The sequence below is a fragment of the Pseudonocardia sp. CA-142604 genome (genome assembly GCF_050948475.1).
Classification (GTDB): Bacteria; Actinomycetota; Actinomycetes; order Mycobacteriales; family Pseudonocardiaceae; genus Pseudonocardia; species Pseudonocardia alaniniphila.
The window spans coordinates 8,063,575-8,120,304 of sequence record NZ_CP192045.1 but is presented as its reverse complement, the minus strand read 5'-3'; the positions used below and the strand labels follow the sequence as shown (position 1 = coordinate 8,120,304).

Genomic DNA, 56,730 nt, shown 5'->3' with positions numbered 1-56,730 from the left:
GGAGACGTGTTCGGCGGGTACCGTCACGAGGACACTCCTACCGGGCCCGCCGGACGGGGTAGCGCTAGATGGGATTTGGGGTCTGCACTCATGGCACGCATCGGCGACGGCGGTGACCTGCTCAAGTGCTCGTTCTGTGGGAAGAGCCAGAAACAGGTCAAGAAACTGATCGCCGGTCCTGGCGTCTACATCTGCGACGAGTGCATCGATCTCTGCAACGAGATCATCGAGGAAGAGCTGGCAGAGGCCGGCGAGGTGAAGCTCGACGAGCTCCCCAAGCCTGCTGAGATCCATGACTTCCTCGACCAGTACGTCGTCGGGCAGAGCCAGACGAAGCGCACGCTCTCAGTAGCGGTATACAACCACTACAAGCGCATCCAGGCGGGCGACAAGGGGCGCGGGGCCGACGGCGATGGCGTCGAGCTCTCGAAGTCCAACATCCTCATGCTCGGCCCCACAGGCTGTGGCAAGACGTATCTCGCACAGACGCTCGCGAAGCTGCTCAACGTGCCGTTCGCGATCGCCGACGCCACGGCGCTCACCGAGGCCGGGTACGTGGGCGAGGACGTCGAGAACATCCTCCTGAAGCTCATCCAGGCGGCTGACTACGACGTCAAGCGAGCCGAGACCGGCATCATCTACATCGATGAGGTCGACAAGATCGCCCGCAAGTCGGAGAACCCGTCGATTACGCGCGACGTCTCCGGCGAGGGCGTTCAGCAGGCGTTGCTGAAGATTCTCGAGGGCACCACCGCGAGCGTCCCGCCGCAGGGCGGCCGCAAGCATCCGCACCAGGAGTTCATCCAGATCGACACGACGAACGTGCTGTTCATCGTGGCGGGTGCCTTCGCGGGTCTCGAGAAGATCATCGGCGACCGGGTGGGCAGGCGCGGCCTGGGCTTCGGCGCGGAGATCCGCTCGAAGAGCGACCTGGAGTCCGCTGAGAGCTTCGGCGACACCATGCCGGAGGACCTCATCAAGTTCGGCCTGATCCCCGAGTTCATCGGCCGCCTGCCGGTGGTCGCCTCGGTCACCTCGCTGGACAAGGAAGCTCTGGTCAAGATCCTCACCGAGCCGCGTAACGCGCTGGTGAAGCAGTACCACAAGCTGTTCGAGATGGACGGCGTGGAGCTGGAGTTCACCGCCGACGCGCTCGAGGCGGTGGCCGACCAGGCCATCCTGCGCGGCACCGGCGCCCGCGGCCTGCGGGCGATCATGGAAGAGGTGCTCCTGCCGGTGATGTACGACATCCCGAGCCGCGACGACGTGGCGAAGGTCGTGGTCACCGAGCAGACGGTGCGGGAGAACGTGAACCCCACGATCGTGCCGCGGGTGCCCCCGCGTCGCGAGCGCCGCGAACGCTCCGCCTAACACTCAGGTCACGAATACGAAGACCGGCCCCGTCCGCGGGGCCGGTTTTCGTCGTCTCTGTCCGATCTTGTGTCTGTTTTGTCCTGTTAAACGCGTCAGCTCCCCGCTCACACGAGTTGCTTTGGCAACAAGATCCTCCTAGGTTCACGCGAACGTGTGCCGAGATCAAAGGCACGTGGGCGAAAGCAAGGGGACGGTCATGCCAGCTGGGTTCCTGCAACGGGAGCGGATCGTGGCTCCACCGACGTGGAGTCGGTGGCTCGTTCCGCCCGCGGCGCTGTCGATCCACCTGGCCATCGGGCAGGCCTACGCCTGGAGCGTGTTCAAGCCGCCGCTGGAGAACGGGCTCGGCATCTCCGGTGTGGAGAGCGCTCTGCCGTTCACGCTCGGCATCATCATGCTCGGAGTGTCGGCGGCCCTCTTCGGCACGAAGGTCGACGCCAACGGACCGCGCTGGGCGATGGTCGTGTCGTCGACATGCTTCGTCGCCGGGTTCCTGATCTCGGCCCTGGGCCTGTACTTCTCGCAGTACTGGCTCGTGGTGATCGGCTACGGATTCGTGGGCGGCATCGGACTCGGTATCGGCTACATCTCGCCGGTGTCCACCTTGATCAAATGGTTTCCCGACCGCCCCGGTCTCGCCACCGGTATCGCCATCATGGGTTTCGGTGGTGGCGCTCTCATCGCCTCGCCACTCAGCAGCCAGCTGCTTAGTGCGTTCGGCGGATCCGGCTCCGACCCCGACGTCCACGGAATCGCGTTGACGTTCCTGACGATGGGCTTGATCTACGCGGTGTTCATGTCGGTCGGATGGCTGCTGATCCGGGTGCCGGCCGATGACTGGAAGCCGCTCGGATGGGACTCGTCCCAGGCACGGCAGGGCACGCTCATCACCCGCGCAAACGTCTCCGCGCGTAATGCGATCAAGACGCCGCAGTTCTGGCTGCTGTGGGTGGTGCTCTGCTTCAACGTCACGGCGGGTATCGGCATCCTCGAACGCGCCAACCCGATCTTCACCGACTTCTTCGGCGACGCCGGGCCCGCCGCCACCGTCGCGGCCGCGGCCGTCGGGTTCGTGTCCATCCTGTCGCTGGCCAACTCGCTGGGCCGCATCCTGTGGTCGTCGCTGTCCGACTACCTGGGCCGCAAGAACATGTACCGGATCTACCTGGGCGTCGGCGCGTTGCTGTATCTCACGGTCACGCTGATGACGAACTCCAACAGGGTCGTGTTCCTGATCTGCGCGATCCTCATCCTGTCGTTCTACGGCGCGGGCTTCGCCACGGTGCCGGCGTATCTGCGCGACCTGTTCGGCACCTACCAGGTGGGTGCGATCCACGGGCGGCTGCTCACCGCGTGGTCCACGGCCGGCGTGCTGGGCCCGCTCATCGTGAACGCGATCGCGGACGCCCAGATCGAGGCGGGCGTGGAGGGCCCCGGCCGATACACCATCGCGTTCATGATCATGATCGGACTGCTGGTGATCGGGTTCATCTGCAACGAGCTGATCAGGCCCGTGAACGAGAAGTTCCACGAGCCGACCCTGGAGTCGGCGTCGAAGGCGGGAGCGCAGGCATGAGCACGGCCGGAGAGATGAGCGCTGCGGGGCAGGCCGCGGGCAAGCCGAGCGACGCGTGGGGCCCGCTGCAGTGGGTGATCGCGGTGGTCGTGTGGCTGTGGGTGCTGGTTCCCCTCGGCTACGGGCTGTACCAGCTCGTGATCAAGATCCCGGCGCTGTTCGGCTGATCGTGGCGGCGGGCGCGTCGGGAGCCCATGCCATAGGGTCCTCGTCGTGAGCCCGAGCAGTGATGCGAAAGCCCTGTCCGAGTGGGTCGACGCCGTGTCCCAGGAACTGGGGCTGGAAGGTGCGGTGGACAGCGCCACCACGGTCGACATGGTCCTCGACCTCACCTCGGACGTCGCCCACGGCGTCAGCCGCCCGGGCGCGCCGGTAACGGCGTTCCTGATCGGGCTGGCGGCCGGGCGGGCCGCCGACCCTGCGGTCGCCGCTCGCGACTACGCACAGAAGATCAGCCGCCTCGCCGACGGGTGGGACAGCGAGCGCGGGGCATCGAAGCAGGCCTGATCCCGGGCCGGCCCCGCCGGCTCGGTCAGCCGATGATGTCGAACTCCGCGATCACCTTCGTCGGCCGCAGGCGCACCACGAGCTCGCCGGGCCCGGCGTTGCGCTTCCCGAAGTCCGCGGCGCGCTCCTCACCTACGTAGCGGGCCGCGATCGCGGTGGCGGTGCGGAGGAGCTCGTCGGGTTCCTCCGAGACCGTCGCCTCGCCTTGGACCTGCACGTACGCGTATGGCGGTTCCGGCAGGTCGACGCAGAGCGTCAGCCGGGGGTCGCGGGCCACGGCGCGCCCCTTCGCGGTGTTCTTCCCGGTGTTGAACACCAGTTCGGGTGCCTCGTCGGGGCCTTCCACCAGGAACCACACGGGCGCCACGAGCGCTCGGCCGTTGGCTGCGACGAAGCCGAGCCTGCCGGTGCGGGTGCCTTCGGAGAGGAAGGCGCGGACCTCAGGGTCAATCCGGGTCATGCGTCGCACTGTATTCACGCCGACGGCTATCCGCTGCCCAGCCGCGCCGTGAGCCGACCGCTGGGACCGTGGCCGCGCAGGAGCCCTACCCGGTGGTCTCGTCCGCGGTGCCCTGCGGAGCAGGGGCGGCCCGGTCGATGTGGTCGAGGAGGCCGGCAGCGAAGTTCTTCGGGGGCATTTCGGCCATCCCGATGAGGGTCTCCGTGCGCTGCATTCCCGGGATCTGCCAGATCCGCTCCATGAGCAGCGTCCGCAGGTGCCCGTGGTCGCGCACCCGCAGCTTGGCGAGCATGTCGAGGCTACCGGTGACGATCATGACGTCCTCGACCTCGGCGATCTCCCACAGGCTGCGCATGATCTCGGCGGTGTCGTACCCCGCCGCGGCGGTGACCGACAGGTACACGCTGACCCCGTAGCCGACGGCGTCCCAGTCGATCTGTGCGCCGTAGCCGCGGATGACGCCGCTGCGTTCCAGCCTGCTCATCCGTTCGCTCACCGTGGGTGCCGAGATACCCAGCCGTGCTGCCAGTCGGCGCTGGGAGATGCGGGCATGTTCCGCGAGGTGACGCAGCAACGCGAGATCGATGTCGTCCAGAGGCACGGCCGCCCTGGGCTGCGCCGCGACCTTCGCCAGCCCGGCCAATGATGCGTCCAACCGACCCATACCTACCTCGCCGACTGCTGTGCCCTCATCTCGTGGTGCGGCAAGTGAGCCACGCCGCCTGCCGATCGACAGAAGTTTCCCCTCAGATTCTGTCGAATGCAAGGCTGCTGCGGGTGACATTTCGATTGAGAGCCTGCTTCAGCGTCGTTAGGCTTACACACGAACTTCGGGTCGCAGTCACCCCCAGCCACCGGGCCCCGCCGGGCCGTCGAGGGAGGAAAACCGTTGATCGATCTCTCCGGACGCGTCGTCCTGATCACCGGGGCGGGCGGCGGCATCGGTTCCGCGGCCGCTCGCACCGTCGCCGCGGCAGGCGCGTCGGTCGTGCTGCACGACGTCAGCGCGGATGCCACCCTCGCCCTGGCGGAGGAGATCGGCGAGCGGGCTCACCGGCTCGCGGCCGATCTGAGCGACTCCGCGGCCGCCGACGCGCTGTGGCAGGAGGCCCTGCAGGTGCACGGGCGGATCGACGTGCTGGTCAACAACGCCGGCATCTACCCGCCGGCGCCGCTGGACGAGAGCCTCGCCGAGTGGATGGGCGTCTGGAACCGGTCGCTGGCGGTCAACCTGCTCGCACCTGCGGTTCTGTGCCGTGCGGCTGTCGCCACCTACCGGACCCAGGAGGACGGCGGCATCATCGTCAACCTGGCGAGCCGTGCCGCCTTCCGCGGCGAGGACCCGGACTACTGGCACTACGCCGCGGCGAAGGCGGGCGTCGTCGCGATGACCCGCACCATCGCGCGCCAGTACGGGCGCGAAGGCGTCACCGCGTTCGCCCTCGCCCCGGGATACGTCGACACCGCGTTGAACAAGGTGTTCGCGGAGGAGGTCGGCGTCGAGGTCGCGGCGCGCGACACCGGACTCGGCAAGGTGGCCCAGCCGCAGGACGTCGCCAACGTGATCGCGTTCCTCTCCTCGGGCCTGGCCACGCACGCCACCGGCACCACCATCGACGTCAACGGGGCGAGCTATGTCCGCTGACTCCACGGCCCAGGCCGCGACGCGCCTGTTCGTCGGGGGCCGGTGGCGCGACGGCGCGGCGGGCCGGATCCCGGTGACGGACCCCGGCAACGGCCGGACTATCGGCACCGTGGAGCAGGCGGACGAGCGCGATGTCGCGGATGCGCTCGACGCTGCGTCGGCCGCGTTCCGTGCGTGGAGCACCACGGTGCCGGCGCAGCGCGGCGCGATCCTGAAGAAGGCCGCCATGCTGCTCGGTGAGCGCGCGGCGGAGGTCGCCACCACCCTGATGCTGGAGGCCGGGAAGACCCGCGCCGAGGCGCGCGGCGAGATCCAGCGGGCGATCGACACCCTCGAGTGGAACGGCGAGCAGGCCGCCCGGGTCGAGGGCCGGGTGATCGGCGGGGCGGTCGCGGGCAGCAGGCGCTACTCCGTCCCGACCCCGCTCGGCGTGGTCGCCGCGTTCACCGCCTGGAACTTTCCCGCCGTTCTCGGCGCCCGCAAGCTCGGCGGCACGCTGGCCGCCGGCTGCACCGTCGTGCTGAAGGCGGCCGAGAGCGCCCCGGGCACGGCTGCGGCGATCGTCCAGGCGCTGGTCGACGCCGGGCTGCCGGACGGTGTGGTGAACCTCGTCTTCGGCGACCCGCCCACGGTGTCCGCCCAGCTCCTGGGCTCGCCCGTGGTCAAGGCGGTGACCTTCACCGGCTCCACCGCAGTCGGGAAACAGCTGGCCACCCTCGCGGCCCCCCGGCTGATCCGGGGTGTGTTCGAGCTCGGCGGCCACGCGCCTGTCCTCGTGTGCGAGGACGCGGACGTGCACAGCGTCGTCGCCGTCACGAGCCCGGCGAAGTTCGGCTCCGCCGGCCAGTCCTGTGTCGCGCCGAGCCGCTACCTGGTGCACCGCAGCCTGTACGACGCGTTCGCCTCCCGGCTGACCGACCACGCGCGATCGCTGCGCCTGGGCCATGGCTCGGACCCGGAGACCACGATGGGTTCGCTGGTTCACCAGGGCCGGGTGGACGCCATGCTCCGGCTGACGCAGGACGCGGTCGGTCGCGGTGCCCGGCTGCTGTGCGGAGGCCGTCAACCCGAGCGGGACGGTTTCTACTTCGAGCCCACGGTGCTGGCGGACGTGCCGCACGACGCGGACATCATGTCCGAGGAGCCGTTCGGGCCGATCGCGGCGGTCGTCCCGTTCGACGACTTCGACGAGGCCGTCGAGCTGGCCAATGCCCCGGAGTACGCCTTCGCCTCCTACGTCTTCACCGACTCGCTCACCCGGCGCGAGATCGCGGTGGAGAGGCTGAAGGCGAGCAACATCGGCATCAACCAGATGGCGCCGTCGCTGCCGGACGCTCCGCTCGGCGGGCTCGACGCGAGCGGCTACGGCTACGAGGGCGGGGCCGAGGGAGTGCTGTCGTTCACGCAGCTGCGGCTCGTGAGCCAGTCCGCAGCACCGCGCTGACCCGCCCACCGAGGCAATCCGGCACGCGTGTTGCCGGAATCGGTGGACCGGGCCAACGGGTTGTCACCAGCACGAGGACCGGCATCCAGGGGGGAACGTGTCCGCTGTCGCTGCGCCGACGCAGCCTGCTCGCATCCCGCGAGTCGTCCCGGTGCTGGCGCTGAGCATCTTCGCGCTCGGCACCAGCGAGTTCATGATCGCCGGGCTGCTGCCACAGCTGGCGTCCGACCTCCGGGTCGGGATCCCCGAGGCGGGCTACCTGATCTCGGCGTTCGCGGTCGGGATGATCGTCGGCGCTCCCGCGATGGCCGTGCTGACGCTGCGACTACCCCGGCGCACCACGCTGCTTGCCGCCCTCGGTGTGTTCGTCGTCGGGCACGTGGTCAGCGCTCTCGCGCCGCAGTACGGAATCCTGCTCGCCGCACGGGTGGTCACGGCAGTGGCGACCGGGGCGTTCTGGGCGGTCGCGGCCGTCGTCACGGTGTCGGTGGTGGTTCCGCAACTGCGAGCCAGGTCGCTGGCGGTGCTTCTCGGCGGGCTCACGGTCGCGAACGTCGCCGGGGTGCCGCTGGGCACTCTCGTGGGCCAGCAGTTCGGCTGGCGCTCGGCGTTCTGGGCGGTCGGCGCGCTGGCCGCCGTGAGTGCGCTCGGCGTGATGCTGAGCGTCCCGCCCGGCACGGGGCGCGGGGCCGCGCCGCGGGTGGCCGCTGAGCTCGCGGCGTTCCGGCACGGGAGGTTGTGGCTCGCGCTGGGCACTACGGCCTTGTACCAGTCGGCCATGATCGGCGCGTTCAGCTATGTCGCACCGTTGCTCACCGAGGTCGCGGGGATCGAGGAGCGGTGGGTGCCCGCCGTGCTGCTCGGGTTCGGGCTCGGGAGCCTCGTCGGCGTGGTGGTCGGTGGCCGGCTCGCCGATCCGTACCCGTGGCCCACGCTGTTCGGCGGTCTCGCGAGCGCCGGGCTGCTGCTCGGGCTGGTCGGGGTGTTCGCGCGGGAGCCGGTGGTCGTCGCCGGGCTGGTCGTGCTGCTGGGTGCCATCGCGTTCATCGCCGGTGCCCCCCTGAACGCGAGGGTGTTCGCGCTGGCGGGCGCCGCTCCCACACTGGCGAGCGCCACCAACACCTCGGCGTTCAACGTCGGCAACTCGCTGGGGCCTGCGCTCGGCGGGCTGGCGATCGGGGCGGGGTGGGGCTTCACCGCGCCGGCCTACCTGGGCGTGTTGCTGGCGGCAGGGGCGATCGTGGTGGCGCTCGTGTCATGGCGGCTCGACCGGCGGGGACCACTGCCCGCGGAGTGAAGCGGCGCCGCCGATAGATCAGAGTTCACCTGCGCGTCCCCTTCACGATCCGGCGTCCGGTTCACCCGATCGGATTACATGCCACCATGCGCTCCCACCACGCCGTCGACCGGCGCACCCTGCTCCGCACCGCCGCGATCGGCGGGCTCGCGGCGGCCGTCCCGCTGGGTACCGCCGCCCCCGCGTTCGCCGCTCCGGCCCTTGCCCGCCCCGACCGCCCCGTGCTCACCCACGGTGTCCAGTCCGGGGACGTGCTCGCGGGGTCCGGACTGGTCTGGGCCCGTGCCGACCGGCCGTCGCGCATGGTCGTCGAGGTGTCGGCCGACGCCGACTTCCGCCGCTCCCGCACGATCCGCGGACCCGTCCTCACACCGGACACGGACTTCACCGGCAAGCTGCGCGTGCCCGGTGAGGGACGGACGGTGCACTATCGCGTCACGGCGGAGGACCTCGACGGCCGGAGCGTGAGCGAGCCCGTGAGCGGCTCGTTCCGCACGCTGCCCGGCAAGCGCGACGGCGTCCGCTTCCTGTGGTCGGGTGACGTGGCCGGACAGGGCTGGGGGATCAACCCGGACATCGGCGGGATGCGGATCTACGCGGCGATGGCCGACCGCCACCCGGACTTCTTCATCCACAGCGGCGACACGATCTACGCCGACAACCCGGTCACGGAATCCGTCAAGCTGCCTGACGGCCGGACGTGGCGCAACATCGTGACCCCCGAGAAGTCCAAGGTCGCCGAGACGCTCGCCGAGTTCCGCGGGCAGCACGCCTACAACCAGCTCGACGAGAACGTGCGCGCGTTCGCCGCGGCGGTGCCCCAGATCAACCAGTGGGACGACCACGAGGTCCTCAACAACTGGTACCCCGGCGAGGTGATCACGGACGCCCAGTACACCGAGAAGCGCGTCGACGTGCTCGCGAAGCGGGCGTTCCAGGCGTTCCACGAGTGGGTGCCGCTGGACCCGCGCCGCGCGGTGGACGGGCGGGTCTATCGGCGGCTGCCCTACGGCCCCCACGTCGAGGTCTTCGTGATCGACATGCGGACCTACCGCGACGCCAACGACGCCAACACGAAGCCGATGGAGCGGATCCTCGGTGAGAAGCAGGCGAAGTGGCTGGTCGACGCGCTCGAGTCGTCGAAGGCGACGTGGAAGATCGTCGCATCGGACATGCCGATCGGCATCCAGGTGCCCGACGGCACCGCGTGGGAGGCCGTCGCCAACGGCGTTGCGGGCCCGCCGAGCGGCCGCGAGGCCGAGATCGCCTGGGTGCTGACCGAGCTGAAGAAGCGCGAGGTGCGCGACGTCGTCTGGCTGACCGCCGACGTGCACTACACCGCGGCCATCAACTACTCGCCCGCCCGCGCGGCCTTCACGGAGTTCGACGAGTTCTGGGAGTTCGTCTCCGGCCCGCTGAACGCCGGCGCGTTCGGACCCAACGCGATGGACTCGACGTTCGGCCCCGAGGTGGCGTACGTGCGGGCGCCCCCGGCCGCGAACGCCTCGCCGATGGAGGGCTTCCAGCACTTCGGTGAGGTCGAGGTCGCACCGGGCGGCGAGGAGCTGCGGGTGACGCTGCGTGCGCAGGACGGTGCGGGGCTGTGGTCCAAGGCGCTGACGCGCACGAAGTGACGTCCCGGTCCTGACGTAGAGGTCGGGACAACGAGGGAGTGCGCGATCCGCCACCCGCAGGGAGGATCGCGGACATGCGGACGGTGTGCGGAGTGGCGCGGCGGATCCAGTCGCTCGTAGGACGCGGCATGCGCAAGCCGGGCCGCGTCGCGCAGGTGCTTCCGTTGGCCGGTGGTCGCAGGCCGCTGCTCTCCGAGCAGGTCGGGGAGCAGCGCCGCGGCGGCGTCCGGCTCGACCAGGTGGACCGCACGGCGTGTGGCAGCGCGGTCCTCGTCGCGCTGGCCGCGTGGGCCGACCCCGGCGAGACGCAGCGCCTCGACGGGGAGCGGGTGCTGGGTGCCGTCACCGGATCCGCGGGCGTGACCACGGGGGTCGCCACCGGCTTCGGCACCCGTTACGACGAGCGTCAGCGCCAGGTGCACCGCGAGACCAACCGCTTCTGGCCCCGCGCGCTCGGGACGACCCCGTGGGGAATGGTGCGGTGGTTGCGGCGCAACGTCCCCGGCGCGGGGCCGTACCGGGTGCGCTTGGTGGACGACACGTCGGCCGCCGACCTCGCGGCCGCCCTCGACGAGGCGGGCGCCGTCCTCGCGGCCGGCCGTCCCGTGCCGATGCTCGTCGGGTCGGTCGTCCCGCGGCACTACGTCATGGCGCTCGGTGTGCAGGGCACCGACTCGTGGCGGGTCTACGAGCCGTCCCTCGGCCGGGTGCGGGCGCTGGACCTGCGGCTCGTGCGGCAGCGCAGGCTCGCCCCCGTGCTGGGTTTCCACCGGCTGCACGCCCTCCTGCTCCCGCCCGCGGGCACGGGTGCGCGGGGAACCGGGTCGACTGCGGCTCGTAGACTTGAGCGGTGACCGACACGCTTCCCTCCCGCACTGCCGACCTGCCCGCCCAGTGGAATCCGGGCGAGGTAGAGGCCGGTATGTACGAGCGGTGGGTCGATGCCGGCTACTTCACCGCCGACGCGTCGAGCGACAAGCCGGCGTTCTCCAACGTCATCCCGCCGCCGAACGTCACCGGCAGCCTGCACATCGGCCACGCGTTCGAGCACACCCTCATCGACATCCTGGTGCGCCGCCGCCGCATGCAGGGCTACGAGACGCTGTGGCTCCCCGGCATGGACCACGCGTCGATCGCGGTCCACGCGCTGGTCGAGCGCGCGCTCGCCGCGGAGGGCACGAGCAGGCGTGAGATGGGCCGCGAGGCCTTCGTCGAGCGCACCTGGCAGTGGAAGGCCGAGTACGGCGGCGCCATCCTCAGCCAGATGCGGCGCCTCGGCGACAGCGTCGACTGGAGCCGCGAGCGCTTCACCATGGACGAGGGCCTGAGCCGTGCCGTCGTAACCATCTTCAAGCGCCTCTACGACGACGGCCTCATCTACCGGGCCGAGCGGATGGTCAACTGGTCGCCGGAGCTGCGCAGCGTGCTCTCCGACGTCGAGGTCGAGCACCGCGAGGTCGAGGGAGAGCTCGTTTCCATCCGTTACGGCGACGGTGCCGACGCGGTCGTCGTCGCCACCACCCGCGTGGAGACGATGCTGGGCGACACCGCCGTGGCGGTCCACCCCGACGACGAGCGCTACAAGCACCTGGTCGGCCGGGAGATCGAGCTCCCGCTGGTGGGGCGCATGATCCCGGTCGTCGCCGACGAGCACGTCGACCCGAGCTTCGGCACGGGCGCGGTCAAGGTCACCCCGGCCCACGACCCCAACGACTTCGAGATCGGGCGGCGCCACAACCTGCCGATGCCCTCGATCATGGACGAGTCCGGGCGGATCGCCGACACCGGCACCGAGTTCGATGGCATGGACCGCTTCGAGGCGCGCGTCGCCGTGCGCGAGGCGCTGGCCGCGCAGGGGCGGATCGTCGCGGAGAAGCGCCCGTACGTCCACAGCGTCGGGCACTCGTCGCGGGGCTCGAAGGAGCCGATCGAGCCGCGCCTGTCGCTGCAGTGGTTCGTCAAGGTCGGGCCGCTGGCGAAGGCCGCGGGCGACGCCGTGCGCGACGGCCGTGTGGCCGTCCACCCGAAGGAGCTCGAGCCCCGCTGGTTCAGCTGGGTCGACAACATGCACGACTGGACCATCAGCCGGCAGCTGTGGTGGGGCCACCGCATCCCGGTCTGGTACGGCCCCGACGGAGAGATGGTCTGCGTCGGCCCGGACGAGGAGCCGCCGGCAGGCTGGACGCAGGACGAGGACGTCCTCGACACGTGGTTCTCCTCGGCGCTGTGGCCGTTCTCCACGCTGGGCTGGCCGGACAAGACCCCCGACCTCGAGAAGTTCTATCCCACGTCGGTGCTGGTCACGGGCTACGACATCCTGTTCTTCTGGGTCGCCAGGATGATGATGTTCGGCCTCTACGCGATGCAGGACCAGGGCCCGGACAGGGCGATCCCGTTCCACACCATCGCGCTGCACGGCATGGTCCGCGATCAGTTCGGCAAGAAGATGTCGAAGTCGTCCGGCAACACCGTCGACCCGCTGGAGTGGATGGACCGCTACGGCACCGACGCCCTGCGCTTCGCGCTGGCGCGTGGGGCGAACCCGGGCACCGACGTCCCGATCGGCGAGGACGCCGTCCAGGCCTCCCGCAACTTCGACACGAAGCTCTGGAACGCCACGAGGTTCGCGCTGGCCAACGGCGCGTCACCGGCGCTGCCGCTGCCCACCGAGCCCACCGACGCCGACCGCTGGATCCTCGGCAGGCTGCGCGAGGTCCGCGAGCAGACCGACGCGCTGTTGGAGGACTTCCAGTTCGCCAAGGCGGTCGAAGGGCTCTACCACTTCACGTGGGACGAGCTCTGCGACTGGTACGTCGAGCTGGCGAAGGTGCAGCTCCGCGACGACGCCACCGCCGACGGCACCAGGGCGGTGCTCGGGCACGTCTTCGACGCGCTGCTACGGCTGCTCCACCCGGTCATCCCGTTCATCACCGAGGCGCTGTGGCAGGGGCTCACGGACGGGGAGTCCGTCGTCGTCGCGCAGTGGCCGGTCGACGCAGGTGCTGCTCCCGACGCCCTGGCCGCCTCCCGGATCGCCGACCTGCAGAAGCTCGTCACCGAGGTCCGCCGCTTCCGCACCGAGCAGCGCGTGCCCGACACCCGTCGCGTCGCCGCCCGCATCGTGGGGCTGGACGAGGCAGGGCTCGCCGGCCACCGCGGTGCCGTCGCGGCGCTGGTCCGGCTGGATGACGCGGGCCCGGACTTCACCCCCACGGCCGCGTTCGAGGTCGGGCTCGGGGACGGCACGGTCCAGGTGGAGATCGACACGTCCGGCGCCATCGACGTGGCCGCCGAGCGTGCTCGGCTCACCCGCGACCTGGCCGCGGCCCGCAAGGAGCTCGACCAGGCGGACAAGAAGCTCGGCAACCCCAAGTTCGTCGAGAAGGCGCCCGCCGACGTCGTCGAGGGCATCCGGTCCCGGCGCGCCACGGCGGCCGCCGACATCGACCGGATCGAGGCAAGGCTGGAGGCTCTGCCCGCGTCATGACGAGGGACCGAGAGGAACTGCCGGAGGGCGAGGGCGAAGTCCGCTCCCCGGAGGAGGCGGCGGAGGACGCCGTCGTCTCGCACGTTCTCGACGCCATCCGCGGTGGGGAGAGCCCCGACGTCGTGCCGGCGCAGTCGTCGGTGATCGGGTTCGCGGAGTTCCTCGCCGCCGACGCCGCGCTCGACCGGCGCGCGCCCGAGACGGTGATCGAGCCCTCTCTGGAGAGGATCGCAGCGCTCGTCGACGTGCTCGGCGACCCGCAGCGCGGCTACCCGGTCGTGCACATCACCGGCACGAACGGCAAGACGTCCACGTCCCGGATGATCGACGCCCTGCTCACCGAGATCGGGCTGCGCACCGGCCGCTACACGAGCCCGCACCTCCAGCGCGCCACCGAGCGGATCAACATCGACAACCGGCCGATCTCCCCGGAGCGCTACGTCACGCTCTACCGGGACGTCCTGCCGTTCGTCGAGATGGTCGACGCGAAGCTCGGCACGCTCTCGAAGTTCGAGGTGCTCACGGGGATGGCCTTCGCCGCCTTCGCCGACGCCCCGGTCGAGGCCGCGATCCTGGAGGTCGGGCTGGGCGGCGTCTGGGACGCCACGAACGTCGCCGACGGCAACGTCGCGGTGGTCACCCCGATCGGGCTCGACCACATGGAGTTCCTCGGCGACGACATTCTCGGCATCGCCCGGGAGAAGGCGGGGATCATCAAGCCGGGCGCGGTGGCGGTGCTGGCCGCGCAGGACAAGAACGTGGCCGAGGTGCTGCTGGAGCGCTGCGTCGAGGTGGACGCCCAGGTGGCCCGGGAGGGTGCCGAGTTCGGCGTGCGGGAGCGGGAGATCGCGGTGGGTGGCCAGCGGCTCACCCTGCAGGGTCTCTCCGGCACCTACGACGACATCTTCCTGCCGCTGCACGGCGAGCACCAGGCGAGCAACGCCGCGCTCGCCCTCGCCGCTGCTGAGGCCCTCGTCGGTGCCGGACCGAGGCAGCCGCTGGATCCCGACGTCGTGCGTGCGGCGTTCGCCGGCGTCGCGTCGCCGGGTCGGCTGGAGCGGGTCGCGGCAGGCGAGGGCGGGCCCACCGTGCTCATCGACGCAGCGCACAACCCGGCGGGCGCTCGCTCGCTCGCCGCCGCGCTCACCACCGACTTCCGGTTCGCGCGGCTCGTCGGCGTGCTCGGCGTGATGCGGGACAAGGACGTGCGCGGCATCCTGGACGAGCTGGAACCGGTGTTGCACGAGGTGGTCGTCACCGCCAACTCCTCGCCGCGGGCCATGGATCCCGACGAGCTGGGCGCGGTCGCCGCCGAGGTGTTCGGTTCCGACCGCGTGAGCGTCGAGCCCGTGCTGGCCGAGGCCATCGAGCAGGCGGGGGAGCTGGCCGAGGAGGGCGGCGAGTCCGGCGTCGGTGTGGTCGTGACCGGCTCGGTGGTCACGGCCGGTGAGGTGAGGGCCATGTTCGGGAAGGAACCCGTATGAGCTCGCCCGGCCCCGGCAACGGGGCCGACCCCGTCGCCGGGCCCGCACCTGTGCAGGGACCCGACCCCATGAAGGGGCTGCGCGGGGTCTTCGCCGCCACCCTCACGCTCGAGGCGATCGTGGTGGCGCTGGCGCTGCTCGTGCTGCCGAAGTTCGGTGAGGGCGCCACCCCGCTCGCTGTCGGGGTGATCGGGGCGCTGGCCGTCGTGATGATCGTCGCAGCGGGGTTGCAGCGGCGGCCCTGGGGACTCGGGCTGGCGCTCGTCCTGCAGGTCGTGATGGTGGCCTGCGGGCTGCTGGTCCCGGCGCTGGGCGTGATGGGCGGGGTGTTCGTCCTCGTCTGGGTCGTGCTCCTGCTGCTGCGCCGCGACCTCGCGGGGAAGATGGCCCGCGGGGAACTGCCCAGCCAGCAGCCCCGGGATCCCTGACGCCGCCGCTCCGCGGCCCGTCGATACGCTGGGCGACGTGACTGAACGCACCCTGGTCCTCGTCAAGCCCGACGGCGTCGAGCGCAAGCTGATCGGCGAGGTGCTCGCGCGCATCGAGCGCAAGGGCCTCGACATCGTCGCGCTCGAGCTGCGCACGGTGGAGCGCGAGCTCGCCGAGCAGCACTACGCCGAGCACGACGGCAAGCCCTTCTTCGGTGACCTGCTCGAGTTCATCACCTCTGGACCCGTGCTCGCGGCCGTCGTCGAGGGCCCGCGGGCGATCGCAGCTTTCCGGCAGCTGGCAGGCGGCACCGACCCGGTTGCCAAGGCCACCCCCGGCACCATCCGCGGCGACTTCGGCCTGGAGACGCAGTACAACCTCGTCCACGGCTCCGACTCGGAGGAGAGCGCGGCGCGGGAGATCAAGCTCTGGTTCCCGAACCTCTGACCTCGGCCCGGCTCAGTTGACGCGGGCCGCCGCCTGTCGGGCGGCCCGCAGCTGAACCGGGTCGTGCGCGTTGAACACGGTGACCTCGTCGCCGTGCGCGCGCACGAGCTCGCGCAGCCTTTCCTGGTTGGCGAGCCGCAGCCCGCGGGCGGTCTCCACCTGGCGCTGCATCACTCGCAGGCCCGGCGTGCACCAGGGCGCGTCGGGCCGCATCTCGGCGTGGAAGAAATAGGCATCGCCCGCGTGCAGCAGCCAGCGGTCGTCCCCGCGCACCGCCACGCCCGTGTGCCCGACGGTGTGGCCGATCAACGGCACCAGCAGGATCTCCGGCGGCAGCCCGGGGATATCGCGCACGGCATGGAAGCCGAACCACTCCTCGCCCTGCGGGTCGTGTGGCGCCCACTTCGGCCCGTGCGCCCACTGGCCGCGCGGGTAGCGCGTGCGCTCGCTGCCGCTGCGCGCGCCCCGCGCGGCCTCCAGCTCCGTGCGCAGCACGTGCACCTGGGCGTCGGGGAAGTCGCGCAGCCCGCCGCCGTGGTCGAGGTCGAGATGGGTGAGCACGACGTGGCGCACGTCGGACGCGTGGAAGCCGAGCGCCTCCACCTGGTGCAGCGCGGTCTCGGCGATGTCGAGCACGGGCCGGGCCAGGCGGCGCCACCCTCGGGTGAGAGTGGCGTCCGGGTCGGCGACGTCGCCCGTGCCGAGCCCGCTGTCGACGAGGACGAGGCCGTTGTCCGTCTCGATCAGCAGGCAGTGGCAGACCAGCTCGGCGGTGGCGAGGACGGGCCCGGTGCCGCTCACCAGCCTCCCGCCGAACGGGCGCATCGTGGCGCAGTTGAGGTGGTGGACCTTCATGTCGAGCTCCGTCCGTCGGTCAGGAGGATCCGCAGGCGGGCGCCGACGGCGTGCAGGGGGGCGAGGTCGCGGCGGGTGCGCGCGAGCAGGAGGGCGCCCTCGATCGCGGCTATCGCCACCGTGGCGATCTCCTCGGGGTCCTCGACGCCCGCCGAGTTGAGGTGGTTCGCCACGAGCGACTGCCACGAGTCGTAGACGTCCGCGCAGGCCGCACGGATCTGCTCGCTGTGCCCGGCCGTGTCCAGGGCGACGATCGCGACCGGGCAGCCCTCGCGGAAGTCGGTGGCGGCGAGGTGCGCGCCGAGCAGATCGACCGCTCGCTCCAGCGCCTGCACCGGATCGGGCGTGCTCGCCAGCGTCGAGGCGAGTGCCGAGCAGAGCTCGTCGCCGGCCAGCCGCACCGACTCGACGGCCAGTTGCTCCTTCCCGCCGGGGAAGTGGAAGTACAGGGAGCCCTTCGGCAGGTTGCCCTCGCTGAGCACCTGGTTCAGCCCCGTGGCGTGGTAGCCCTGCGCCCGGAAGAGACCCGCGGCGGTGCGGATCACCCGTTCCCGCTTCGTCGTCGATCGTTCGGTCACGACGGTGACTATAGAGACCGGTCTACTGAGCGTCCGGACCGCCCGATATCGCGCGATTTATGTCGGGGAGGTCCATTACCGTGCGGGACGTGGCAGACGGGCTGGTCCAGGCGCGCGGGCTGCGCAAGCGTTTCGGTGATTTCGAGGCGGTCCGGGGCGTCGACATCGACGTCGCCCGCGGCGAGGTGTTCGGCTTCCTGGGCCCCAACGGCGCCGGCAAGTCGTCCACGATGCGGATGATCGCGTGCGTCTCCCCACGCACCGACGGATCGCTGCAGGTCCTGGGCATGGATCCCGACGTCGACGGCCCGCGCATCCGGGCCCGCATCGGCGTCGTCCCCCAGCTCGACAACCTCGACACCGAGCTGACGGTCCGGCAGAACCTGCAGATCTACGGCCGCTACTTCGGCCTGTCCCGCGCCCACGTGCGGGCCAAGGCCAGTGAGCTGCTCGAGTTCGCGCAGCTCACCGAACGGGCCGAGCACGAGGTGGAGCCGCTCTCCGGTGGGATGAAGCGCCGGCTCACCATCGCGCGTGCCCTGGTCAACGACCCCGAGCTGCTGCTGCTCGACGAGCCCACCACGGGTCTCGACCCGCAGGCGCGCCACCTGCTGTGGGAGCGGCTCTACCGGCTCAAGCGCGAGGGCGTCACCCAGATCATCACCACCCACTACATGGACGAGGCCGAGCAGCTGTGCGATCGGCTCGTGGTGATGGACGGCGGCGTGATCGTGGCGGAGGGGTCACCTGCCGAGCTGATCGGGCGGTACTCCACCCGGGAGGTGCTGGAGCTGCGGTTCGACGTCGAGCAGCGCCCCGATGCCGCCGCACTCGCGCGGTTCGCCGAGCGGGTGGAGGAGTTGCCCGACCGCCTGCTGCTCTACTCCGCCGACGGCGAGCACACCCACGCCGAGGTCGCGCGCGCCGGCTTCGTGCCGCTGTCGGCGCTGGCACGGCGCTCCACGCTGGAGGACGTCTTCCTCCGCCTCACCGGCCGCACACTGGTGGACTGATGACCGCCGGCACCGGGAGCGCCCCGGTCGTCATGCGGTCCACCGGGCGGGCGCCGGGCCGGTGGGGCGGCGTGCTGCGCGTCGTGGAGCACCTCTGGACCTGGTACCGGCGCAACTGGCGGGCCACCGTCGTGTCGTCGGTGCTGCAGCCGCTGCTGTTCCTGCTGGCCTTCGGGGTGGGCTTCGGCTCGCTCGTCGCCGGCACCGGCAGCGCGCAGGCGGCAACCGGCGGCGTCGACTACCTGGTGTGGCTCGCGCCCGCGCTGCTGGCCGTCTCGGCGGTGCAGAGTGCGGCGTTCGAGTCCACCTACCCGGTGCTGTCGGGGTTCAAGTGGCAGCGGGTCTACCACGCGATGACCGCGAGCCCGATCTCCCCGGCCCAGGTGGCGCTCGGGCACCTCGTCTGGGTCGCGCTCAAGACGGCTGGCTCCGGTGCCGTCTACGTCGTCGTGATCGCCCTGTTCGGTGGCGTCACGAGCGTGGGCATCGTGGGGTCGCTGCTGGCAGCCGTGCTCACCGGGGCCGCGATGGCGTCGCTCGTCACCGCGTTCTCCGCCACCGTCGAGAACGAGGGTGCCGCGTTCAACGCCCTGTTCCGCTTCGTCGTCATCCCGATGACGTTGTTCTCGGGCACGTTCTTCCCGGTCGACCGGCTGCCGGAGTGGGTGCAGCCCGTCGCGTTCGTCTCGCCGCTCTGGCACGGCACCGAGCTCGCCCGCGCGGCGGCCCTCGACCGGTGGCAGCCCCTCGCCGCGCTGGGCCACCTGGCCTACCTCTGTGCGCTCCTCGCGCTCGGGATCGCGCTCGCCACCCGGTTCTTCACCAGGAGGCTCACCAGGTGACCACGCAGGTTCCCGCTCCGCCGGCGGCCGGCGGGTTGTTGCGCCTGCTCCCGGCCGGGAGCTACGCGGGGCGCTCCCACGCGTTGCTGCTGCGCTCGGCCACCGCTTCCCGGCGGGCGTGGCTCGCGTTCGTCTCGGGGTTCTTCGAGCCGGTGTTCTATCTCGTCGCGATGGGGCAGGGGCTCGGATCGCTGGTCGGCACGCTGCCCGGGCCCGACGGCAGCCCCATCAGCTATGCGGCCTTCATCGCTCCGGGGCTACTCGCCGCCTCGGCGATGAACGGCGCCGTGTTCGACGCCACCTTCAACGTCTTCTTCAAGCTCAAGCACGCCAAGCTCTACGACGCGATGCTGGCCACCCCGCTCGGCACGGTCGACATCGCGCTCGGAGAGATCGGCTGGGCGCTCATCCGCGGCGGGCTCTACGCGCTCGGGTTCCTCACGGTGATGGCGGGCTTCGGGCTCCTCGTCTCTCCCTGGGCGCTGCTCGCGCTGCCGGCCGCTCTGGTGGTGGCGTTCGCCTTCGCCGCCATCGGCATGGCGGCCACGTCCTACATGCGGTCGTGGCAGGACTTCGACCTGGTCACGCTCGTGATCCTGCCGATGTTCCTGTTCTCCACCACCTTCTACCCGCTCTCGGTGTATCCGCGGTGGCTGCAGATCGTGGTGGAGTGCCTTCCGCTCTTCCATGCGGTGGAGCTGATGCGGGGGCTCACCACCGGCGCGGTGCACCTCGGGATGCTCGGACACCTGACGTACTTCGTCGTGATGATTGCGGTCGGTGTCACCGTCGCGTCGCGCCGGCTCGATGCCCTGTTGCTGCGCTAGCCTCCGCTCGTCCGAGTCTCCGGTTCCGTCGAGCGAACTCGGCTGGCCCGACGCCTGCGGGCAGGCAGACAATGGCGCCCATGACGGTGACGTCCCGGCGACCAGTGCTCGCCGACCTCGTCCGCAGGATCCTGGTGGCGGTGTTCGCGGTGCTCCAGATCGTCGTTTCCGTGCTCGCGGAAACCGGGGGCACGCACGACTCCATCGGGGTGGTGGCTCGCGAGTACGCCACGCCGTTGCTGGCCGCCGATTGGGCGTTCGCCATTTGGGGCCCCATCTACGTCGGGTTCCTCGGCTATGCCGTGTACCAGGCGTTGCCGGGGCAGTGGGGTCGGCAGCTCCACCGCGAGATCGGCTGGTGGCTCGCGTTCTCCGCGGTGGTCAACATCGGCTGGGTGCTGGCGTTCGGGTCGGGCTGGGTGCCACTGGCCGAGCTGCTGATCGTGATGCTGCTGGTCGCGTTGGCGGTCGTGTTCGGCCGGCTCAGCAGGCAGCCTGCCGAGAGCGTCCTCGAACGTGTTGTCCTGCGCGGCACGGTCGCGCTCTACACGGGATGGGTGTCGTTCGCCATCGCGCTCGCCACCGCGGCCACCGGGGCGTGGATGGGCCTGCCCGGCTCCGGCGCGCTGGCGGCGATCGCGGCGGTCGTCGTGCTGCTGGCGGTGTCGGTGATCGCGTCGTGGGTGGTGCTCGCCGGCACGGCCGTCATCGGCTACTCGGTCGCCGCGGTGTGGGCAGCGGCCGGCATCGCGCTGAACGACCCGCCCGCCGCGGTGGTGGTTGCCGGCGCGATCGCGATCGTCATGATCATCGCTTCCACCACCCGCAGGCTCACCACTGCGGGCAACCCGATGCGCGCCGCCTGGGGCTGACCCCGTCCGCGCGCTGGGTCAGGGGAGGTCCACCCGGAGCACATCTCCGGTGTCGTAGGCCATCAGCCCGCCTTCGGCGGCGAAGAGTCCGAGGCCGGCCAGCCGCCGGTCCTGGGCCACCACGGTGACGGCCCCGTCGGCGCCGACGGCGAGCACCACGTCGTCGGAGACCACGAGCGGCCGCCCGGACCCGTCGAGCCCGACGGTTGCGCGCGGCAACGCGAGCGCCGCAGGCGCGACGCCCCGTGCCAACTGCACCGCCACCGGGGTGGTGTCGCCGCGCCGCTCGCCCGCGTCGATCACCGGTCCGAGAACCCGGTCGCCGTCGAGTGCGAGCAGCCGGCCGTCGGCGAGCACCCAGCCGCGGCCGTCGCTGCGGACCACGCCACCGTCGATCCGGCCCTCGACCGTGCTCACGGGCGCACCGCCGTCGATCCGGAAGGCGCCCGTGGGCGTGGCGAGCAGCGGTGGGCGGCCACCGAGGTCGGTGACGAGGAACGTGTCGGCACCCCCGGTGGGCGCCGGATCTGCGACGGGCGCGAAACGTTGCTCACCTGCCGCAGTGGCGTGCACGAGCGTCCGGGGCGTGCCGCCGGGGGCCGACTCGAGCCACCACACGCCGCCGGAACCGTCGGGCCACACCGGGCCTCTCATGCCGTCCGAGCGCGTGCCGACGGGCGTGCGGGTTCCGTCCGCGGCGACGACGGCCACCTCGCCGCCCGGCGCCCCGGCCGCCCACCGCCCGTCGACACCGAGGGGGACGCCGAGCGAGTCGCGTCCCGCCCTCGCCACCGGCACCAGCGTGACGGGCCGGGCAACCGCGGCGGGGCTCGGAGTGCAGCCCGCCGGAGGTGCCGGGAGGTCGCCGAGCGCGGAGTCCGGTTCCGGGAGCCGCCACAGCGCAGGTCCGCCGGGGTCGAGAGAGGCCAGCACGACGTCTCCGGATGGGGCCACCGCGATCGAGCCGACCGGGCCCGGGAGCGGGGAGGGCACCGCGCGCAGCGCCCCGGAGGGATCCAGCCGGACCAGCCGGGCCGTGGCACCGTCCCCGGCGACGAACCAGACCCCGCCCGCGGCGTCGACGGCGAGCGGGCTCTGATGGGGGAGGAAGGTCGCCGGGCCGGACGCCGTGAGTCCGCACGACGGGTCGAGCCCGCCTGCCAGCACGTCAACCTCCGCGCGGGCGGCCGGTCCGCTGGAGATCCGTTCCAGGCGAACCCCGGCCGCCTGCGGGACGAATCGCAGGGCACCGTCGCGCAGCGGAAGCACCGCGGTGACATCGACGGGCACGCTGTCGGCCGGCCCGAGGATGAACACCACCGGCAGGAAGGTGCCCGCGGCCGACTGGGTGCCGTTTCGTTCCGCGAGGTCGAGTACGCGTGCGGTGCCGGGCGGGTCGCCAGTGGAGCGCAACCACATCGTGCCGTCCGGGCCGACCACGCTCGCGGCGCTCACCCCGTGCACGGTGACGGCGACGGGGTCGGTCGCGTCGAGCCCGGTGACTGTCACCTCTTCCGCACCCGACCAGCGCGCGACGCGGCCCTCGTCCACTCCGAGGATCGACGGGCCGGGCGTCGTGGGTGGGGCGTCGGGGGTCAGGGCGAGCACCTCCGCGCGTCCACGGGGGTCGACACCGGCGAGCCCGGCCCTGTTCGCGATACCGACCCCGCCGTCGAGGGGCACGATGCGGGGTTCGGGGGACGCGGGGAGCCCGGCTGTACCGGTGCGCAGCTGCGGAGCGTCCAGTTCGGCGATGCGCACGAACGGTCCGGCGGTGCGGTCGTCGGAGCCGGATCCCGGTCCACCGGGCAGCACCGGCACGGCAACCGCGATGAGCGCGACCGCCAGTAGCGCGCCGAGGAGGAAGCGTGGCGTCCGGCCGGCGGCGAGGAGCACGGCACCGGTGCCGGCGATCAGCGCGATCACGGCGCCGAGGGCCGCGCCCGAACCCCACCCGGCAAGCACCGACACCCCGGCCGCGACGAACGCCGCTCCCGCCACCGCCACGAGCACCCGCGCCGCGACGGCCCAGCGCCCGCCGCGTCGGGCGTACAGGAGCACGACGGCCGCGGCCGCCACGACGAGCGCGACCAGCACGGCGGCCCCCGCGGTGCCGATGACCTCCCAGCCCGACCAGCGTGCGGCATCTCCCGGCACGGCGGGCCCGGTGCCGCTGAGCACCACGGGCCGGCGGGGCGCGGTCCACCACGGCAGCGGCAACGTCACCGCGGGGACGGCCACCAGCGCGACCGCCGTGAGCAGGGCGGGTGGCGTGCGTCCGATCGCCATCGGCGCCCCCCTCGTTCGTCCGGGCGGTCACCGTACCCACCCGGCGACCGGAATGGGTGCCGCGCGGTCGACGGGCGCTTCGCCGGTGGGGCTACCCTGGATCAGCGTGACCGGCGACCTACTCCCACCAGTGGTGACGTGATGGCCCCCACCGTGTTCGCCGAGCTGGAACCGCTGCTGCCGAGGGTGTCCAAGCCGGTGCAGTACGTCGGCGGCGAGCTGAACGCGCAGCTCAAGGACTGGGAGTCGGCTGCCGTCCGATGGGCGCTCATGTACCCCGACGCCTACGAGGTGGGCCTGCCCAACCAAGGCGTCATGATCCTCTACGAGCTGCTCAACGAACGGGACGACGCGCTCGCCGAGCGCTGCTACTCCGTGTGGCCCGACCTCGAGGCGCTGATGCGCGAGCACGGCGTGCCCGCGTTCACGGTGGACGGTCACCGGCCGCTCGGGGCCTTCGACCTGCTCGGCGTGAGCTTCTCCACCGAGCTCGGCTACACCAACCTGCTCACGTCGCTGGATCTCGCCGGCATCCCGCTGCACGCGGCCGATCGCGGTATCGACGATGTCGTCGTGGTGGCCGGTGGCCACGCGGCGTTCAACCCGGAGCCGATCGCCGACTTCATCGACGTGGCCGCGATCGGCGACGGCGAGGAGGTGGTCGGGGAGATCACCGACGTCGTCAAGCAGTGGAAGGCCGAGGGCAGGCCCGGTGGCCGTCCCGAGTTGCTGCTGCGACTCGCGGCCACGGACGGCTGCTACGTCCCGTCGCTCTACACCGTGACCTACGGCGACGACGGCGCGATCGCCGCGGTCACCCCGACCGGGGAGCGCGTGCCGCGCACCGTCACCAAGCGCACCACCATCGACCTCGACTCGTGGCCGTACCCGAAGAAGCCGCTGGTACCGCTGGCCGAGACGGTGCACGAGCGTGCCAGCGTGGAGATCTTCCGTGGCTGCACGCGCGGCTGCCGGTTCTGCCAGGCGGGCATGATCACCCGGCCGGTGCGCGAGCGGTCCCTGGCCGGCATCGGCGAGATGGTCGACTCCGCCGTGCGTGCCAGCGGGTTCGACGAGGTCGGGCTGCTGTCGCTGTCGAGCGCCGACCACTCCGAGATCGCGGAGATCACGAAGGGCCTGGCCGACCGGTACGAGGGCACGAACACATCGCTGTCGCTCCCCTCCACCCGCGTCGACGCGTTCAACATCGACCTCGCCAACGAGATCTCCCGCAACGGTCGCCGCTCCGGGCTCACCTTCGCGCCGGAGGGCGGTTCCGAGCGGATCCGCCGCGTGATCAACAAGATGGTGTCGGAGGACGACCTGATCCGCACCGTCTCGGAGGCGTTCGCACAGGGCTGGCGGCAGGTGAAGCTCTACTTCATGTGTGGCCTGCCCACCGAGGAGGACGAGGACGTCCTGCAGATCGCCGACATGGCGCACAACGTGATCCGCGCCGGCCGGGAGGCGTCCGGGCGCAACGACGTGCGGTGCACCATCTCGATCGGCGGGTTCGTGCCCAAGCCGCACACCCCGTTCCAGTGGGCCGCGCAGGCGCACCCCGACGTGGTCGACGACCGGCTGCGCAAGCTGCGCGCGGCCGTCAACAGCAACCGCAAGCTCGGCCGCAACGTCGGGATGCGCTATCACGACGGGCAGCCTTCGTTGATCGAAGGCCTGCTCGCACGTGGTGACCGCCGCGTGGGCCGGGTGATCGAACGGGTGTGGCGCGACGGCGGCCGGTTCGACGGCTGGAGCGAGCACTTCTCCTACGAGCGGTGGGTCGGGGCGTCGGCTGCGGAGCTGGAGCCGCTCGGCGTCTCGCTCGACTGGTTCACCACGCGCGAGCGCGGCCGCGACGAGATGCTCCCGTGGGACCACCTCGACTCGGGCCTGGAGCGCGACTGGCTGTGGGACGACTGGCAGGACGCCCTGTCGGGCCGTGAGCAGGACGACTGCCGGTGGACGCCGTGCTTCGACTGCGGTGTCTGCCCCTCCACCGGCACGGACATCCAGGTCGGCCCGAGCGGCACGAAGCTCATCCCGCTGGCTGTCGTGAATCCGGTGGCCGGAGCCTCGGGCGCGAGTGGCTGAGCGTCCCGGGTCCGGTCCGCAGGTCACCATCCGAGTCGCCGACGAGCGCGATGTGCTCGCATTGGCCGGCCTGCGCCGCGCGTGGCTGGAGGAACGCACGGGCGAGCCGATCGACGACCCCGGGTTCGAGGCAGCCTTCGAACAGTGGTGGCGCGTGGAGCTGCCCCGGCGGACGTTCTGGCTGGCCGAGGTCGGATCGCAGCGCAGCGGCTTCACCGCGATCGGCTCGATCAACGTCGTCGAGATCGTGCACATGCCCCGGCCCGGCGCGCGGGGCGGGCGCATCGGGCACGTCGGCAACGCCTTCGTGCTGTCGGCCTTCGCCGACCGCGGTGTGCCGGCGGCCCTGCTGGCTGCCGCGCTGGAGCACGCCCGGGATCGCCGCTACCGGCGGCTGCTGCTCGCCCCCACGGCCGGCAGCGCACCGTTCTACCGGCGGGCGGGTTTCGTGGCGGCGGGTGAGCAGTTGCTCATGCTCGACCCGTCGACCCTTCCGGCACCGCCTGCCTGAGCATCCGATCTCGCCCGCGGCACGGGAAGGGGGACCGGGGTGGCCGAGTTCGACGCGCTGGAGCTGGACGAGAGCGCGCACTCGCGGCGCATGTTCTGCAGTTGGGAGGAGGCGGGCTGGCGGTCCTTGCTCGTGCGCCGCTTCGACGACGACCCGGTGGTCGAGCAGGTGGAGGTGCCACCGAGTGACGACCAGCAGCTCGTCCTGGTGATGTCGGGCCGAATGGCTATCGAGTCCGGGGCGGACGGTCGCTGGCGCAACGCCCGGTACGCACCTGGGTCGATCGGGTTGACCGCGCCGAACCGGCTCACGCGGCTGCGCTGGCGGAGCACGTCGCCGGAGCCGATCAGCAGGCTCCACATCTATCTGCCGGGCAGCGTCCTCCACCGGGTGGCGGACGAGGTGTGCCCGCAGGAGGCGCCCAGGGCCGACTCGCTCGCCCTGACGGATCCCGTGCTGATGCAGATGATGCTCGCGCTCGCGAACGCCGCCGCGGCCGGCGCGCCCGACCTGTATGCGGAGTCGGCGGCCGAGTTTCTCGCGGTGCACATCCTCGTGCACCACACCGGCCGTTTCCTCTCACCGGTTCCACGGCGCGAGGACGTGCGCATCCGGCGGGTGCTGGACTTCATGCGGGACAATCTGCACCAGAACCTCACCCTGGCCGAGATGGCCCGCGAGGCGGGGCTGAGCACATTCCATTTCCTGCGCGTGTTCAAAGCGGCGACCGGACGAACTCCGCACCGCCATCTCACCGAACTGCGCGTGGAGATCGCCCGGCATCACCTGGAGAACGGTTCGCTGCCCGTCGGTGAGATCGCCTACCTGTGCGGTTTCAGCAGCCCGGCCCATCTGTCGACGGTTTTCACCCGCACCGTGGGCACATCACCGACGGCCTATCGGCGGCAACGGCGCGCATAGTCCGCAACGGGCGGAACGCCCTGATGGCAGCGGGCCGGGCGCCCACGACGCGAGCGCTCGGCGGATGCTCGTACGCTCTGCGCATGGCCCGCGTGCGCCCCGGAGAGGCGGCGAACCCTGCTCCGCCCACCGTTCAGCGCGTACGGGTGCGGTTCGCGAAGCGCGGCCGCCTGCGCTTCCTCTCCCACCGCGACGTGGCACGCAGCTTCGAGCGTGCCGTGCGCCGCGCAGGCGTGCCGGTGGCGCACTCCCACGGCTTCAGCCCACACCCACGGCTGTCCTGGATCGGGGCTGCGCCCACCGGCTCGGCCAGTGAGGCGGAGTACCTGGAGATCGGCCTGACCGAACCCGTCGATCCCGCGGCACTCATCGGCGCGCTCGACGCGGCCCTGCCCGACGGCCTCGACGTGCTCGAGGCCGTTGTGGCCGACGGCGCTGCGCTGGCCGAGCGCATCGACGGCAGCCGCTGGTTGATCGAGCTCTCCGGTGTCGCGCCCGACACCCTTCGGGCCGCGTTCTCGGCGCTGCAGGCCGAGTCGTCGGTCGTCGTCGAGCGGGTCACACCGTCCGGACGGCGGCAGATCGACGTGCGCGCTGCGCTGGTGCGTGCCGACGTCGTGGACGCGGCCGACGGCGTCTCGTCAGGTCTCTCAGGTTCGACGTCGCCCGATCAGTCACCATCCTGTGCGATAATGGCAGTGGTCGTACGGCAGACGACACCCGCCGTTCGACCCGATGACGTGTTGGGTGCACTCGACGTTGTCGCAGGCCTCAGGCCGACGGTGCCCGCGAAGGCGACTCGGATGGCTCAGGGACTGCTCGACCATCGAGGCGACTTGGCCGACCCACTCGGTTCCGACCGGGTCACCACCCGCGCCTGAAAGGGCGGGTCGGCTCGCCGGTCACGGCGCGTCGTCGAGTACACAGCCGCCCCCCGGGGCGGGAGCCAGACCAAGGATTGCTCGTCGCGCACCGCGCGGAGAGAAAGAACTGCACGTGTCCCCGCGTGGCCGCCTCCCAGGAGGCGCCCGGGGGCGGAGGAGCTGAATGTCGAATAACGATTCGCCTGCCGGTAGCGCCGGCGGGCCCGTCACCGTACCCGGCCTGGACGAACTGCCCGAACGAATGCGGGTGCACGCGCTGGCGAAGGTGCTCGGGCGCACGAGCCGCGAGGTGCTCGCCACGCTGGCCGATCTGGGCGTCGAGGCGCGTAGCGCGCAGTCGAGCATCGACCGTAAGTCCGCCGAGCAGGTGGTCACCGCCCTGCTGCCAGGCGTTCCAGAGTCCTCGGCCGGTCAGGCCGAGCCCGCGAGCGGCCCCGATGAGCCCGCCGCGGCCACTGTCGAGGAGGAGCACGCCGCCGAGGAGCCCGCGGCGCCGCTCACGCCGGTCTTCGCGCCCCCCACGCCGCTGTTCCAGCCGCCCACCCGGCCCGCCCGCACCCGCCGTCGCGGAGGCGAGCCCGAGGCCGTGGCCGACGAACCTGGCCCGCCGGCTCCCGCCCCCGAGCCGATCAGCGCCCCCGAACCGGCCGCCGAGCCCGTCGCTGCCGAGGCGAGCGACGACTCCGACGAGGACGGCGACGGCACCCGCCGCCGCAGACGCCGTGGGCGCCGTGGCCGTGGCCGCGGCCGTGGTGGCGACGGGTTCGAGGACGAGAACAGCTCCGACGAGTCCGACGACAGCGACGACTCGGCGGAAGCCGCCCGGGCCGACACAGGAGACACCGACACCGCCGAAGCCGAGGGCTCCGGCGCCGAGTCGGATGCCGACCGCGACGACGACGACGGCGACCGCGACGGAGACGACGAGACCGGCGGCTCGCGCCGCCGCCGCCGGCGCCGGCGCCGGCGTGGTACGGGCGATGAGAGCGACCAGCCCGACGAGGCCGACACGCCGAACACCGTCGTTCGAGTGCGCCAGCCGCGCGAGCGCTCCGACGACAGCAGCGACGGCGACGGCGTGCAGAGCGTGCGCGGGTCCACCCGGCTGGAGGCCAAGCGCCAGCGCCGTCGGGACGGCCGCGACGCCGGCCGCCGCCGCGTCCCGATCCTGTCCGAGGCGGAGTTCCTCGCCCGCCGCGAGTCCGTCGACCGGGCGATGGTCGTGCGGGAGCACGGCGACCGCGTCGAGATCGCGGTGCTCGAGGACGACGTCCTCGTCGAGCACTTCGTCACCGACCACGGCGGCACCGGGCCGTCGATGGTCGGCAACATCTACCTCGGCCGCGTCCAGAACGTGCTGCCGAGCATGGAGGCCGCGTTCGTCGACATCGGCCGCGGTCGCAACGCCGTGCTGTACGCCGGCGAGGTCGACTGGGACGCCGCCGGTCTCGGCGGCAAGGCACGCCGCATCGAGCAGGCGCTCTCCAGTGGCGACAGCGTGCTCGTGCAGGTCACGAAGGACCCCATCGGGCACAAGGGCGCCCGGCTCACCACCCAGATCAGCCTGGCGGGCCGCTTCCTCGTCTACGTCCCGTCCGGCGGTGCCGCGGGGATCAGCCGCAAGCTGCCCGACGTCGAGCGCAAGCGGCTCAAGGACATGCTCAAGGAGATCGTCCCCAACGACGCCGGGGTGATCATCCGCACGGCGTCGGAGGGCGTGAGCCACGAGGCGCTGGAGCGTGACGTCCGCAGGCTGCAGGCGCAGTGGGACGTCATCCGTACCAAGGCCGAGCAGACCGGCCCGAGCAAGCCCAAGGCCCCCGTGCTGCTCTACGAGGAGCCCGACCTGCTCCTCAAGGTCGTCCGTGACCAGTTCAACGAGGACTTCTCGCGTCTGATCGTCGAGGGCGACGACGCCTGGGACACCCTGCAGAACTACGTCGGGCACGTCGCTTCGGAGCTGGCCGACCGGCTCCACCGCCACGTCGGCCCGTCCGACGTCTTCGCCGAGTACCGCATCGACGAGCAGCTGCTCAAGGCGCTGGACCGCAAGGTCTGGCTGCCGTCCGGTGGCACGCTGGTGATCGACCGCACCGAGGCGATGACGGTCATCGACGTCAACACCGGCAAGTTCACCGGCTCCGGCGGCAACCTCGAGGAGACCGTCACCCGCAACAACCTGGAGGCGGCCGAGGAGGTCGTCCGCCAGCTGCGGCTGCGTGACATCGGCGGCATCATCGTCATCGACTTCATCGACATGGTGCTCGAGGCCAACCGCGACCTGGTGCTGCGGAGGCTCACCGAGTGCCTGGCCCGCGACCGCACGCGCCACCAGGTCGCCGAGGTCACCTCGCTGGGCCTCGTGCAGATGACGCGCAAGCGCGTCGGTGGAGGGCTCCTCGAGCACTTCTCCACTCCCTGCGAGCACTGCCGCGGCCGCGGGGTGGTCGTCAACACCGATCCGCTGGGTGACCGCGGCGACTCCGGCCGGGATCGCTCGGAGCGTTCCGACCGGGACGTGTCCAGCCGCCGGCAGCGCCGTGGCCGCCGCGGCGAGGGCGAGGAGCGCAACGGCCACGCCGGGCAGTACAACGGCGCCCGCGTCGACACCGAGCCCGCCGCCGCTCCCGTCGCTGTGCCTGCCGACGAGACCGACCAGAAGCCGGACGCCTCCGAGGCCACGATCGACGTCGGCGCTCCGGTGCCGGTGACGGAGGACCTGCCCGCGGCCGATGCTCCGGACCTCGTCGAGGCTCCTGTCGTGGCCGACGACACGGTGGTCGACGCCGCCGAGGTCGCCGACGCGCCCGTCGTCGATGCTCCGGCCGTAGAGCCGCCGGCCGTCGAGGCGCCCGCCACCACCGGTCGCCGCACCGGCCGCCGGATCGTCCGGCGTGGGGTGGTCGAGACGTCGCCGCAGGCACGGCCCGTCGATGTCGCCGCCGATGCCGTCGAGGAGGTCGTCGTCGAGCGCTCGCTCGCCGAGCGGACCGCCCCGGCCCCGGCCGAATCGCCCGCCGCCGGATCGCCTGCCGTCGAATCGCCCGCAGCCGAATCGACGGACGCCGGCGACACCGTTCCTGCTGCTCCCGAGCCCGCGGCAGAGCCGCGGCCGCGCCGACGGGGCCGGGTCACGCGCACGGCCGGAGCGCCCAGCGCGGTCGCAGGCGATGCACCGGTGGCCGCCGTGGTCACGGTGCCGACGGCAACGGCGAGCCAGCCGGTCGCGTCGGTCTCCGCGCCGCCGCAGCCGGAGCCCACCCTCACCAGGCCGCGGCGCACCCGCCGTGCGGCCTCCCGTCCGGCCGGTCCGCCGGCAGGCGGGGAGAGCGGGGGAGACCCGGTTTGAACCATCCCGTAGCCCTTCCGTACCCTGGGGTCCCTGCGTCGCGCTCCGTCCGTCGGCTGCCGCGGCACTTGCAGAGCCACAGAGGTTCCGGTTCTGTCTCTCGTCCCACGAGCTAGGAGCAGTGCGTCGATGTACGCGATCGTCAAGACCGGCGGCAAGCAGTACAAGGTGGCCGTCGACGACGTGGTCACCGTCGAGAAGATCGACGGTGAGCCCGGTGCGGAGGTCAGCCTCCCGGCCGTGCTCCTGGTGGATGGCGACGACGTCACCACTGACGCGGACGCGCTGGCCGCCGCGTCGGTCACCGCCACGGTCGTCGAGCACACCAAGGGCCCGAAGATCCGGATCCACAAGTTCAAGAACAAGACCGGGTACCACAAGCGTCAGGGGCACCGTCAGCCGCTGACGAAGGTCCAGGTCACCGGCATCGCGAAGTAAGGAGACGCAGCCATGGCACACAAGAAGGGTGCGTCCAGCTCACGCAACGGGCGCGATTCCAACGCGCAGCGCCTCGGCGTGAAGCGCTTCGGCGGTCAGGTCGTCGGCGCGGGCGAGATCATCGTCCGCCAGCGCGGCACCAAGTTCCACCCGGGCACCGGCGTCGGACGGGGCGGCGACGACACGCTCTTCGCGCTCGTCGAGGGTGCGGTCGAGTTCGGCTACACCCGCGGCCGCAAGGTCGTCAACATCGTGCCGGTGTCGGCCTGAGGCCGGTACCACCCCAGTTCTTCTAGAGACGGCGGGCCGCCCTCGGTGGGTGGCCCGCCGTCGTCGTGTGTGAGGAGAGGTCGATGTCGAAGTTCGTGGACCGGGTGGTGCTGCACGCCACCGCGGGGGCGGGCGGCAACGGCTGCGCCTCGGTGCACCGCGAGAAGTTCAAGCCGCTCGGCGGCCCTGACGGCGGCAACGGCGGGCAGGGCGGCTCGATCGTTCTCGTCGTGGACCCCGGGGTCCACACCCTGCTCGACTTCCACCACCGCCCGCACGCGATGGCTCGCAACGGCAAGCAGGGCCAGGGCGGGTTCCGCGCCGGCGCCAACGCCGAGGACATGGAGCTACGGGTGCCCGACGGCACCGTCGTGTTCGACGACAACGGCGAGATCATCGCCGACCTCGTCGGCGCCGGCACCCGTTTCGTCGCGGCGGAGGGTGGGCGTGGCGGGCTGGGCAACGCCGCGCTCGCCTCACAGGCCCGCAAGGCCCCCGGATTCGCCCTCCTCGGCGAGCCCGGAGAGAGCCGCGACCTCACGCTCGAACTGCGGTCGATGGCCGACGTCGGCCTCGTCGGGTTCCCGTCCGCGGGCAAGTCGTCGCTGGTCGCGGCCCTGTCCGCGGCGCGGCCGAAGATCGCCGACTACCCGTTCACCACGCTCGTGCCGCAGCTCGGTGTCGTCACCGCAGGCGAGGAGGTCTACACCGTCGCCGACGTTCCGGGTCTCATCCCCGGGGCGTCCGAGGGCCGCGGTCTGGGCCTGGACTTCCTGCGCCACATCGAACGCTGCTCGGTGCTCGTGCACGTCGTCGACTGCGCCACGTTCGAGCCCGGCCGTGACCCGGTGTCCGACGTCCAGGCGCTGGAGGACGAACTCGCCCGCTACACCCCGGCGCTGGGCGGCGAGCTGTCCGAGCGGCCCCGGCTGATCGCGCTGAACAAGATCGACGTCCCCGACGCCCAGGAGATGGCCGAGCTCGTCACGGCCGAGCTCACCGAGCGCTACGGCTGGCCGGTCTTCCCGATCTCCACCGCGAGCCGCGCCGGGCTCCGGGAGCTGACGTTCGCCATGGCCGAGCAGGTGCGGGCCTACCGTGCCGCCCAGCCGGTGGCCGAACCCACCCGAATCGTGCTGCGCCCACAGGCGGTGGACGACGCCGGGTTCACGATCGAGGAGGACCCCGAGCTGCCCGGCGGTTTCATTGTTCGCGGCTCCCGCCCCGAGCGGTGGATCCGGCAGACGTCGTTCGACAACGACGAGGCCGTCGGGTACCTCGGCGACCGCCTCGCGCGGCTCGGCGTGGAGGAGGCCCTCGCCAAGGCAGGCGCGAAGCCGGGCTGCCCGGTGACCATCGGCGACGTCACGTTCGACTGGGAGCCGAGCACGCCCGCCGGTGTCGCCGTGCTGATGTCCGGCCGCGGCACCGACCGGCGGCTGGACCGTGACTCCCGCGTCAGCGCCGCCGAGCGCAAGGCAGCCCGCATCGAGCGGCGCAGACCACGCACCGATGCGGAGCTGTTCATGGAGGAGCCGGACGGGCCGGCCGAACGGTGGACCGACCCGGATGCGGGTGGCACCTGGGACGACGCCGTGTGGGACGAGCCTGCGGACTCCGGGGATCGGCCCCGGACCAGGCCGTGACTGCCAGAAAACAGCTGGCCGAGGCGCGCCGGATCGTCGTCAAGGTCGGGTCGTCGTCGCTGACCAGCCTCGACGGCGGGCTCGATCCGCTGCGGCTCGATGCGCTCGTCGATGCGCTCATCGCCCGCCGCAGCGCGGGCAGCCAGGTGGTGCTCGTGTCGTCGGGGGCGATCGCGGCGGGCCTCGCCCCGCTCGGGCTGGCCCGCCGTCCCCGGGACCTCGCCACCCAGCAGGCCGCGGCGTCCGTCGGGCAGCTGTTGCTCGCACAGGCCTACGCGGCGTCGTTCGGGCGGCACGGGCAGGCGATCGGGCAGGTGCTGCTCACCGCCGACGACATGATCCGCCGCGCCCACTACCGCAACGCCCAGCGCACGTTGGAGCGGCTGCTCGGCCTGGGCGTGCTCCCGGTGGTGAACGAGAACGACACGGTGGCCACCGACGAGATCCGCGTCGGCGACAACGACCGGCTGGCCGCGCTCGTCGCCCACCTGATCGGAGCCGACGGGCTCGTGCTGCTCTCGGACGTCGACGGCCTGTACGACGGCGACCCGCGGCTGCCCGGATCGCGGCTGCTCAGCGAGGTGGATGCGCCGACGGACCTCGAATCGGTTCGGGTCGCCCGCCCGGGCGAGGGGAGCCTCGGGCGTGGCGGGATGGCCACCAAGATCACGGCGGCCGCGATGGCCGCCGCCGCGGGCATCCCCGTGCTGCTCGCAGCGGCCGAGGACGTCACCTCCGCCCTCGACGCCTCGGAGACAGGCCCCAAGGTGGGCACCGCGTTCCGGCCGTCCGGGCGGCGGATGTCGGCCCGCCGCTTCTGGCTGCGCCACGCGGCGGACGTGCGCGGCTCCCTCGACCTCGATGCCGGCGCCGTGGCCGCGGTGATCGGCCGCCGCCGCTCCCTGCTCGCCGCAGGCATCCACGGGATCTCCGGCGACTTCGTCGCGGGTGACGTGGTGGACCTCGTGGGGCCGCACGGACAGGTCGTCGCGCGCGGGGTGGTGGGGTTCGACGCCACGGAACTGCCCGCGCTCATCGGCCGCCGCTCTCGCGACCTGGCCCCCGAACAGCGCCGCGAGGTGGTTCACGCCGACGACCTGGTCCCCCTGACCACCTTCTGACCCACGACGCCGTGTCCCCGCAGCGCGGTTCGTCCTCGTTCCTGCGAGTCGCGGATTCGTCAGGCGCAAGCGCGACTCGCGCGCATTGTCTGCCCGTTCCTCCGGGTCGCCTGTTGCGCGGGCGTGAGTCGCCCCGTTCCGCGCGTGGGTTGCCTATGCCTTGCGCAAGTCGCACGTTCTCGAGGTGAATCGTCCACGACCTATGAGAGGCCCGTTTTCCGGATGGGCGCCGCTCGCTCGTCACGGCGGTCATCGGTTTCCGGGCGTAAGTCGCTGCTGACTTGCATGGGCCACTCGGGGCCGCCGGCCTGTTTGCGCGAGTCGCCGGTTCCCCCGCGAGCGGCTCACTCCGGTCTGCGAATCGTCCGCCGTTCACGCGCGTTGTCCGCCCGCACGCCAGTCTCCTGCTCAGCGTTGCCCACGCTTCGCCTGCGAGACGGCTGACCCGGGTTGTCGCCACCCCGGCGCCCGGACGAGGATCGGGCGGTGGCTGCCGCTGACCGCGCTCGCGCGAGCATGGTCGACGTCCTCTGTGACGCCGGCCGTATCCGCTCGCCCGCCGTCGAGGACGCGTTCCGGAACGTTCCGCGCCACCTGTTCCTACCTGGGCTCTCCCTCGAGGAGGCTTACGCCGACGAAGCGGTCGCGGTCCAGTTCGCCGACGGTGTGGCCACGAGCTCGGCATCCCAGCCGTCCATGATGGCGATCATGCTCGAGCAGCTCGACCTGCGGCCCGGGCAGCGCGTCTTGGAGATCGGGGCGGGCACCGGCTACAACGCTGCGTTGATGGCGCGGATCATCGGCCCGAGCGGAACGGTCACGGCTGTCGACATCGACGAGGACCTCATCGAGCGCGCCGCTTTCCACCTCGCGAGCGCCGGGGTGGACGGCGTGGAGTTGGTGGCTGCGGACGGCGCGCTCGGCTATCCGCCCGCAGCGCCCTACGACCGGATCGTGCTGACGGTCGGCAGCGGCGACATCCGGCCAGAGTGGGTGGCCCAGCTCGTGCCGGGCGGGCGGCTGCTGCTGCCGATCGCCGTGCGGGGGAGCCAGCTGTCCACGGCCCTCGACCTCGGGCCCGACGGCGTGCTGCGCAGCCACTCCGTCCGCAGCTGCGCCTTCATCCGGCTTCGCGGCGTGGGGGCGAGCACGGACGTCGCGACCCGGCTCCACGGCATCGGCCTCATGTTGCAGGTGCCGGAGGACGGACCCCGGGCGGAGCCGGCTGACGTGTCCGCGGCGCTCGCCGAACCGGGTGCACTGCTCACCGTGCCGGTGGCGCTCGGCGCCGCGGACGTGTGGGACGGGTTCGGACTCTGGCTGGCCCTGACCGAGCCGGGCGCGTGCCGACTGCTGGCGGCCGAGCCGGAGACCGGCCTGCCCGACGACCTGCTGCCCCTCGGTCCGGGCTCCGGCACCATCGCGCTCGCCTCCATGGCCGAAACGCAGCCGCCCGGTCTCGCGATGGTGGTGGCCGGACCCGGGCGACCGGACGGTCGCGGGCCTGGAGCCGTGGCCGTACGGGAGTTCGGCCGGGGCGGACCGACCCTCGCCGGGCGGTTGCTCGCCGCGCTTGACCGGTGGCTCGCCGCGGGGCGGCCGGGCGCGGCGGAGTGGCGGATCGTCGCCGTGCCCGCCGGAGCGGTCTACGAGGACCCGCCGCCTGGCGTGGGCGTGGTGCGCAAGGTGCACTGCAGCCTGCTCGTGGACCTACCCGTGCCTGTGCCGAGCTGAGCGGGCTCCTCAAGAACAGCCGCTGAGGAACCGGTCGCTCGGGCTCAGCCGGCTTGCGCCAGCGCGAACGGCAACACGGCGGACGCCCCGGCTCGGCGCAGCATTCTGGCGGCCACCGTGGTCGTCCAGCCGCTGTCGATCACGTCGTCGACGAGCAGAACGGGCCCGTCGGGGACGGCGAACGCCGGTGGCTCGAACGCCGGCCAGACCGCAGCCAGCCGCTGAGCACTGTTGGAGTGCTCACCGGGCCGCGGCCCCGCGGGGACGACGCTGCCCAGCAGCGGGAGCCGGCCGATCTCGGCGATTCGACGGGCCAGGTGGTCGAGCTGGTCGGGTCGGGTGCGCGAGCCGATGCCGACCACACCCACGGGGCGCTCGGCCCATCCCCATCCGGCAAGCACCCGGACGCACGCGTCGAGCACGTCCTTGGGAACCGGCGCGTCCTGGCCCGTGACCAGCTCACGCAGCCGGGTGCCCCATCCGATGTCGGACAACCGCCCGATGACGCGCCCGGTGTCGGCGAGCTCTCCCGCGGAGATCCGGCCGGACACCGGGACCCCGAGCTCGGCCATCCCACTCGGCCACTGCTTGCGCGGGGCGACCTCGACCCCGGGACGGGCGAGCCGTTCCTCCGCCGCGGTGGCGGCGTTCGTGTCGACGTCGGTGCTCCACATCGGGCCCGCGCAGTTGTCGCAGCGCCCGCACGGCTGGGCGTCGGGATCGTCGAGCTGGCGGCGGAGGAACACCAGCCGGCAGTCGGTGGTGTCGATGTAGTCGAGCATCGCCTGCTGCTCGGCGCGGCGGGCCTCGGCGATGCGCCGGTGGCGCTCCTCGTCGTAGACCCACTCCTGCCCGGTGGCGACCCATCCGCCCTTGACGCGCTGCGCCGCGCCGTCGCTGTCGAGCACCTTGAGCAGCATCTCCAGGCGCGTGCGCGAGAGGTCGACGCGCGTCTCGATGGCGGCCGTGGAGAGCGACTCGGGCCCGAGCACCCGCAGTGTCTGGCGAACCACCGGCTCCGGCGGGAAGGCGAGCGAGGCGAAGTAGGACCAGATGTCGCGGTCCTCCCGGCCGGGCAGCAGCACCACCTCGGCACGCTCGACCGCACGGCCTGCACGACCGATCTGCTGGTAGTAGGCCACCGGCGACGCAGGAGCGCCGAGGTGGACGACGAACCCGAGATCGGGTTTGTCGAAGCCCATGCCCAGCGCGCTGGTGGCCACGAGAGCCTTGACGCGGTTGGCGAGGAGATCGCCCTCGGCCGCGAGCCGCTCCTCGGGCTCGGTCTTGCCCGTGTAGGACGCCACCGGGTAGCCGCGCTCGCGCAGGAACTCCGCCACCTCCTCGGCGGCCGCGATCGTGAGCGTGTAGATGATGCCCGCGCCGGGTAGGGCGTCGAGCTGCGCAGCGAGCCAGCCCAGCCGCTGCGCGGGCGTGGGCAGCCGCACGACGGACAGCCGCAGGCTCTCGCGGTCGAGCGTGCCGCGCAGCACCAGCGGCTCCCCGGAGGCGAGCCCCAACTGCTCGGTGACGTCGACGACCACCCGGTCGTTGGCCGTGGCGGTGGTGGCGAGCACCGGGATGCCGGCGGGCAGGTCGGCGATGAGCGCGCGCAGCCGCCGGTAGTCGGGACGGAAGTCGTGGCCCCAGTCGGACACACAGTGGGCCTCGTCGACCACGAGCATGCCGGCGCTCGCGGTGAGCCGGGGCAGCACGCGATCGCGGAAATCCGGATTGTTGAGCCGTTCGGGGCTCACCAGCAGGACGTCGACCTCGCCGGCGTCGACCGAGGCATAGGTGCGTTCCCAGTCGGCGGTGTTGGCCGAGTTGACCGTGGCGGCGTGGATGCCTGCGCGCGCGGCGGCGTCGATCTGGTTGCGCATGAGCGCCAGCAGCGGCGAGACGATGACGGTGGGGCCGGCGCCTGCGGCCCGCAGTAGCGCCGTGGCGACGAAGTACACCGCCGACTTGCCCCACCCCGTGCGCTGCACCACCAGCGCCCGCCGCCGATCTGCGACGAGCGCGTGGATCGCCGTCCACTGGTCGTCGCGCAATCGGGCCGATGGACCGGCCAGGGTGGCGAGCACGGCCTCGGCGCGCTGCCGGAGATCTTGCTGTGTCAGATCTTCGTGCGTGGAGGTACCTGTCGTCACGCATCCCATGGTGGACGAGCACACCGACAGCCGGGCAGGCAGGGGAGTCCGGCTGTGGACAACCGGTGTGACGCCTGCGCCCGCGAACCTGCGGATCGTGTCGAGCACCCATGCCGAGAGCAATAGTCAAGATCTGTGGATGAAGATCTTTCAGGCGGCTTCGGGTTGGGAGTGTTCGTCGGGTCGTTCGACGATCTTGCCGGCCTCGAACGTGGCGACGGCGCGGATGAGCGCGAGGAGCGCTTCTCGAAGAACCCACTCCACGGCGGCGGACTTGACCGCTTCGAAGAGCCGGCCATGGGGTGTGCCCCTCCCCATCCGAGGGTGAACTCAAGATCCGATGGGTGGTGCTCGAGCCCAGCGGAGTGCGCCGTGCTGAGTCCGGTACGCGAGGACCACCTGCGGGCGCAGATCGAGCACAGATCAGGTTTCCGCGCCGCGCCCGTCTGTATGTGTGAGATCGACTCACGGGAGGCTGGCACGATGCGGAAATTGATCTTCGGCATGAACGTGACCGTGGACGGCTACATCGCCGCGCCCGGCGACGACATCGGCTGGAGCGGCCCGCCGAACGACGAGCTGTTCCAGTGGTGGCTCGACCAGGAGCGGGCGAACGACCTGTCGCTGTACGGGCGCAAGCTGTGGGAGACGATGAGCTCCTACTGGCCGACCGGCGACCAGCAGCCCGACGCCACCCCGGCGGAGATCGAGTTCGCGCGGAACTGGCGGGACACGCCGAAGGTGGTGTTCTCCTCGACGATCGACAAGGTCGACTGGAACACCCGCCTGGTCACCGGCGCTGCGGTCGCCGAGGTCACCCGGCTCAAGGCCGAGGACGGCGGCCCGATGGGTATCGGCGGCGCGACGCTCGCCGGGGCTGCCATGCGGGCCGGGCTGATCGACGAGTACGCGATCGTCACCCATCCGGTCCTGGTGGGCGGCGGCACACCGTTCTTCACCGCGCTGGACAGCTGGGTGAACCTGAACCTGGTGGAGACGCGGACGTTTCCCGGCGGCGTGGTGCTGACCCGATACGAGACGAGGCGATGAGCACGGGCCGGATGCTCGGCTCGTGAGGCGAGGTCGAAAGCGTTTCTGACGTGCTCACCGTTGCCCTCGGCTTCGAGGCAACTTCCCCCGGCCCCTTCGTCGCGTTCCGAGTGAGGTGCTGACCGACTCGCTGGAGATGAGGACGACGGCGTCGTCGATCGTGACGAATTCTTCGGGGCGTGAAGACGCCCTCGTCGGCAACGCCGGCGGGGCGACGGTGTTCTCGTTGTTCGCGCTGGGTGCTGCCGGCCGGGTCATTCCACGGGTGATTTCGACGAGTCCAGTCCGTGCGCTGGACTCGTCGACGAGCGGGACTTCTGTGATCACAGTGTCGGGGGCAGGCCCAGCCATGGTTTGTCGGTGGCGTCGAATCCGGTGAGCTCGGCGATCTTCCCGTCGGCGATGTGCAGGACCGCGATGTTCAACAGCCGGTACTCCGGGTCGTCGGGGGTGCGGCGGTACAGCGCGGCGGCAGGCATGCGGTTGACCGTCGTGGTGATACAGCGCCAGTCGTCGTAGCCGGGCTGGAAGAGCCCACCGGAGACCCAGCCCTCCACCGCGTCCTCGGCCCCCATGATCACGGTGCCCGGATCGGGCAGCATCGCGAAGCGCAGGTCGTCGCGCAGCAGGGACATCAACCCGTCGAGGTCGTTGCGCTCATGGGCGTCGATATACGACTTCACCACGCCGCGCTCGTCATCCGACAGCTCGTGAGTGGCAGGGCTCCGCCAGTCGAGGCGGCGGTCGGGCAGCTGCTCGCGCATCGTCACGCGCGCCCGCTGCAGTGCGCTGGTCACCGATGCGACGGTCAGCTCGAGGGCGTCGGCGGCCTTCGACGCCGGCCAGCCGAGGACGTCGCGCAGGATGAACACCGCCCGCTGCCGCGGCGGCAGGTGCTGGACGGCGACGATGAACGCCAGCTCGATCGTCTCCCGCGCCACCACCGATTCCTGCGGGTCGTCGGGGAGCATCCGGTCGGGGTACGGCTGCAGGTACAGCATCTCGGAGCCGGGGTCCGACAGCCCGCACGGTACGGGTGTCCGGTCGTTGCGCTTCTCCAGGAAGTCGAGGCAGGCGTTCGTCGCGATCCGGTACAGCCAGGTCCGCAGCGCGGCGTGGCCCTTGAACGACTCTCGCTTGTTCCACGCTCGCAGGAACGTCTCCTGCGTCATGTCCTGGGCGTCCTCGTAGCTCGCGAGCATCCGGTAGCAGTGCACCTGCAGCTCACGCCGGTGGCGCTCCGTGATGAGTGCGAACCGCGCCGTGTCGCCTGAGCGGGCCGCCGCGATGAACGTGGCCTCATCGGCGCCCAGCGGTCTGGCGTCGGTCATGGTCATCAATCCTTCCACCGGTGCGAGGGCTACCCGAACTGACGACATGGCGGAGGATTTCTGATCGGTGAAGCCGCGACCATGAGCAGTGTGCCTTCCTGTCCGGTTCGGGCCACCACTTCGTTCACGGGCTGTCGCGAGGCAGGATGGGACGGGTGAGTGCTCCCCAGTCCCCGTTGTTCGGCTCGGTCGCTGACGTGGCCGAGCGGCTGGCCGGCGTCGGCTACCTGGCCTCCACCGCCGTGGCCACCACCGTCTACCTGGCCGATCGGCTGGGGAAGCCGCTGCTCGTCGAGGGACCGGCCGGGGTCGGCAAGACCGAGCTGGCCAAGGCCGTCGCGGAGTCGACGGGATCGGGACTGGTGCGCCTGCAGTGCTACGAGGGCATCGACGAGGCCCGCGCGCTCTACGAGTGGAACCACGCCAAGCAGCTGCTGCGGATCACCGCGGGTCAGGGTCGCGAGTCCTGGGACGACACGCGCGACGACGTGTTCTCGGAGGAGTTCCTGCTCGCGCGCCCGCTGCTCACCGCGATCCGCCGCACCGAGCCGACGGTGCTGCTCGTCGACGAGATGGACAAAGCGGACGTCGAGGTGGAGGGTCTGCTGCTCGAGGTGCTCTCGGACTACCAGGTCACCGTCCCGGAGATGGGCACCGTCACCGCGTCCCGCCGTCCGTTCACGCTGCTCACGTCGAACTCCACGCGCGAGCTCTCCGAGGCGCTCAAGCGTCGCTGTCTCTTCCTGCACCTGGACTTCCCGGACGCGGACCTGGAACGGCGCATCGTGCAGAGCCGCGTGCCGGAGCTGGCCGAGGCGCTGGTGGATGCCCTCGTGCGCACGGTCCGCGTGCTGCGTGGACTCGAGCTACGCAAGGCGCCCTCGGTGGCCGAGACGATCGACTGGGGTCGCACCCTGCTGGCGCTCGGGCTCGACACGCTGGACGACGAGACCGTGCGCGCCACCCTCGGTGTGGTGCTCAAGCACCAGTCCGACGCGGTGAAAGCGGCTGCAGAGCTGCGCCTGAACTGACCGGGCTCGTAGGGCTCACGGGTCGGCGAGAAGCTGGCCCGGTGGCCCGACGATGGCTCATGATGAGACGGTGACCACAGTGGCCGGCCAGAGGTCGGAGCACGGCCTGCCCGGACATCTCGTCGACTTCGTGGCGGCCCTGCGGCGTCATGGAGTGTCGGTCGGGCCGGGGGAGACGGTGGACGCCGCGCGCGTGCTCGGTGCGCTCGACCTGATCCATCGCGAGCACGTTCGCGAGGGACTCGCCGCGGCCCTGCTGCGCCGATCCGGTCAGCGGCAGGTGTTCGACACCCTGTTCGAGCTGTACTTCCCGGCGGCGCTGGGCTCCGGTTCCGCGGAGGTCGAGGTGCCCCGCGTTGACGACGTGCCCGACGGGCCCGTGGACGTCGACGCGCTCCGCGACATCCTGGCCGACCTGCTGCGCGACGGCGACACCGAAGCGCTCGCCGAGCTCGCCCGCGCGGTGGTGGATGCGCTTGGGCACTCGGGCGCCTCCGGCACGGGCGTGCGGGGGGCAGGTGGGCAACCCAGCTGGTCGGCCTACCAGGCGCTGCGGGTGCTCTCGCCCGAGACGCTCCTGGCCCGGATCCTCAGTGACCTCAGGGCAAGCGGCACCGACGAGGACGCATTCAGCGACGAGGTGCGCCGCCGCGAGATCCGTGATCGCATCGCGGCGTTCCGCAAGATGGTCACCGACGAGGTGCGCCGGCGCACCGCCGAGCAGCGCGGACGCGATCACGTGGCCAAGACGGCCGTGCCCAAGCAGGCCGAGCAGGTCGAGTTCCTCTCCGCGCACGCCGAGCAGCTCGCCTTGCTGCGCCGCACCGTGCATCCGCTGGCCCGCCGCCTCGCGTCCCGGTTGGCGGTGCGCCGAAAGCACGCCAAGCGCGGCACGCTGGACATGCGCCGGACGCTGCGCCGGTCGATGTCCACCGGCGGCGTGCCGATGCGCCCGGCGTACCGCAAGCGCCGCCCCGGCCGTCCGGAGCTGGTGGTGCTCTGTGACGTCTCCGGCTCGGTGGCCGGGTTCAGCCACTTCACGCTGCTGCTGGTGCAGGCCTTGCGCGAGCAGTTCAGCAAGGTGCGGGTGTTCGCGTTCGTCGAACGTGCCGACGAGGTGACGCACCTCTTCGACCCAGGGGCGGAGCTCTCCGGGGTGATGCAGCGGGTGTTGCGGGAGGCCGACCTCGTGGCTTTCGACGGCCACAGCGACTACGGCGGTTCCTTCGGCACTTTCGCGGAGAACTGGGGCGACGTGGTGACGCCGAAGACCTCCTTGCTGGTGCTGGGTGACGCACGCACGAACTACCGCGACCCGAACCTCGTGGTGCTGCGCCGGCTCGTCGGCCAGGCACGGCACGCGCACTGGCTCAACCCGGAGCCGCGCCGGCAGTGGGGTACCGGTGACTCCGCCGCCCTCCGTTATGGCGAGGTACTACCGATGCACGAGTGCCGCACGGCAGGGCAGCTCGCCGACGTGGTGGAGGGGTTGCTTCCGGTCTGACCTCGAGTCGCTAGCACACCTGTACCGAGCGAGTCCAGTACTTGACCCTGCGTGACGGAACTCGGCATTCTCGTCCGTCAGAGTGATCCACGCAAAAGGGTCATCGTTGACAACGGTGGAGTGCCTCATGACCGCAGCTTCGGTGTCCCGTCGATCACGAGTGGTTGCCGTGGCAGCCGTTGCCCTCGCCGCGTCGCTGCTGGGCGCCACTCCGGCCGCGGCGGCCTCTGCCGACGCTGCGGGGGCGCAGAAGTGCGGCACGGTGGACCAGATCATGGAGTGCGTCTCCGTGGAGGGCGTGCGCGCGCACCTGGAGGAGTTCCAGTCGATCGCCGACGCCAACGACGGCACGCGCGCCTCGGGCACCCCCGGCTACACGGCGTCGGCGGAGTACGTCGCCGAGCAGGCCCGCGATGCCGGGCTCGACGTGAGCACCCAGGACTTCGACTTCGCGTTCTTCCAACTGAACAGCCAGGCTCTGGCGCAGACCGAGCCCACCTCCGTGACCTATACGGCGGGCACCGACTTCGTCGCGACGACGTTCTCGGGCAGCGGCGACGTGACCGGCACGGCCGTGCCGGTCGACCTTCGGCTGCCCTCGACCGGCGGTTCGACCAGTGGGTGCGAGGCAGAGGACTTCGCCGACTTCCCCGACGGGGGCATCGCCCTGCTGCAGCGTGGCACCTGCGAGTTCGGAGTGAAGGCACGCAACGCCGAGGCCGCAGGCGCCGTGGGCGCAGTGATCTTCAACGAGGGTGACGCACCGGATCGCACCGAGCTGCTGCAGGGCACGCTCGGCGCGCCGATCGGCATCCCGGTGGTGGGCACCACCTTCGCCATCGGCGAGGCGCTGCAGAACGCCACCGTGCAGCTGCAGGTGGACGCCGTGAGCGAGAACCGCACAACCACCAACGTCATCGCCGAGACGCCGAACGGTGGCGACACCGTGCTGATGGTGGGGGCCCACCTCGACTCGGTGCCCGAAGGCCCCGGCATCAACGACAACGGCAGCGGAAGCGCGGCGATCCTCGAGGTGGCGCGGCAGATCGCCGGGGTGAAGACGGACGCCACGGTGCGATTCGCCTGGTGGGGTGCGGAGGAGCTCGGGCTGCTCGGCTCGCAGCACTACGTGCAGACGCTGCCGCAGGAGGAGCGCTCCCGGATCGCGGGCTACCTGAACTTCGACATGGTCGGCTCGCCCAACTTCGCGCGGTTCGTCTACGACGGCGACAACTCCGACGCCGCCGGCGCGGGCCCCGGTCCCGAGGGCTCGGCTGCCATCGAGGACGTGTTCGAGAAGTTCTACGCCGACCGTGGCCTGGCCTACCAGGGCACGGACTTCGACGGCCGCTCCGACTACGGGCCGTTCATCGCGGCCGGGATCCCCGCCGGCGGGTTGTTCACCGGCGCAGAGGGCGTGAAGACACCGGAGCAGGCTTCGATGTACGGCGGCACGGCGGGAGCTCCCTTCGACCCCTGCTATCACCAGGCCTGCGACACCATCGCCAACATCAGTGACACGGTGCTCGACGAGAACGCCGACGGGATCGCCTTCGCAACCCTCACACTCGCATCCGATCCGACGCTGATCACGGGCCCGGCGCCGGCGGCACCGTCCGGGCCGGCCGCACCTCCCGCGGGTGGCGGCGGGCTCGCGCACGACCATGAGGGCCTCCGCTCCTGACGGTGGCGCTCAGTCGGTGCCGGTACGCAGGGCGAACCGCTCGGCCACCGCGACGTCGCCCGTGACCGGCAGTTCGCCGGCGGGGCGGCGGCGGTAGAGGTAGAGCAGCAGGTCGGACGCGGATGCCTGGATCAGCGCATCCGGTCGTTGATCGGTTCCGTCGGTCAGCCGTTGCCACCGTGCGGTGCCGTGCTCGTCCTCGCCGACGGCCCATCGGATGCCGGTGTCGACGGCCGCGAGCTCCAGCGTGCCCCCGACCGGGGCGGCTTCCTTCGTGCGGAACGGGGTGCTGACCTCGAGGAACTCCTCGACGGCATCGGTGGCGGCCGCGGCGTCGAGAGCCTGTGGGCGTCCGACGGCCTGCTCGGCGTCCCAGCGGTGGACGGCGGCCTCCTGGACCTGGTGGCGCACCACGAAGCCGGCGTCGCTCCGGGCGGCCCAGGTGTAGACGGGCTCGTCGGGCGCTGCCCCCCGGAGTGACTTCACCAGCCGGTCGGCGCCGGCGCGTAGCTCGGGCACGAGCCGCTCCTCCTCGGGCCGCGCTGCCTCGGGAACCGTGGCCGGATCCTGCACGTGCTCGGCCACGACGGTGCCCCAGAACTGCTGCACCTCGAGCAGGTGCCACACCAGGTCGGCCACCGACCACCCCGGGCAGCTCGGCACGGGTGACGCGAGATGGCCCTCCGCCGCGTCGGCGAGGGCGAGGGTGTCGGCTTCGATGCGCAGGAACGGATCGAAGTGGGTGACGAGCCCGTACGAGCTGCGGTGATCAATCACGATGGGGACGCTAGCGGGAGCAACCGACAGAAACGGGACTGCGCTTCGGCTGTTTCAACTGTCTGTTGACCACTTCAACACGGAGTTGTAGCGTCTGCGCCCATCCTGCCGCTCCCCGCTCCTGGAGGTATCCGTGCCCGTCCTGCCGCAGAATCCGACGGGCCGGTCCCGATCGAGCAGTTGGTGCACCGCCGTGCTCGCGGGGCTCCTGGCCGTGGTGCTTGCGGGGTGTGGTGGCGGCGGGGACGGCGGAGAAGCCGCCGCGCCGCAGGCCCCCGGTGGGGGCGGCGCAATCCCCGATGTCTCCGCGGTGGTGGCCGGAGTCCAGAAGGATCCGCAACTCGCCGCCATGCTGCCGCCGACGATCGCGCAGGCGGGCGTCCTGGCTCTCGGCTCGAACCTCCAGTCGGCCCCCAACAACTTCTACGCGGCTGACGGCACCACGCCTGTCGGCTACGAGGTCGACCTGGCGAAGGCGATCGCGGCGAAGCTCGGCGTCACGGTCAAGTACCAGGACATGGCGTTCGGCTCGCTCATCACGAGCCTCCAGTCCAGCCGGGTGGATCTGACGATGGCCGCGATGAACGACACCGCCGAGCGTCAGAAGCAGATCGACTTCGTCGACTACTTCACGTCCGGGATCACGATCATGGTCCGCAAGGGCAACCCGGACGGCATCACGGGCCCCGACACCCTGTGCGGGAAGGCGGTGGCGCTCGTGCAGGGCACGAGCCACCAGGAGTTCGCCACCGAGCAGAGCGCGAAGTGCGTCCAGTCCGGTCAGGCGGCGATCACGATCACCGCCACCGACAGCGACACGCAGAACCAGAACCAGCTGCGCACCGGCCGGGTCGCGGCCATCCTGAACGACCTGCCCAGCGCGGTCTACATCTCGCGGACGGCGGGCGATGGCAACTTCTTCGAGGTCGTTCCTGGCGAGCCGATCAACGGGGGCCCGTACGGGATCGGCATCAACAAGACCAACACGCAGCTCACCGAGGCGGTGCGCGGGGCTCTGCAGTCGCTGATCACGGACGGCACCTACGGCAAGATCCTCGACGCCTGGGGCGTCCAGCAGGGGGCCGTCCAGCAGGCGGGCACCAATGCCGGAAGCTGACGTCGAGCAGGGGCGCTCGCTCGCCGTGGGCGAGGAGCTGCCGATCGTCCGGCTCCGCCACTGGGGCCGCTGGATCAGCGGCGCCGTCGTCCTCGCCCTGCTTGCTCTGCTCGGGGTCGCACTGGCGCAGGCACAGATCGACTACGGTTCCGTTCCCGAGTTCCTCTGGTACCGGGTGGTGCTGGTCGGCCTGCTGAACACGGTGCTGCTCGCCGTGATCGCACAGGGGTCGGCGATCGTGATCGGGGTCGTGATCGCCCTGATGCGCCGCTCGGTCAACCCCGTCGCGCGGTGGTTCGCGGCGGCGTACATCTGGCTGTTCCGCGGTCTTCCGGTGCTGCTCCAGATCCTGATCTGGTACAACCTGGCGCTGGTCTTCACCTACATCTCGATCCCACTGCCGTTCGGCGGCTACCTGCTGCACGAGCAGACCAACGTGCTGGTCACCGCGTTCGTGGCGGCGCTGCTCGGGCTGGCGCTGAACGAGAGCGCCTACATGGCCGAGATCGTCCGGGCCGGGCTCAACAGCGTGGACGGCGGTCAGACCGAGGCGGCGAAGTCGATCGGGATGGGCCCGCTGCTGACGCTGCGCCGGGTGGTGCTGCCCCAGGCGATGCGGGTGATCATCCCCCCTACGGGCAACGACTTCATCAACATGCTCAAGGGCACCTCGATCGCCTCCGTCATCGGCGTCACCGAGCTGATCCACGCCGCCAACAACATCTCGTCCAACAACCTGCTGGTGATGGAGACGCTCCTCGCCGCCGCGATCTGGTACATGGTCGTGGTCACGATCGCCGGAATCGGCCAGCACTACCTGGAGCGGTCGTTCGGCGCGGCCGACCGCGTGGGCTCGGCCGGCGGTGCCTGGTCACGAGCGGCCCGCGCGCTCCGTACCGCCCCCACGGTGAGGAGCCGGGATGTCTGACGCGATCCACGACCAGGCGCCCGTGCTGCGTGCCGTGGGCGTGCGCAAGCGGTTCGGCGACACGGAGGTGCTGCACGGCGTCGATCTGACCGTGTCGAGGGGGAAGGTGGTGTGTCTGCTCGGTCCCTCGGGCGCGGGCAAGAGCACGTTCCTGCGGTGCATCAACCACCTCGAGACGATCGACGGCGGCCAGGTCTGGGTGGACGGGGAGCCCATCGGCTTCCGGCTGCGCAACGGGAAGCTGTACGAGCTGCCCGAACGCGAGGTGGCCCGCCAGCGCCGCCACATCGGCATGGTGTTCCAGCGGTTCAACCTGTTCTCCCACCGCACCGTCCTGGAGAACGTGGTGGAGGGTCCGATCAAGGTGCTCGGCGTGGCGGCCGCTGCCGCTCGCCGGGATGCGCTCGAACTGCTCGACCGGGTGGGGCTCGCCCATCGGGCCGACGCGTACCCCGGCCAGCTCTCCGGCGGGCAGCAACAGCGGGTGGCCATCGCCCGCTCGCTCGCGATGAAGCCCAAGCTGATGCTCTTCGACGAGCCGACCTCGGCGCTGGACCCCGAGCTGGTGGGTGAGGTGCTGGAGGTGATGCGGGCGTTGGCAGCCGAGAACATGACGATGGTGGTCGTGACCCATGAGATGGGTTTCGCCAGGGAGGCCGCCGACGAAGTGGTGTTCATGGTCGACGGTGCGGTGGTCGAGACCGGGCCGCCGGATCAGGTGCTGGGCGCGCCGCGCCACGAGCGCACCCGCCAGTTCCTGGCCAGGGTCCTGTGAGCGGCGACGTTCGCGAGGCCCGGCTCTCGCCTCGCTACCTCGCCCAGTTCGACGAACCGGCCGGGTACCTCGACTTCGCGCGGTTCGGTCCACCGTCGCATGCGGTGCTGGACACCACCGCGCAGCTGCTGGAGCTGTCGACGAAGGCCGGTCCCGCCACGGTCGACGAGCTGATGCGGCAGGAGGTGCGCGCGAAGGCAGCCATCGCGCGGCTGTGTGGCAGCGACACCGACCATGTCGTGCTCGTGCCGAACACCAGCACGGGCCTCTTCCAGGCGGCGTTCAACGCGCCGGGCGGCGAGGTACTTGTCGCGGCCGCGGAGTTCCCGGCCAACACCTACCCGTGGGCCCGCGCGGAGGCAGCGGGCCGCAGCACTGTCCGCTGGTTGTCCCCGCCCGACGGGCACGTCACCGCCGACGCGGTCGCAGGCGCCCTCACCGGCGACACCACTGGGGTCTCGGTGAGCGCGGTCGACTTCCGCACCGGTTATCGGGCGGACCTCGCCGCGCTCCGTGAGGTGGTGGGCGAGCGGCTCCTGGTGGTGGACGGCATTCAAGGGTTCGGTGCGGTCGACGCGCCGTGGGACGCTGCCGACGTCCTCGTGGTCGGCGGCCAGAAGTGGTTGCGAGCGGGCTGGGGCACGGGCTTCGTGGTCCTGTCGGACCGCGCGTTCGAGCGGATGCAGCCGGTGCTCTCCGGCTGGACCGGCGCCCGTGACCCAGGGCTCTTCGACGACGAGATCCACCCGCCTGCCGACACCGCAGCGGCCTGGTCGATCAGCAACCTCAGCCCGGTCACCTCGGGTGCCTTCGCCGCCGCGCTCGAGCTCGTCGAGGACGCCGGCATCGCCGCGGTGGAGGGCCGCATCCAGGAGCGTGTGGGGGAACTGGAGGAGGCACTGCGGTCGCTGGGGGCACGGATCGTGTCGGCCACCGGCAGGCGTGGGGGCATCCTGGCCTTCGAGCTGCCGGAGCAGCCTGCCGAGCGGGTCGGCGCCGCGCTGGCCGCCGAGGGCATAGCCGCGACGGTGCGCACCGAGCACGTCCGACTATCGCCCCACGCCTCCACCCCGGCATCGGCCGCGGAGCATGTCCGGTCGACGTTGTCCCGGCTCGAACGAGCTCCACGTTCCTCGTCGTCACGGCCTACGGTCGGGTCGTCCGTCGAGGCGTCGCACGGTGTGCTCACTGCGCTGATCCCTGCGGTGTCGGGCCTGGCCACGATGCTCGGTCCGGGCAACGAGGTGGTGTTGCACGACCTGTCGCGGCTACCCGACTCGATCATCGCGACGGCGGGCGACGTCACCGGCCGCGCCACGGGTGGCCCGATGACCGACCTGTTGCTCGGGCTGGTGCGCCGCGGCACCACGCACGACCTCACCGACTACGAGACCCACGGGCCGAACGGGCGTCCCATCCGCTCGTCCACGATCTTCCTGCGGGACGAGGCGGGGGTGGCGATCGGCTGCCTGTGCATCAACAGCGAAAGTCCGGCCGCCACGACCGGTGCCCGCGGCGAGGTGAAGCAACGCGAGACCTTCCCACCGGACGTCGACAGCCTGCAACGGTTCCTGGTGGACCATGCGATCGACCGCACCGGGGTGCCGGTGGACCTGATGAAGAAGAGCCACAAGGCTGCCGTGGTGCAGGAGCTGGACGAGGCGGGCTACTTCCTGATCAAGGACTCGGTGGACCGCCTTGCCGCTGAACTGGCCGTCACCAGGTACACGATCTACAACTACCTCAACGAGATCCGCCGATAGCAGCAGACGTTTCATGATCATCGGTCCGGGGTCGGCAGCCGGGTCATGTGCTGCTGCGGGGCCCGAAGCGTTGATCATGGGCCCTGCACGTGCCAGAGGCGGGGGCGAGGCCGTCGACTAGGCGGAGCACGAATGGGCAGGTCCGCGATGTGTCAAGCCCGGGAGGGCGATCGTCCGGGGTAGACGACCGGATCAGGGGTGGCGGCCCGCAAGGACGCAGAACTCGTTCCCCTCCGGGTCGGCGAGTACGACCCAGCTCTCGTCGCCCTGGCCGACGTCGGCGTGTCGGGCCCCGAGGTCGATCAGGCGGCGGACCTCGTCGTCCTGCTCCCTGTCGGTCGGGTTGAGGTCGAGGTGGAGCCTGTTCTTGACGGTCTTGCCCTCGGGTACCTGCGCGAACGTCAACGTCGGTGGTACGGGGCCGAGGTGGTTCCTGCCTTCAGGCGCCAGGGGGGAGCCGATCGTGACCAGGCCGTCGTCTTCGTCCTGCACCTCGTAGTCGAGCACCGAGCACCAGAACCGGGCGAGACCGCGGGGATCGGCACAGTCGATCGCGAGCTCGGTGAACTTACTGGCCATGCCAGGACCTCCCGGTCATGAAACGGGTCGGCGGAACGCCACACGCTAATCGCAGCGCTCGACGGCGAGGCGATCCGCGCGCGGTGTGTGTCCTGTGCCTGAGCAGGCGAGGAGGTGTCAGCGGAATGTCGGAGGCCCTGCCTGCCGACGCCCCACGGATGTCCTGACTACATACAGCGGCCGTCATTGCCTGGCTGGGATTGTCCGAGTTGGCCGATAGGTTCGGCGGCATGGCTGATCGGCAGGCGAAATGACTTCCACGCGGCACGACGGAGACACCTGGGACCTGGCGTCCAGTGTCGGCGCGACCGCCACCATGTCTGCGGCGGTCCGGGCGATGGCGACCCGCGCGGAGCGTCCCCTCATCGACGACCCGTTCGCCGCGCCGCTCGTCCGGGCGGTCGGCGTCGACGCCCTCACCCGGCTGGCGACCGGCGAAGGGACCAACGACCTGGTCGGGCCGGCGACGATCGACGTCGGCGTGGTGCGGACCAGGTTCTACGACGAGTTCTTCCTCGATGCGACGAGCGCGGGCATCACGCAGGTCGTGATCCTGGCCTCGGGGCTGGACTCCCGCGCGTACCGGCTGCCCTGGCCGGCCGGGACCGTCGTGTACGAGCTCGACCGACCGCGCGTCCTCGACTTCAAGACCCGCACGCTCGCAGAGCTGAGCGCAGCACCCACCGCCGACCGGAGGGCGGTCCCGGTCGACCTGCGCGACGACTGGCCCGCCGCACTGCGTACCGCCGGCTTCGACCCGGCCCGGCCGACCGCGTGGAGCGCCGAGGGCCTCCTGGGCTACCTGCCGGCCGAGGCGCAGGACCTCCTGCTGGACACCGTCACCGAGCTCAGCGCACCGGGCAGCCGGGTGGCCACCGAGAGCCGGCCCAACCCGCGACCGGGCGACGAGGACAGAACCAAGGAACGCCTGCACCGCATCTCCGAGAGCTGGCGCGCGCAGGGTTTCGACACCGACATGGTGAGCCTGCGGTACTTCGGGGAGCGCAACGAGGCGGCTCCCTACCTGACCGGCCTCGGCTGGGCGCTGCACGGAACCAGCACCCGCGATCTGTTGGTCGCCAACGACCTTCCGCCCCTGGAGGACGACGACCTCCGCATGGGCGACGTGCGCTACGTCAGCGGCACCCTCACCAAAACCACGACGTAGCAGCCACTCCGCATGACGATTGCGCATGCTTCGTGCGACTGAGGGCTGATCTGCGCCCTGGGGCTCGGACTGGACGCGCCGAGGCCGGGGCGATCCACGGAGATCAACCGGACACCGCGCGCGAGCGCTACCCGCCGGTGCCTGCGCCGGTCGCGGTCCATGCGGCCGCCACCTCGACGTGCCGCAACCCGCCCGACTCCGCGATATGACGAAGCCAGGCTGCGCATTCCGGGACCTCATTGACCAACCGCGCCGCTTCCTCGGCATCGGCCCGGCTTCGCCACAACACCACGTCCAACCATCCACCGTCTCCGTCACGAGTCAGATAGACGGCCAGGCGTCCTGGGAAACGCAGCGAGTCCGACTCATGGTCAGCATCCTCCCTGGCCAGCCCAAGTAGCTGACGCTGCCATTGATTTCGAGTCACGAGATGTGATCGGCATCGAACTGATGTTCGATTCCGTGTAGCGTCGCCGGGGTGTCACACCTCGATCTCGCCTGGCAGCCGTCGCTGCTCGGCGCCACCTCCGAGGGCGTCGAGCTCGACGCGGGCTTCGGTGGTGTGCAGCGCCGCGAGCTGGGCGACGGGGCGTGGGTCGACTACGGGCCTGGCTGGTGCCGTGGTGCCGATGATCTGTTCGCCCGTCTCCTCGCCGCCACTCCGTGGGCGGGCCGGGATGTGCGGATGTACGACCGGGTGCTGCCCGAGCCGCGGCTCACGCACCGCTGGCGTCTCGACGACGGTCCCGCGCCGCCCTCCGAGCTGCAGGAGATGGCACGGGTGCTGAGTGACCGTTACGGCGTGGAGTTCACGCAGGTGGGCGCCAACCTGTACCGCGACGGTTCCGACAGCGTCGCGTGGCACGGCGACCGCGTGGCCCGCGATCTCCCGGAGGCGATCGTCGCGCTGGTCTCGCTCGGCGCGGTTCGGCCGTTCCGGTTGCGTCCCACCGGCGGCGGCGCCTCGCTGGGCTATCTCCCGGGGCCGGGCGACCTCCTCGTGATGGGCGGGTCCTGTCAGCGCACGTGGCAGCACTGCGTGCCCAAGACCCGTGCGGTCGGGCCGCGCGCCAGCATCCAGTTTCGGCACGCCTACCAGCGCTGACGCCTATGGCGTAGATCGCAGTCCGGATCGCGGAGTCGACTTGACCGGGCGGTCAGTCAAGGCGCAAGCTCGGTGTATTGGATATCAACTCCTCACGAGGGAAGTGATCGCGATGACCGCGAGGTCATGGCACCGGTGGCAGGACTGGGCGGCGCTGGTGATCGGTGTGCTGACGGCCCTGTCGCCGATCGTGGTGAGCACCGACGCCACCGCGTTGTGGACGCTCATCATCTTCGGTGTGCTGATCGCAGCCACGGCGCTCTGGTCGCTGGGGCGGCCGGGATCGGTGGCCAGCGAGTACGTGCATGCGGTGCTCGGTGTGCTGCTGTTCATCTCGCCCTGGGTGCTGGCCTACACCGCCCTCACCGGGTCGTCCTGGACGTCCTGGGTCGCGGGCGTGCTGACGGTCGCGGTGGGCGTCGCCGCCCTCCCGGCGGCGAACGCGGAGCACCGGGGGCTCGCCGGGCAGCACTGAAGTCGGCACTGAAGTCGGCACTGAAGTCGGCACTGAATCGCAGCACTGAATCGCAGCACTGAATCTCTGGCGAAACCGATCGACAGCACGGCCGCGACCCGGTTGGTCGCGGCCGTGCCGCACGTCAGGATGTATTGGTGGTGAGAGGGAGATGAACGAGCGGGGCGCGCGCGACCGGATCCTGGCCGCCGCGGAGGAGTTGTTCGCCGACCGCGGGTTCGACGCCACGCCGACCTCGCAGATCGCCGAGCGGGCCGGCGTGCCGAAGGGCTTGGTGCACTACTACTTCAAGCGCAAGCCCGACCTGCTGACGGCACTCGTGGAGCGGCTACCCGAGGACCGTCTCGATCCAGCGCACGTGGTGGTGCCCGGGGACGTCGCGGCGAGCCTGCACCGGCTCGTCGACGCGCTCGACCGCACCCAGGCGTCGTCGGCCGTGCTCTCGCACCTGCTCTGGCGGGAGGCGGACACCCACCCCGCCGTACTCGCCGCGCTCCGCACGCGCTTCAACCTGCTCGTCGAGCAGGTTCGCGCCGTCATCGCGGCCGCCCGGCCGGACGGATGCGCCGCGGCCGATGTGGACAGTGCTGCGCACCTGCTGGCTTCGGCCGTCAGCTACCGGCATTCGGTGGCCCGGCATGCCGAGGACGGGCGCGCGACCATGCGTCGCGAACTGTGCTTCCTCGCCGACGCGCTGGCGGCGGGTGCCGGTGCGGTCTCCACCGCGTAGGCGCTGGATTCACCGGAACGTTACTTCGCTTCGCGTCGACACGGCTCACACTTGAACCGTTTGGTTCAACCAGAGGAGTCGACGTGACCGTTCTCGACCTGACCGCCTTCACCGACCTCGGTGTGTTCACCCCCGACGACGGCCCCGAGGCTGCGAAGACCTTCTACGACCGGTGGGGCTTCGTGGTGCTGCGCGACCTGGTCGGCGCCGACCTGATCGAGGCCATGGAGGCGGAGTGTGTGGCCGCCCAGAGCGGAGTGCTCAACGGTGAGCTGGACGCGCGGTACGGCTCGCGGAAATACCTCGACGACGAGCGCAAGGCCGAGCGCTTCGTGAACTACGTGGAGCACGTCGAGGAGCTCGCCCCGGCGATCGGCACGGCGCTCGCCACCCCCGCTCTCGTCGAGCTGGTGACGCGGATCCTCGGGCCCGGCTTCTGGCCCGGCCGGAACGGCGTCGTCTACCAGGACGCGCGGCCGGGCCGGGAGTCCGGCTACACCCGGATCGGCTGGCACGCCGACTGGCAGGCCGTGCCGCACCTCGACATCTGGCCCGGCACGGCGTTCACGTTCCACATCGACGGCACCAGCCCCGCGAACGGGTTCCTCCGCGTGGTGCCCGGCAGCCATCTCTGGGCCACCGCCTCGCCGTTCGAGAACATCAACAACGTCGCCGTGCCCGACGGCACGCCCGCCGCCCGGGGCTACACGGACACCCCGGCGCCGACGCCGATGCCGCTCGGCTTCGAGAAGATCCGCGGGGAGATCCCGGTGTATGCGGAGCGGGGCGACGCGATCCTCCACGACGCGTACCTGTGGCATTCCGCGGCGCGTGCCACCGACGACGACACGATGCGCCGCCACGTCCGCGGCGGCTGGCACGGCGGTGACCGGAGCCTGATGGACCGGGAAACCGGGTTCGTGAAGAACGCCGCGCGCTGAGCGGGCGACGGCCCTGCGCACGCGGCTCGTGGGCAGGGCCGTCCCGCTGTGCTGCGGGCCGCTGTCACGGCACGGTCGTCAGCCATTCCTCGATGCGCTCCACGCCGTCGCCGACGAGCTCCGGCGGCGCACCGGAGCCCACCAACGACGAGCGCGCGAGCTGCGCCAGCCGCTCGTCGGACAGGCCCATCGTGGCGCGGACCAGCTCGTACTCCGCCAGCAGGCCAGGACCGAAGAGCAGCGGGTCGTCGCCGTTCAGCGTGCAGCGGACGCCAGCGTCGAGCAGCCGGACCAGCGGGTGCTCCTCGAAGGACGGCACCACGGCGAGCATCACGTTGGACGTCGGGCAGACGTCGAGCACGATCTCCTCGGTGGCGAGCCGCTCCATCAGCGCAGGGTCCTCGATCGCGCGGACACCGTGGCAGATCCGCCGGGCGCCCAGCGCGTCGAGCGCGCCGTAGACGCTGGCAGGCCCGGCGAGCTCGCCGGCATGTGGAGCGGAGATCAGACCGGCGTCGCGGGCGATCCCGAACGCCTCCGCGAACGGCTCCGGCGGGAACAGCGCCTCATCGGCCGCCAGCCCGAACGACACCACCCCGGCGTCTGCGTAACGGGCGGCCAGCTTCGCCAGCTCCACGGCTTGGGCGGGATCGAAGTCGCGCAATGCCGAGACGATCCAGCCGCACCCGATCCCGCGGCGGTCGGCGGCGCGCCGCCCCTCGTCGAGGACGATCTCGAGCACCTCGTCGGCGGTGCCGAGCGCGCCCACGTACCGGGGCGGGTAGAAATGCGGCTCGATCCACACAGCCCCGTCGTCTGCGGCGTCGTCGACGACCTCGCGCACCACACGTCGAAGGTCATCCTCCGTGACGATCAACGCCGACGCCGCCCGGTACTGCAACCCGAACTCGCCGAACGAGGTGTAGCCCCGCACAGGCGGGACGGCCACGCCTGCGGCGGTGGCCAGGTCGGCCAGCGTCGAGGGCCGCATCGCTCCTTCGAGGTGGAGGTGCAGGTGGGCTTTCGGCAGCTGCACCAGATCCCGCACCATCAGACGGTGGCCCTTCCCTGGAAGACGTTGTCGAGCACGGTCGTATCGACGATCTTTGCCACGTCGGGCAGCGGGGTCACTCCGGCAGCCGTGTATGCCCTGTACATGGGGCCGGCCAGGCGTGCAGGGTCGATCCGGAACAGCCCGTGCGACGCCGTGAGCTCGTTCTGGGTGTAGGGGATCTGCAGCTGGTTCTCCCGCGTCTGCTGGGCGAGGTCGAGGCCGAGGTCGGCGCCGTACTTCTCGACCGCGAGGTGGGCGGCGACGGAGGGGTCGGCGGCGTTGTCCTGCCAGCCGCGGATGGTGGCGCGCATGAACTTCTCGACGGTCGGGCGGTTGGCCTGCAACCAGGAGCGCTCGCTGCACACGATGCTGGAGTACTGATCGAGCCCGAGCTGCTGGTAGGTGGTGACGAAGAAATCGCGGTTCTGCACCATGCCCTGCTGCTCGAGGATGATGGGCTGGTTGGTGGCGAAGCAGGTGTAGACGTCGCCCTGGCCGTCCACGAGCGGGCTGGGTTCGTAACCGACGGGGATGAAC

General features: G+C 71.3%; 52 protein-coding genes (1 of these 52 only partly in view). 40 read left to right on the top strand and 12 right to left on the bottom strand.

All coding sequences use genetic code 11. The features are described 5' to 3' along the window. Positions 1-90: 90 nt before the first annotated feature. The 4 genes from clpX (at position 91) to ACQPZQ_RS36740 (ending at position 3,457) form a co-directional block, all read left to right on the top strand. Positions 91-1,371 carry an ATP-dependent Clp protease ATP-binding subunit ClpX gene (gene clpX / locus ACQPZQ_RS36755; protein WP_241037876.1) on the top strand — a complete coding sequence of 427 codons (1,281 nt, stop codon included), beginning with the start codon at positions 91-93 and terminating at the stop codon, positions 1,369-1,371. Between the two features lie 199 nt (positions 1,372-1,570). Next, positions 1,571-2,950, top strand: a complete 1,380-nt coding sequence (locus ACQPZQ_RS36750; protein WP_433288694.1) for an OFA family MFS transporter — start codon at positions 1,571-1,573, stop codon at positions 2,948-2,950. Further along, entirely contained in the window at positions 2,947-3,117 is a 171-nt protein-coding gene (locus ACQPZQ_RS36745; protein WP_433288692.1) for an MFS transporter small subunit, read from the top strand. The genes ACQPZQ_RS36750 and ACQPZQ_RS36745 overlap by 4 nt, the downstream gene beginning before the upstream one ends. A gap of 46 nt (positions 3,118-3,163) precedes the next feature. Beyond that, complete coding sequence (locus ACQPZQ_RS36740) at positions 3,164-3,457, top strand: DUF6457 domain-containing protein (protein WP_433288690.1); 294 nt, start codon at positions 3,164-3,166, stop codon at positions 3,455-3,457. Positions 3,458-3,482: 25 nt separating this feature from the next. Here ACQPZQ_RS36740 and ACQPZQ_RS36735 read toward each other — a convergent pair whose 3' ends face one another. Then, positions 3,483-3,917: a PPOX class F420-dependent oxidoreductase gene (locus ACQPZQ_RS36735; RefSeq protein WP_433288688.1), complete on the bottom strand. Its 435-nt coding sequence runs from the start codon at positions 3,915-3,917 to the stop codon at positions 3,483-3,485. A gap of 85 nt (positions 3,918-4,002) precedes the next feature. Then, positions 4,003-4,572 carry an Lrp/AsnC family transcriptional regulator gene (locus ACQPZQ_RS36730; protein WP_433288686.1) on the bottom strand — a complete coding sequence of 190 codons (570 nt, stop codon included), beginning with the start codon at positions 4,570-4,572 and terminating at the stop codon, positions 4,003-4,005. Between the two features lie 234 nt (positions 4,573-4,806). On the opposite strand from ACQPZQ_RS36730, the gene ACQPZQ_RS36725 reads away from it, so the two are divergent. The 9 genes from ACQPZQ_RS36725 to ndk all read left to right on the top strand — a co-directional run bounded on the left by ACQPZQ_RS36725 (position 4,807) and on the right by ndk (position 15,784). Next, positions 4,807-5,562, top strand: a complete 756-nt coding sequence (locus tag ACQPZQ_RS36725) for an SDR family NAD(P)-dependent oxidoreductase (protein ID WP_433288684.1) — start codon at positions 4,807-4,809, stop codon at positions 5,560-5,562. Next, positions 5,552-7,006 carry an aldehyde dehydrogenase family protein gene (locus tag ACQPZQ_RS36720; protein WP_433288682.1) on the top strand — a complete coding sequence of 485 codons (1,455 nt, stop codon included), beginning with the start codon at positions 5,552-5,554 and terminating at the stop codon, positions 7,004-7,006. Before ACQPZQ_RS36725 ends, ACQPZQ_RS36720 begins: the two co-directional genes overlap by 11 nt. A gap of 97 nt (positions 7,007-7,103) precedes the next feature. Then, positions 7,104-8,303: a Cmx/CmrA family chloramphenicol efflux MFS transporter gene (locus tag ACQPZQ_RS36715; protein ID WP_433288680.1), complete on the top strand. Its 1,200-nt coding sequence runs from the start codon at positions 7,104-7,106 to the stop codon at positions 8,301-8,303. A gap of 86 nt (positions 8,304-8,389) precedes the next feature. Then, complete coding sequence (locus ACQPZQ_RS36710) at positions 8,390-9,937, top strand: alkaline phosphatase D family protein (RefSeq protein ID WP_433288678.1); 1,548 nt, start codon at positions 8,390-8,392, stop codon at positions 9,935-9,937. Between the two features lie 74 nt (positions 9,938-10,011). Then, positions 10,012-10,791: a hypothetical protein gene (locus tag ACQPZQ_RS36705; RefSeq protein ID WP_433288676.1), complete on the top strand. Its 780-nt coding sequence runs from the start codon at positions 10,012-10,014 to the stop codon at positions 10,789-10,791. Continuing rightward, positions 10,788-13,424, top strand: coding sequence for a valine--tRNA ligase (locus ACQPZQ_RS36700; protein WP_433288674.1), 2,637 nt, complete (start codon positions 10,788-10,790; stop codon positions 13,422-13,424). Before ACQPZQ_RS36705 ends, ACQPZQ_RS36700 begins: the two co-directional genes overlap by 4 nt. After that, positions 13,421-14,908: a bifunctional folylpolyglutamate synthase/dihydrofolate synthase gene (locus ACQPZQ_RS36695; protein ID WP_433288672.1), complete on the top strand. Its 1,488-nt coding sequence runs from the start codon at positions 13,421-13,423 to the stop codon at positions 14,906-14,908. Before ACQPZQ_RS36700 ends, ACQPZQ_RS36695 begins: the two co-directional genes overlap by 4 nt. Then, a complete protein-coding gene (locus ACQPZQ_RS36690) occupies positions 14,905-15,336 on the top strand; it encodes a DUF4233 domain-containing protein (protein WP_433288670.1) in 432 nt (143 codons plus the stop codon). The genes ACQPZQ_RS36695 and ACQPZQ_RS36690 overlap by 4 nt, the downstream gene beginning before the upstream one ends. 37 nt (positions 15,337-15,373) lie before the next feature. Further along, the gene (gene ndk, locus ACQPZQ_RS36685) at positions 15,374-15,784 is read left to right on the top strand and encodes a nucleoside-diphosphate kinase (RefSeq protein ID WP_241037651.1); all 411 of its coding nucleotides are present in this window, start codon (positions 15,374-15,376) and stop codon (positions 15,782-15,784) included. Positions 15,785-15,796: 12 nt separating this feature from the next. Here ndk and ACQPZQ_RS36680 read toward each other — a convergent pair whose 3' ends face one another. Both ACQPZQ_RS36680 and ACQPZQ_RS36675 read right to left on the bottom strand, forming a co-directional pair. Then, positions 15,797-16,639: an MBL fold metallo-hydrolase gene (locus tag ACQPZQ_RS36680; RefSeq protein ID WP_433288668.1), complete on the bottom strand. Its 843-nt coding sequence runs from the start codon at positions 16,637-16,639 to the stop codon at positions 15,797-15,799. Next, entirely contained in the window at positions 16,636-17,217 is a 582-nt protein-coding gene (locus ACQPZQ_RS36675; protein ID WP_433288666.1) for a TetR/AcrR family transcriptional regulator, read from the bottom strand. The genes ACQPZQ_RS36680 and ACQPZQ_RS36675 overlap by 4 nt, the downstream gene beginning before the upstream one ends. Positions 17,218-17,306: 89 nt before the next feature. Here ACQPZQ_RS36675 and ACQPZQ_RS36670 point away from each other — a divergent pair, with 89 nt between their 5' ends. The 4 genes from ACQPZQ_RS36670 (at position 17,307) to ACQPZQ_RS36655 (ending at position 20,771) form a co-directional block, all read left to right on the top strand. After that, on the top strand, positions 17,307-18,230 hold the full coding sequence (locus tag ACQPZQ_RS36670; RefSeq protein WP_433288664.1) for an ABC transporter ATP-binding protein: 924 nt from the start codon (positions 17,307-17,309) through the stop codon (positions 18,228-18,230). Then, complete coding sequence (locus tag ACQPZQ_RS36665) at positions 18,230-19,072, top strand: ABC transporter permease (protein WP_433288662.1); 843 nt, start codon at positions 18,230-18,232, stop codon at positions 19,070-19,072. The genes ACQPZQ_RS36670 and ACQPZQ_RS36665 overlap by 1 nt, the downstream gene beginning before the upstream one ends. Further along, positions 19,069-19,899 carry an ABC transporter permease gene (locus tag ACQPZQ_RS36660; protein WP_433288660.1) on the top strand — a complete coding sequence of 277 codons (831 nt, stop codon included), beginning with the start codon at positions 19,069-19,071 and terminating at the stop codon, positions 19,897-19,899. The genes ACQPZQ_RS36665 and ACQPZQ_RS36660 overlap by 4 nt, the downstream gene beginning before the upstream one ends. Positions 19,900-19,979: 80 nt before the next feature. Then, on the top strand, positions 19,980-20,771 hold the full coding sequence (locus ACQPZQ_RS36655) for a hypothetical protein (protein WP_433288658.1): 792 nt from the start codon (positions 19,980-19,982) through the stop codon (positions 20,769-20,771). A gap of 18 nt (positions 20,772-20,789) precedes the next feature. Here the strand turns inward: ACQPZQ_RS36655 and ACQPZQ_RS36650 are convergent, their stop codons facing one another. Next, on the bottom strand, positions 20,790-23,060 hold the full coding sequence (locus tag ACQPZQ_RS36650) for a hypothetical protein (RefSeq protein ID WP_433288656.1): 2,271 nt from the start codon (positions 23,058-23,060) through the stop codon (positions 20,790-20,792). 141 nt (positions 23,061-23,201) lie between these two features. On the opposite strand from ACQPZQ_RS36650, the gene ACQPZQ_RS36645 reads away from it, so the two are divergent. The 10 genes from ACQPZQ_RS36645 (at position 23,202) to ACQPZQ_RS36600 (ending at position 36,028) form a co-directional block, all read left to right on the top strand. Continuing rightward, positions 23,202-25,154, top strand: a complete 1,953-nt coding sequence (locus ACQPZQ_RS36645; RefSeq protein WP_433288654.1) for a TIGR03960 family B12-binding radical SAM protein — start codon at positions 23,202-23,204, stop codon at positions 25,152-25,154. Then, on the top strand, positions 25,147-25,665 hold the full coding sequence (locus tag ACQPZQ_RS36640; RefSeq protein WP_433288652.1) for a GNAT family N-acetyltransferase: 519 nt from the start codon (positions 25,147-25,149) through the stop codon (positions 25,663-25,665). The genes ACQPZQ_RS36645 and ACQPZQ_RS36640 overlap by 8 nt, the downstream gene beginning before the upstream one ends. 39 nt (positions 25,666-25,704) lie before the next feature. Beyond that, positions 25,705-26,586 carry an AraC family transcriptional regulator gene (locus tag ACQPZQ_RS36635; protein WP_433288650.1) on the top strand — a complete coding sequence of 294 codons (882 nt, stop codon included), beginning with the start codon at positions 25,705-25,707 and terminating at the stop codon, positions 26,584-26,586. 83 nt (positions 26,587-26,669) lie between these two features. Beyond that, positions 26,670-27,467 carry a TIGR03936 family radical SAM-associated protein gene (locus tag ACQPZQ_RS36630; RefSeq protein WP_433288648.1) on the top strand — a complete coding sequence of 266 codons (798 nt, stop codon included), beginning with the start codon at positions 26,670-26,672 and terminating at the stop codon, positions 27,465-27,467. 166 nt (positions 27,468-27,633) lie between these two features. After that, positions 27,634-30,819, top strand: a complete 3,186-nt coding sequence (locus ACQPZQ_RS36625; RefSeq protein ID WP_433288646.1) for a translation initiation factor IF-2 N-terminal domain-containing protein — start codon at positions 27,634-27,636, stop codon at positions 30,817-30,819. 129 nt (positions 30,820-30,948) lie between these two features. Continuing rightward, entirely contained in the window at positions 30,949-31,257 is a 309-nt protein-coding gene (gene rplU / locus ACQPZQ_RS36620) for a 50S ribosomal protein L21 (protein ID WP_433288644.1), read from the top strand. 12 nt (positions 31,258-31,269) lie between these two features. Further along, positions 31,270-31,527, top strand: coding sequence for a 50S ribosomal protein L27 (rpmA, locus tag ACQPZQ_RS36615; RefSeq protein ID WP_433288642.1), 258 nt, complete (start codon positions 31,270-31,272; stop codon positions 31,525-31,527). An 83-nt stretch (positions 31,528-31,610) separates the two neighbouring features. Next, a complete protein-coding gene (obgE, locus tag ACQPZQ_RS36610; RefSeq protein WP_433288640.1) occupies positions 31,611-33,173 on the top strand; it encodes a GTPase ObgE in 1,563 nt (520 codons plus the stop codon). Beyond that, positions 33,170-34,294, top strand: a complete 1,125-nt coding sequence (proB, locus tag ACQPZQ_RS36605) for a glutamate 5-kinase (RefSeq protein ID WP_433288638.1) — start codon at positions 33,170-33,172, stop codon at positions 34,292-34,294. The genes obgE and proB overlap by 4 nt, the downstream gene beginning before the upstream one ends. Before the next feature lie 486 nt (positions 34,295-34,780). Next, on the top strand, positions 34,781-36,028 hold the full coding sequence (locus tag ACQPZQ_RS36600) for a methyltransferase domain-containing protein (protein ID WP_433288636.1): 1,248 nt from the start codon (positions 34,781-34,783) through the stop codon (positions 36,026-36,028). Between the two features lie 44 nt (positions 36,029-36,072). Here the strand turns inward: ACQPZQ_RS36600 and ACQPZQ_RS36595 are convergent, their stop codons facing one another. Further along, a complete protein-coding gene (locus ACQPZQ_RS36595) occupies positions 36,073-38,151 on the bottom strand; it encodes a RecQ family ATP-dependent DNA helicase (protein WP_433299529.1) in 2,079 nt (692 codons plus the stop codon). 180 nt (positions 38,152-38,331) lie between these two features. Then, positions 38,332-38,499, bottom strand: coding sequence for a hypothetical protein (locus ACQPZQ_RS36590; RefSeq protein ID WP_433288634.1), 168 nt, complete (start codon positions 38,497-38,499; stop codon positions 38,332-38,334). Between the two features lie 165 nt (positions 38,500-38,664). On the opposite strand from ACQPZQ_RS36590, the gene ACQPZQ_RS36585 reads away from it, so the two are divergent. After that, the gene (locus tag ACQPZQ_RS36585; RefSeq protein ID WP_433288632.1) at positions 38,665-39,231 is read left to right on the top strand and encodes a dihydrofolate reductase family protein; all 567 of its coding nucleotides are present in this window, start codon (positions 38,665-38,667) and stop codon (positions 39,229-39,231) included. A gap of 323 nt (positions 39,232-39,554) precedes the next feature. Here the strand turns inward: ACQPZQ_RS36585 and ACQPZQ_RS36580 are convergent, their stop codons facing one another. Continuing rightward, the gene (locus tag ACQPZQ_RS36580; RefSeq protein ID WP_433288630.1) at positions 39,555-40,562 is read right to left on the bottom strand and encodes an RNA polymerase subunit sigma-70; all 1,008 of its coding nucleotides are present in this window, start codon (positions 40,560-40,562) and stop codon (positions 39,555-39,557) included. Positions 40,563-40,708: 146 nt separating this feature from the next. Between ACQPZQ_RS36580 and ACQPZQ_RS36575 the strand changes: the two genes are divergently transcribed. The 3 genes from ACQPZQ_RS36575 (at position 40,709) to ACQPZQ_RS36565 (ending at position 44,781) form a co-directional block, all read left to right on the top strand. Next, positions 40,709-41,593: an AAA family ATPase gene (locus ACQPZQ_RS36575; RefSeq protein WP_433288627.1), complete on the top strand. Its 885-nt coding sequence runs from the start codon at positions 40,709-40,711 to the stop codon at positions 41,591-41,593. A 79-nt stretch (positions 41,594-41,672) separates the two neighbouring features. Beyond that, positions 41,673-43,097: a vWA domain-containing protein gene (locus ACQPZQ_RS36570; protein ID WP_433299527.1), complete on the top strand. Its 1,425-nt coding sequence runs from the start codon at positions 41,673-41,675 to the stop codon at positions 43,095-43,097. 127 nt (positions 43,098-43,224) lie between these two features. Next, complete coding sequence (locus tag ACQPZQ_RS36565; RefSeq protein WP_433288625.1) at positions 43,225-44,781, top strand: M28 family metallopeptidase; 1,557 nt, start codon at positions 43,225-43,227, stop codon at positions 44,779-44,781. A gap of 9 nt (positions 44,782-44,790) precedes the next feature. Here the strand turns inward: ACQPZQ_RS36565 and ACQPZQ_RS36560 are convergent, their stop codons facing one another. Continuing rightward, positions 44,791-45,558 (bottom strand): maleylpyruvate isomerase family mycothiol-dependent enzyme, encoded by a 768-nt coding sequence (locus ACQPZQ_RS36560; protein WP_433288623.1) that lies wholly within the window; start codon positions 45,556-45,558, stop codon positions 44,791-44,793. A gap of 142 nt (positions 45,559-45,700) precedes the next feature. Between ACQPZQ_RS36560 and ACQPZQ_RS36555 the strand changes: the two genes are divergently transcribed. From ACQPZQ_RS36555 to ACQPZQ_RS36540, 4 genes are read left to right on the top strand one after another with little or no spacing between them, the layout of a single operon-like run. Further along, on the top strand, positions 45,701-46,675 hold the full coding sequence (locus tag ACQPZQ_RS36555) for an ABC transporter substrate-binding protein (RefSeq protein ID WP_433299525.1): 975 nt from the start codon (positions 45,701-45,703) through the stop codon (positions 46,673-46,675). Next, positions 46,662-47,603: an amino acid ABC transporter permease gene (locus ACQPZQ_RS36550; RefSeq protein WP_433288621.1), complete on the top strand. Its 942-nt coding sequence runs from the start codon at positions 46,662-46,664 to the stop codon at positions 47,601-47,603. The genes ACQPZQ_RS36555 and ACQPZQ_RS36550 overlap by 14 nt, the downstream gene beginning before the upstream one ends. Continuing rightward, the gene (locus tag ACQPZQ_RS36545) at positions 47,596-48,378 is read left to right on the top strand and encodes an amino acid ABC transporter ATP-binding protein (protein ID WP_433288619.1); all 783 of its coding nucleotides are present in this window, start codon (positions 47,596-47,598) and stop codon (positions 48,376-48,378) included. Before ACQPZQ_RS36550 ends, ACQPZQ_RS36545 begins: the two co-directional genes overlap by 8 nt. Next, complete coding sequence (locus ACQPZQ_RS36540) at positions 48,375-50,141, top strand: aminotransferase class V-fold PLP-dependent enzyme (RefSeq protein WP_433288617.1); 1,767 nt, start codon at positions 48,375-48,377, stop codon at positions 50,139-50,141. The genes ACQPZQ_RS36545 and ACQPZQ_RS36540 overlap by 4 nt, the downstream gene beginning before the upstream one ends. A gap of 192 nt (positions 50,142-50,333) precedes the next feature. On the opposite strand, the gene ACQPZQ_RS36535 is transcribed toward ACQPZQ_RS36540, so the two are convergent. After that, on the bottom strand, positions 50,334-50,720 hold the full coding sequence (locus tag ACQPZQ_RS36535) for a VOC family protein (RefSeq protein WP_433288615.1): 387 nt from the start codon (positions 50,718-50,720) through the stop codon (positions 50,334-50,336). A 250-nt stretch (positions 50,721-50,970) separates the two neighbouring features. Between ACQPZQ_RS36535 and ACQPZQ_RS36530 the strand changes: the two genes are divergently transcribed. The 5 genes from ACQPZQ_RS36530 (at position 50,971) to ACQPZQ_RS36510 (ending at position 55,139) form a co-directional block, all read left to right on the top strand. After that, complete coding sequence (locus ACQPZQ_RS36530) at positions 50,971-51,888, top strand: SAM-dependent methyltransferase (RefSeq protein ID WP_433288613.1); 918 nt, start codon at positions 50,971-50,973, stop codon at positions 51,886-51,888. A gap of 478 nt (positions 51,889-52,366) precedes the next feature. Then, entirely contained in the window at positions 52,367-52,993 is a 627-nt protein-coding gene (locus tag ACQPZQ_RS36525) for an alpha-ketoglutarate-dependent dioxygenase AlkB (protein ID WP_433288611.1), read from the top strand. A gap of 112 nt (positions 52,994-53,105) precedes the next feature. Next, positions 53,106-53,468, top strand: coding sequence for an SPW repeat protein (locus ACQPZQ_RS36520; RefSeq protein WP_344726634.1), 363 nt, complete (start codon positions 53,106-53,108; stop codon positions 53,466-53,468). Between the two features lie 151 nt (positions 53,469-53,619). Then, positions 53,620-54,198, top strand: a complete 579-nt coding sequence (locus ACQPZQ_RS36515; RefSeq protein ID WP_433288608.1) for a TetR/AcrR family transcriptional regulator — start codon at positions 53,620-53,622, stop codon at positions 54,196-54,198. Between the two features lie 83 nt (positions 54,199-54,281). Continuing rightward, complete coding sequence (locus tag ACQPZQ_RS36510; RefSeq protein WP_433288606.1) at positions 54,282-55,139, top strand: phytanoyl-CoA dioxygenase family protein; 858 nt, start codon at positions 54,282-54,284, stop codon at positions 55,137-55,139. A 64-nt stretch (positions 55,140-55,203) separates the two neighbouring features. Here ACQPZQ_RS36510 and add read toward each other — a convergent pair whose 3' ends face one another. After that, the gene (gene add, locus ACQPZQ_RS36505; RefSeq protein WP_433288604.1) at positions 55,204-56,187 is read right to left on the bottom strand and encodes an adenosine deaminase; all 984 of its coding nucleotides are present in this window, start codon (positions 56,185-56,187) and stop codon (positions 55,204-55,206) included. A gap of 2 nt (positions 56,188-56,189) precedes the next feature. After that, positions 56,190-56,730, bottom strand: partial view of an ABC transporter substrate-binding protein gene (locus ACQPZQ_RS36500; protein WP_433288602.1) — the 3' portion only. The gene runs 527 nt beyond the window's last position; only the last 541 of its 1,068 coding nucleotides appear in the window; the start codon falls outside the window, past its right edge; it ends in the stop codon at positions 56,190-56,192.

Excerpts from the sequence above, each read along its gene's own strand:
- ACQPZQ_RS36530 (WP_433288613.1), top strand. The coding sequence starts at position 50,971 with ATGACTTCCACGCGGCACGACGGAGACACCTGGGACCTGGCGTCCAGT.
- ACQPZQ_RS36550 (WP_433288621.1), top strand. The coding sequence starts at position 46,662 with ATGCCGGAAGCTGACGTCGAGCAGGGGCGCTCGCTCGCCGTGGGCGAG.
- obgE (WP_433288640.1), top strand. The coding sequence starts at position 31,611 with ATGTCGAAGTTCGTGGACCGGGTGGTGCTGCACGCCACCGCGGGGGCG.
- ACQPZQ_RS36565 (WP_433288625.1), top strand. The coding sequence starts at position 43,225 with ATGACCGCAGCTTCGGTGTCCCGTCGATCACGAGTGGTTGCCGTGGCA.
- ACQPZQ_RS36745 (WP_433288692.1), top strand. The coding sequence starts at position 2,947 with ATGAGCACGGCCGGAGAGATGAGCGCTGCGGGGCAGGCCGCGGGCAAG.
- ACQPZQ_RS36590 (WP_433288634.1), bottom strand. The coding sequence starts at position 38,499 with ATGGGGAGGGGCACACCCCATGGCCGGCTCTTCGAAGCGGTCAAGTCC.
- ACQPZQ_RS36695 (WP_433288672.1), top strand. The coding sequence starts at position 13,421 with ATGACGAGGGACCGAGAGGAACTGCCGGAGGGCGAGGGCGAAGTCCGC.
- ACQPZQ_RS36650 (WP_433288656.1), bottom strand. The coding sequence starts at position 23,060 with ATGGCGATCGGACGCACGCCACCCGCCCTGCTCACGGCGGTCGCGCTG.
- ACQPZQ_RS36690 (WP_433288670.1), top strand. The coding sequence starts at position 14,905 with ATGAGCTCGCCCGGCCCCGGCAACGGGGCCGACCCCGTCGCCGGGCCC.
- ACQPZQ_RS36705 (WP_433288676.1), top strand. The coding sequence starts at position 10,012 with ATGCGGACGGTGTGCGGAGTGGCGCGGCGGATCCAGTCGCTCGTAGGA.
- ACQPZQ_RS36585 (WP_433288632.1), top strand. The coding sequence starts at position 38,665 with ATGCGGAAATTGATCTTCGGCATGAACGTGACCGTGGACGGCTACATC.
- ACQPZQ_RS36720 (WP_433288682.1), top strand. The coding sequence starts at position 5,552 with ATGTCCGCTGACTCCACGGCCCAGGCCGCGACGCGCCTGTTCGTCGGG.
- ACQPZQ_RS36750 (WP_433288694.1), top strand. The coding sequence starts at position 1,571 with ATGCCAGCTGGGTTCCTGCAACGGGAGCGGATCGTGGCTCCACCGACG.
- ACQPZQ_RS36645 (WP_433288654.1), top strand. The coding sequence starts at position 23,202 with ATGGCCCCCACCGTGTTCGCCGAGCTGGAACCGCTGCTGCCGAGGGTG.
- ACQPZQ_RS36625 (WP_433288646.1), top strand. The coding sequence starts at position 27,634 with ATGTCGAATAACGATTCGCCTGCCGGTAGCGCCGGCGGGCCCGTCACC.
- rpmA (WP_433288642.1), top strand. The coding sequence starts at position 31,270 with ATGGCACACAAGAAGGGTGCGTCCAGCTCACGCAACGGGCGCGATTCC.
- ACQPZQ_RS36655 (WP_433288658.1), top strand. The coding sequence starts at position 19,980 with ATGACGGTGACGTCCCGGCGACCAGTGCTCGCCGACCTCGTCCGCAGG.
- ACQPZQ_RS36520 (WP_344726634.1), top strand. The coding sequence starts at position 53,106 with ATGACCGCGAGGTCATGGCACCGGTGGCAGGACTGGGCGGCGCTGGTG.
- ACQPZQ_RS36665 (WP_433288662.1), top strand. The coding sequence starts at position 18,230 with ATGACCGCCGGCACCGGGAGCGCCCCGGTCGTCATGCGGTCCACCGGG.
- ACQPZQ_RS36575 (WP_433288627.1), top strand. The coding sequence starts at position 40,709 with ATGGGACGGGTGAGTGCTCCCCAGTCCCCGTTGTTCGGCTCGGTCGCT.
- ACQPZQ_RS36545 (WP_433288619.1), top strand. The coding sequence starts at position 47,596 with ATGTCTGACGCGATCCACGACCAGGCGCCCGTGCTGCGTGCCGTGGGC.
- ACQPZQ_RS36630 (WP_433288648.1), top strand. The coding sequence starts at position 26,670 with ATGGCCCGCGTGCGCCCCGGAGAGGCGGCGAACCCTGCTCCGCCCACC.
- ACQPZQ_RS36580 (WP_433288630.1), bottom strand. The coding sequence starts at position 40,562 with ATGACCGACGCCAGACCGCTGGGCGCCGATGAGGCCACGTTCATCGCG.
- ACQPZQ_RS36535 (WP_433288615.1), bottom strand. The coding sequence starts at position 50,720 with ATGGCCAGTAAGTTCACCGAGCTCGCGATCGACTGTGCCGATCCCCGC.
- ACQPZQ_RS36680 (WP_433288668.1), bottom strand. The coding sequence starts at position 16,639 with ATGAAGGTCCACCACCTCAACTGCGCCACGATGCGCCCGTTCGGCGGG.
- ACQPZQ_RS36735 (WP_433288688.1), bottom strand. The coding sequence starts at position 3,917 with ATGACCCGGATTGACCCTGAGGTCCGCGCCTTCCTCTCCGAAGGCACC.
- ACQPZQ_RS36710 (WP_433288678.1), top strand. The coding sequence starts at position 8,390 with ATGCGCTCCCACCACGCCGTCGACCGGCGCACCCTGCTCCGCACCGCC.
- clpX (WP_241037876.1), top strand. The coding sequence starts at position 91 with ATGGCACGCATCGGCGACGGCGGTGACCTGCTCAAGTGCTCGTTCTGT.
- ACQPZQ_RS36515 (WP_433288608.1), top strand. The coding sequence starts at position 53,620 with ATGAACGAGCGGGGCGCGCGCGACCGGATCCTGGCCGCCGCGGAGGAG.
- rplU (WP_433288644.1), top strand. The coding sequence starts at position 30,949 with ATGTACGCGATCGTCAAGACCGGCGGCAAGCAGTACAAGGTGGCCGTC.